At 31.3% G+C, this 57391-nt stretch carries 61 protein-coding genes and 2 pseudogenes (2 of these 63 only partly in view); 15 read left to right on the top strand and 48 right to left on the bottom strand.

Annotated features, from left to right (window positions below; genetic code table 11):
* The 21 genes from DZ68_RS0108540 to nifB all read right to left on the bottom strand — a co-directional run.
* On the bottom strand, positions 1-246 hold the 5' end (the start) of the coding sequence (locus DZ68_RS0108540; protein ID WP_024791029.1) for a hypothetical protein. The gene continues 1752 nt to the left of window position 1, outside the view; only the first 246 of its 1998 coding nucleotides appear in the window; its start codon is at positions 244-246; the stop codon falls past the left edge of the window.
* A 35-nt stretch (positions 247-281) separates the two neighbouring features.
* Complete coding sequence (rpoN, locus tag DZ68_RS0108535; protein ID WP_024788188.1) at positions 282-1523, bottom strand: RNA polymerase factor sigma-54; 1242 nt, start codon at positions 1521-1523, stop codon at positions 282-284.
* Positions 1524-1613: 90 nt separating this feature from the next.
* On the bottom strand, positions 1614-1904 hold the full coding sequence (locus tag DZ68_RS0108530) for a 2Fe-2S iron-sulfur cluster binding domain-containing protein (protein ID WP_024791028.1): 291 nt from the start codon (positions 1902-1904) through the stop codon (positions 1614-1616).
* 16 nt (positions 1905-1920) lie between these two features.
* Positions 1921-2301: a 2Fe-2S iron-sulfur cluster-binding protein gene (locus tag DZ68_RS0108525; RefSeq protein ID WP_024788186.1), complete on the bottom strand. Its 381-nt coding sequence runs from the start codon at positions 2299-2301 to the stop codon at positions 1921-1923.
* Positions 2302-2340: 39 nt separating this feature from the next.
* Complete coding sequence (locus DZ68_RS10270; protein WP_024791556.1) at positions 2341-2724, bottom strand: nitrogen fixation protein NifZ; 384 nt, start codon at positions 2722-2724, stop codon at positions 2341-2343.
* Between the two features lie 3 nt (positions 2725-2727).
* Positions 2728-3054 carry a nitrogenase-stabilizing/protective protein NifW gene (locus DZ68_RS10265; protein WP_024788184.1) on the bottom strand — a complete coding sequence of 109 codons (327 nt, stop codon included), beginning with the start codon at positions 3052-3054 and terminating at the stop codon, positions 2728-2730.
* Between the two features lie 9 nt (positions 3055-3063).
* Positions 3064-3582 carry a flavodoxin gene (locus DZ68_RS0108510; RefSeq protein WP_024788183.1) on the bottom strand — a complete coding sequence of 173 codons (519 nt, stop codon included), beginning with the start codon at positions 3580-3582 and terminating at the stop codon, positions 3064-3066.
* Between the two features lie 2 nt (positions 3583-3584).
* Complete coding sequence (locus DZ68_RS0108505) at positions 3585-4034, bottom strand: NifX-associated nitrogen fixation protein (RefSeq protein ID WP_024788182.1); 450 nt, start codon at positions 4032-4034, stop codon at positions 3585-3587.
* Positions 4035-4044: 10 nt separating this feature from the next.
* Entirely contained in the window at positions 4045-4500 is a 456-nt protein-coding gene (locus DZ68_RS0108500) for a NifB/NifX family molybdenum-iron cluster-binding protein (RefSeq protein ID WP_024788181.1), read from the bottom strand.
* The gene (nifN, locus tag DZ68_RS0108495) at positions 4493-5776 is read right to left on the bottom strand and encodes a nitrogenase iron-molybdenum cofactor biosynthesis protein NifN (RefSeq protein ID WP_024788180.1); all 1284 of its coding nucleotides are present in this window, start codon (positions 5774-5776) and stop codon (positions 4493-4495) included. The genes DZ68_RS0108500 and nifN overlap by 8 nt, the downstream gene beginning before the upstream one ends.
* Entirely contained in the window at positions 5773-7131 is a 1359-nt protein-coding gene (gene nifE, locus DZ68_RS0108490; RefSeq protein WP_024788179.1) for a nitrogenase iron-molybdenum cofactor biosynthesis protein NifE, read from the bottom strand. Before nifE ends, nifN begins: the two co-directional genes overlap by 4 nt.
* A gap of 110 nt (positions 7132-7241) precedes the next feature.
* Complete coding sequence (gene nifK / locus DZ68_RS0108485) at positions 7242-8789, bottom strand: nitrogenase molybdenum-iron protein subunit beta (protein WP_024788178.1); 1548 nt, start codon at positions 8787-8789, stop codon at positions 7242-7244.
* Complete coding sequence (gene nifD, locus DZ68_RS0108480; protein ID WP_024791027.1) at positions 8777-10261, bottom strand: nitrogenase molybdenum-iron protein alpha chain; 1485 nt, start codon at positions 10259-10261, stop codon at positions 8777-8779. Before nifD ends, nifK begins: the two co-directional genes overlap by 13 nt.
* A 14-nt stretch (positions 10262-10275) precedes the next feature.
* Positions 10276-10656, bottom strand: coding sequence for a hypothetical protein (locus tag DZ68_RS0108475; RefSeq protein ID WP_024788177.1), 381 nt, complete (start codon positions 10654-10656; stop codon positions 10276-10278).
* 19 nt (positions 10657-10675) lie between these two features.
* Positions 10676-11587: a nitrogenase iron protein gene (nifH, locus tag DZ68_RS0108470; RefSeq protein ID WP_024788176.1), complete on the bottom strand. Its 912-nt coding sequence runs from the start codon at positions 11585-11587 to the stop codon at positions 10676-10678.
* A gap of 131 nt (positions 11588-11718) precedes the next feature.
* Positions 11719-13218, bottom strand: coding sequence for a GNAT family N-acetyltransferase (locus DZ68_RS0108465; protein ID WP_024791026.1), 1500 nt, complete (start codon positions 13216-13218; stop codon positions 11719-11721).
* Position 13219: 1 nt separating this feature from the next.
* On the bottom strand, positions 13220-13486 hold the full coding sequence (locus DZ68_RS0108460; protein WP_024788174.1) for a hypothetical protein: 267 nt from the start codon (positions 13484-13486) through the stop codon (positions 13220-13222).
* Between the two features lie 10 nt (positions 13487-13496).
* Positions 13497-13685 carry a CCE_0567 family metalloprotein gene (locus tag DZ68_RS0108455; protein WP_024788173.1) on the bottom strand — a complete coding sequence of 63 codons (189 nt, stop codon included), beginning with the start codon at positions 13683-13685 and terminating at the stop codon, positions 13497-13499.
* Positions 13686-13697: 12 nt separating this feature from the next.
* On the bottom strand, positions 13698-14513 hold the full coding sequence (locus DZ68_RS0108450) for a GNAT family N-acetyltransferase (protein ID WP_024788172.1): 816 nt from the start codon (positions 14511-14513) through the stop codon (positions 13698-13700).
* Positions 14504-15616 carry a homocitrate synthase gene (gene nifV, locus DZ68_RS0108445; protein ID WP_035907250.1) on the bottom strand — a complete coding sequence of 371 codons (1113 nt, stop codon included), beginning with the start codon at positions 15614-15616 and terminating at the stop codon, positions 14504-14506. The genes DZ68_RS0108450 and nifV overlap by 10 nt, the downstream gene beginning before the upstream one ends.
* A complete protein-coding gene (gene nifB / locus DZ68_RS0108440) occupies positions 15613-17022 on the bottom strand; it encodes a nitrogenase cofactor biosynthesis protein NifB (protein WP_024788170.1) in 1410 nt (469 codons plus the stop codon). The genes nifV and nifB overlap by 4 nt, the downstream gene beginning before the upstream one ends.
* Positions 17023-17115: 93 nt before the next feature.
* On the opposite strand from nifB, the gene DZ68_RS0108435 reads away from it, so the two are divergent.
* From DZ68_RS0108435 to clpX, 3 genes are read left to right on the top strand one after another with little or no spacing between them, the layout of a single operon-like run.
* Positions 17116-17619: a hypothetical protein gene (locus tag DZ68_RS0108435; protein WP_024788169.1), complete on the top strand. Its 504-nt coding sequence runs from the start codon at positions 17116-17118 to the stop codon at positions 17617-17619.
* Positions 17616-18458, top strand: a complete 843-nt coding sequence (locus tag DZ68_RS0108430; RefSeq protein WP_024791024.1) for an SIR2 family protein — start codon at positions 17616-17618, stop codon at positions 18456-18458. The genes DZ68_RS0108435 and DZ68_RS0108430 overlap by 4 nt, the downstream gene beginning before the upstream one ends.
* Before the next feature lie 11 nt (positions 18459-18469).
* Positions 18470-19681, top strand: a complete 1212-nt coding sequence (clpX, locus tag DZ68_RS0108425; RefSeq protein WP_024791023.1) for an ATP-dependent Clp protease ATP-binding subunit ClpX — start codon at positions 18470-18472, stop codon at positions 19679-19681.
* A 26-nt stretch (positions 19682-19707) separates the two neighbouring features.
* Here the strand turns inward: clpX and DZ68_RS0108420 are convergent, their stop codons facing one another.
* The 12 genes from DZ68_RS0108420 to DZ68_RS0108365 form a co-directional block, all read right to left on the bottom strand.
* Positions 19708-21498, bottom strand: coding sequence for a DUF262 domain-containing protein (locus tag DZ68_RS0108420; protein ID WP_024791022.1), 1791 nt, complete (start codon positions 21496-21498; stop codon positions 19708-19710).
* Positions 21499-21702: 204 nt separating this feature from the next.
* Complete coding sequence (locus DZ68_RS0108415; protein ID WP_024788165.1) at positions 21703-23883, bottom strand: AAA family ATPase; 2181 nt, start codon at positions 23881-23883, stop codon at positions 21703-21705.
* Entirely contained in the window at positions 23880-25538 is a 1659-nt protein-coding gene (locus DZ68_RS10530) for a restriction endonuclease subunit S (RefSeq protein ID WP_024788164.1), read from the bottom strand. Before DZ68_RS10530 ends, DZ68_RS0108415 begins: the two co-directional genes overlap by 4 nt.
* A complete protein-coding gene (locus DZ68_RS0108405; protein ID WP_024788163.1) occupies positions 25535-26974 on the bottom strand; it encodes a class I SAM-dependent DNA methyltransferase in 1440 nt (479 codons plus the stop codon). Before DZ68_RS0108405 ends, DZ68_RS10530 begins: the two co-directional genes overlap by 4 nt.
* 1 nt (position 26975) lies before the next feature.
* Complete coding sequence (locus DZ68_RS0108400) at positions 26976-27977, bottom strand: virulence RhuM family protein (protein ID WP_024791021.1); 1002 nt, start codon at positions 27975-27977, stop codon at positions 26976-26978.
* A 3-nt stretch (positions 27978-27980) separates the two neighbouring features.
* Positions 27981-30353 (bottom strand): EcoAI/FtnUII family type I restriction enzme subunit R, encoded by a 2373-nt coding sequence (hsdR, locus tag DZ68_RS0108395; protein ID WP_024788161.1) that lies wholly within the window; start codon positions 30351-30353, stop codon positions 27981-27983.
* 334 nt (positions 30354-30687) lie between these two features.
* Positions 30688-31113: a DUF362 domain-containing protein gene (locus DZ68_RS0108390; RefSeq protein WP_024788160.1), complete on the bottom strand. Its 426-nt coding sequence runs from the start codon at positions 31111-31113 to the stop codon at positions 30688-30690.
* 10 nt (positions 31114-31123) lie between these two features.
* Complete coding sequence (locus tag DZ68_RS0108385; RefSeq protein WP_024788159.1) at positions 31124-31513, bottom strand: DUF362 domain-containing protein; 390 nt, start codon at positions 31511-31513, stop codon at positions 31124-31126.
* Positions 31494-31877 (bottom strand): NifB/NifX family molybdenum-iron cluster-binding protein, encoded by a 384-nt coding sequence (locus DZ68_RS0108380; protein ID WP_024788158.1) that lies wholly within the window; start codon positions 31875-31877, stop codon positions 31494-31496. The genes DZ68_RS0108385 and DZ68_RS0108380 overlap by 20 nt, the downstream gene beginning before the upstream one ends.
* 2 nt (positions 31878-31879) lie before the next feature.
* The gene (locus DZ68_RS0108375; RefSeq protein ID WP_024788157.1) at positions 31880-32278 is read right to left on the bottom strand and encodes a DUF362 domain-containing protein; all 399 of its coding nucleotides are present in this window, start codon (positions 32276-32278) and stop codon (positions 31880-31882) included.
* A 46-nt stretch (positions 32279-32324) separates the two neighbouring features.
* Positions 32325-33023, bottom strand: a complete 699-nt coding sequence (locus DZ68_RS10525; protein ID WP_024788156.1) for a NifU family protein — start codon at positions 33021-33023, stop codon at positions 32325-32327.
* Positions 33024-33059: 36 nt separating this feature from the next.
* Positions 33060-34643: an aspartate:alanine exchanger family transporter gene (locus tag DZ68_RS0108365; RefSeq protein WP_024791020.1), complete on the bottom strand. Its 1584-nt coding sequence runs from the start codon at positions 34641-34643 to the stop codon at positions 33060-33062.
* A 94-nt stretch (positions 34644-34737) separates the two neighbouring features.
* On the opposite strand from DZ68_RS0108365, the gene DZ68_RS0108360 reads away from it, so the two are divergent.
* Together DZ68_RS0108360 and DZ68_RS0108355 are read left to right on the top strand one after the other, a co-directional pair.
* Positions 34738-35235 (top strand): hypothetical protein, encoded by a 498-nt coding sequence (locus tag DZ68_RS0108360; protein WP_024791019.1) that lies wholly within the window; start codon positions 34738-34740, stop codon positions 35233-35235.
* On the top strand, positions 35228-35659 hold the full coding sequence (locus tag DZ68_RS0108355; RefSeq protein WP_024788153.1) for an ankyrin repeat domain-containing protein: 432 nt from the start codon (positions 35228-35230) through the stop codon (positions 35657-35659). The genes DZ68_RS0108360 and DZ68_RS0108355 overlap by 8 nt, the downstream gene beginning before the upstream one ends.
* Here the strand turns inward: DZ68_RS0108355 and DZ68_RS0108350 are convergent.
* The 7 genes from DZ68_RS0108350 to DZ68_RS0108320 all read right to left on the bottom strand — a co-directional run bounded on the left by DZ68_RS0108350 (position 35645) and on the right by DZ68_RS0108320 (position 40951).
* Complete coding sequence (locus tag DZ68_RS0108350; RefSeq protein ID WP_024788152.1) at positions 35645-36343, bottom strand: hypothetical protein; 699 nt, start codon at positions 36341-36343, stop codon at positions 35645-35647. The two genes, DZ68_RS0108355 and DZ68_RS0108350, sit on opposite strands and share 15 nt — an antisense overlap.
* A gap of 53 nt (positions 36344-36396) precedes the next feature.
* A complete protein-coding gene (locus DZ68_RS0108345) occupies positions 36397-36909 on the bottom strand; it encodes a hypothetical protein (protein WP_024788151.1) in 513 nt (170 codons plus the stop codon).
* Positions 36890-37897, bottom strand: coding sequence for an AAA family ATPase (locus tag DZ68_RS0108340; protein WP_201767433.1), 1008 nt, complete (start codon positions 37895-37897; stop codon positions 36890-36892). The genes DZ68_RS0108345 and DZ68_RS0108340 overlap by 20 nt, the downstream gene beginning before the upstream one ends.
* The gene (locus DZ68_RS0108335) at positions 37897-39111 is read right to left on the bottom strand and encodes an FprA family A-type flavoprotein (protein ID WP_024788149.1); all 1215 of its coding nucleotides are present in this window, start codon (positions 39109-39111) and stop codon (positions 37897-37899) included. Before DZ68_RS0108335 ends, DZ68_RS0108340 begins: the two co-directional genes overlap by 1 nt.
* Positions 39108-39401, bottom strand: a complete 294-nt coding sequence (locus DZ68_RS0108330) for a 2Fe-2S iron-sulfur cluster-binding protein (RefSeq protein WP_024788148.1) — start codon at positions 39399-39401, stop codon at positions 39108-39110. The genes DZ68_RS0108335 and DZ68_RS0108330 overlap by 4 nt, the downstream gene beginning before the upstream one ends.
* Positions 39402-39486: 85 nt before the next feature.
* The gene (locus DZ68_RS0108325; protein WP_024791018.1) at positions 39487-39771 is read right to left on the bottom strand and encodes a hypothetical protein; all 285 of its coding nucleotides are present in this window, start codon (positions 39769-39771) and stop codon (positions 39487-39489) included.
* A gap of 1 nt (position 39772) precedes the next feature.
* Complete coding sequence (locus tag DZ68_RS0108320; protein ID WP_024788146.1) at positions 39773-40951, bottom strand: nitroreductase family protein; 1179 nt, start codon at positions 40949-40951, stop codon at positions 39773-39775.
* 154 nt (positions 40952-41105) lie between these two features.
* Here DZ68_RS0108320 and DZ68_RS10770 point away from each other — a divergent pair, with 154 nt between their 5' ends.
* The 3 genes and pseudogenes from DZ68_RS10770 to DZ68_RS10240 all read left to right on the top strand — a co-directional run bounded on the left by DZ68_RS10770 (position 41106) and on the right by DZ68_RS10240 (position 43705).
* The gene (locus DZ68_RS10770; RefSeq protein WP_035908512.1) at positions 41106-41669 is read left to right on the top strand and encodes a GAF domain-containing protein; all 564 of its coding nucleotides are present in this window, start codon (positions 41106-41108) and stop codon (positions 41667-41669) included.
* Between the two features lie 77 nt (positions 41670-41746).
* Entirely contained in the window at positions 41747-42598 is an 852-nt protein-coding gene (locus tag DZ68_RS10765; RefSeq protein WP_051428219.1) for a sigma-54 dependent transcriptional regulator, read from the top strand.
* A 45-nt stretch (positions 42599-42643) separates the two neighbouring features.
* Positions 42644-43705 (top strand): annotated as a pseudogene (locus tag DZ68_RS10240) (IS256 family transposase).
* Positions 43706-43747: 42 nt separating this feature from the next.
* On the opposite strand, the gene DZ68_RS0108305 reads toward DZ68_RS10240, so the two are convergent.
* Together DZ68_RS0108305 and DZ68_RS0108300 are read right to left on the bottom strand one after the other, a co-directional pair.
* Positions 43748-44125: a hypothetical protein gene (locus tag DZ68_RS0108305; RefSeq protein ID WP_156919587.1), complete on the bottom strand. Its 378-nt coding sequence runs from the start codon at positions 44123-44125 to the stop codon at positions 43748-43750.
* Positions 44122-44688: a DUF4102 domain-containing protein gene (locus DZ68_RS0108300; protein WP_024791017.1), complete on the bottom strand. Its 567-nt coding sequence runs from the start codon at positions 44686-44688 to the stop codon at positions 44122-44124. Before DZ68_RS0108300 ends, DZ68_RS0108305 begins: the two co-directional genes overlap by 4 nt.
* Before the next feature lie 430 nt (positions 44689-45118).
* Between DZ68_RS0108300 and DZ68_RS0108295 the strand changes: the two genes are divergently transcribed.
* The 4 genes from DZ68_RS0108295 to DZ68_RS0108275 all read left to right on the top strand — a co-directional run bounded on the left by DZ68_RS0108295 (position 45119) and on the right by DZ68_RS0108275 (position 49370).
* Positions 45119-46354: a site-specific integrase gene (locus tag DZ68_RS0108295; RefSeq protein ID WP_024791016.1), complete on the top strand. Its 1236-nt coding sequence runs from the start codon at positions 45119-45121 to the stop codon at positions 46352-46354.
* A 123-nt stretch (positions 46355-46477) separates the two neighbouring features.
* Positions 46478-47680, top strand: coding sequence for an ATP-binding protein (locus DZ68_RS0108290; RefSeq protein WP_024791015.1), 1203 nt, complete (start codon positions 46478-46480; stop codon positions 47678-47680).
* A gap of 156 nt (positions 47681-47836) precedes the next feature.
* Positions 47837-48007: an AlpA family transcriptional regulator gene (locus DZ68_RS10640; protein ID WP_084021809.1), complete on the top strand. Its 171-nt coding sequence runs from the start codon at positions 47837-47839 to the stop codon at positions 48005-48007.
* A gap of 4 nt (positions 48008-48011) precedes the next feature.
* On the top strand, positions 48012-49370 hold the full coding sequence (locus tag DZ68_RS0108275; RefSeq protein ID WP_024791014.1) for a DUF3987 domain-containing protein: 1359 nt from the start codon (positions 48012-48014) through the stop codon (positions 49368-49370).
* 98 nt (positions 49371-49468) lie between these two features.
* Here DZ68_RS0108275 and DZ68_RS0108270 read toward each other — a convergent pair whose 3' ends face one another.
* Positions 49469-49690, bottom strand: coding sequence for a helix-turn-helix domain-containing protein (locus DZ68_RS0108270; RefSeq protein ID WP_024788138.1), 222 nt, complete (start codon positions 49688-49690; stop codon positions 49469-49471).
* Between the two features lie 86 nt (positions 49691-49776).
* On the opposite strand from DZ68_RS0108270, the gene dndC reads away from it, so the two are divergent.
* Genes dndC through DZ68_RS0108255 form a run of 3 tightly spaced genes read left to right on the top strand, consistent with a single transcriptional unit; the run spans position 49777 to position 53223 of the window.
* Complete coding sequence (gene dndC, locus DZ68_RS0108265) at positions 49777-51066, top strand: DNA phosphorothioation system sulfurtransferase DndC (RefSeq protein WP_024788137.1); 1290 nt, start codon at positions 49777-49779, stop codon at positions 51064-51066.
* A complete protein-coding gene (locus DZ68_RS0108260) occupies positions 51056-52861 on the top strand; it encodes an AAA family ATPase (RefSeq protein WP_024791013.1) in 1806 nt (601 codons plus the stop codon). Before dndC ends, DZ68_RS0108260 begins: the two co-directional genes overlap by 11 nt.
* Entirely contained in the window at positions 52840-53223 is a 384-nt protein-coding gene (locus DZ68_RS0108255) for a DndE family protein (RefSeq protein WP_024788134.1), read from the top strand. The genes DZ68_RS0108260 and DZ68_RS0108255 overlap by 22 nt, the downstream gene beginning before the upstream one ends.
* A 185-nt stretch (positions 53224-53408) precedes the next feature.
* On the opposite strand, the pseudogene DZ68_RS10235 reads toward DZ68_RS0108255, so the two are convergent.
* The 5 genes and pseudogenes from DZ68_RS10235 to DZ68_RS0108230 form a co-directional block, all read right to left on the bottom strand.
* A pseudogene (locus tag DZ68_RS10235) lies at positions 53409-54616 on the bottom strand (IS256 family transposase).
* Positions 54617-54678: 62 nt separating this feature from the next.
* Positions 54679-55035, bottom strand: coding sequence for a Crp/Fnr family transcriptional regulator (locus DZ68_RS0108245; protein WP_024788133.1), 357 nt, complete (start codon positions 55033-55035; stop codon positions 54679-54681).
* 9 nt (positions 55036-55044) lie between these two features.
* A complete protein-coding gene (locus tag DZ68_RS0108240) occupies positions 55045-56478 on the bottom strand; it encodes a menaquinone biosynthesis decarboxylase (protein WP_236617796.1) in 1434 nt (477 codons plus the stop codon).
* Complete coding sequence (locus tag DZ68_RS0108235; protein ID WP_024788131.1) at positions 56447-56695, bottom strand: phosphoglycerate mutase family protein; 249 nt, start codon at positions 56693-56695, stop codon at positions 56447-56449. Before DZ68_RS0108235 ends, DZ68_RS0108240 begins: the two co-directional genes overlap by 32 nt.
* A protein-coding gene (locus DZ68_RS0108230; protein ID WP_024788130.1) for a class I SAM-dependent rRNA methyltransferase crosses the window boundary here: on the bottom strand, positions 56695-57391 show its 3' portion. Its footprint extends 476 nt past the window's final position; the window shows 697 of its 1173 coding nt (coding positions 477-1173); its start codon lies beyond the right edge, outside the window; the stop codon is at positions 56695-56697. Before DZ68_RS0108230 ends, DZ68_RS0108235 begins: the two co-directional genes overlap by 1 nt.

Here is a 57391-nt window from a genome sequence, read left to right as displayed (position 1 = left end):
CTGGGAAAAAAGTGAATAATTTCCTTTAATATTTGCTACCGAATTTTTTAAAAGTTTAATTTTTAAATCAATATTGCCAAAGCCAACCCTAAATTTATCAAAAGAAATTTTAACAGGGGATTTTGAATTAATCTGACTTTCAACGATAGGTTTTAAAAGCGCGTTTCCCGGAGGCGTAAATAAAAAAACTATAAAAGCTGCAAATATTACAATAACAGAAGAGAAAAAAATTAAAAATTTTTTCATATTTTCCCTTTTTGCTAATTATAGCAAAAATAAAATTATGAATTTTTAATTAAATATATAAATTTTCTTTCCTTAAAAGAAGGTATATTCATCTCCTGTCTGTATTTAACAATGGTTCTTCTTTGCATATTTATATTAAATTTCTTATTTACAAATTCAAGAATTTCCTTATCGCTTAAAGGTTTTTCCTGATTTTCATTTTCAATAAGATTTTTTACAAATTCTTTTATTTCAACAGTTGAAACATTGTTTATATTATTTGCAAAAAAATCTTTAAATGCAAATATACCCCATTCTGTCTGAATAAATTTATTCTTTATTGCCCTTGAAATTGTGGATTCGTTAAATCCTAATTCTTTGGCGACATCTTTTAACCTAAGTGGTTTTAAACTGCCGCCTACAAAAAAGCTATACTGTTTTTCGGTAATGATTAACGCAATATTATAAAGGGTTTTTTTTCTGAGATCCAGCATATTCACAAGTTCTTTCGCCTCTTTAAATTTCTTTTTCAGATAATTATTCGAATCGTTTACAAAATTTATTTTAACATCCGGATAAAACTGGCTGTTCATCATAATAACTAATTCACCTTTTTCAAAAAAAATATGCATATCCGGAACAATATGTTCTTTGTTTTTTTTAAATTCAACGGCAGGGGGATATTTTAAACGCTTTAAAATATCTTTTGCATCTTTAAAACGTGGATGGTTGATAAATTTGTCCATAGAACTGAAATTTTTAATTATATTACTTAAAAGCAGGCTGAGTTCATCATCTAAATCATATTCCACAAGCTGGAACAAAAAAGCCTCTTTAAAATTTTCTGCGCCTATTCCGCTAGGCTCCAAGTATTCAAAGCGCTGTCTTACAGATTCCACAAATGTAGGCGTAACATTGCAAATATTGGCAATTTCTTCTATATTTCCCTCAAAATAACCCTCTTTATTTATATTTAATATAATCTCTTTTGCAACTTTTTGGGATTTTTTTGTAGGGAATAAAGGCGGAATTATCTGTTCTTCCAAAATTTCATATAAATTTTTTTCATTTATGCTCAAAGCTTCTATAGAATCGGTTGAAGCGTTTGAAACACGGTTTACATATTCACTGTAAGCTTTTGGTGAAGTTTTGTTTGATATTTCAATACAGGGATTTTCATAAGATATGGTTCTTAAATGCTCATCGAGTTCTGTAACTGAACACTCAAGTATCGGAAGCCACATTTTCATAGAAAGGCGCGGCACCTGTTTTTGAGACAAACTCTGTTTTAGTTCCATAAAAACCCCATATAATATTTTTACAATATTATATGCAATTTTTGTTCTAAACGAAAACGGCTAAATTATCCGATTCAAAAAGAATCGGAACTAATACCTTATACGTACAAGTCCGTTCGGTTTAGCAATTTTCATCTGACATGCAAGTCTTGCTTTAGGGCTGTTTTCATTCAACATTTTCATAACAGCTTTTTCTTTTTCATTCATTTCATTCAAATACTCCATCCCTGTTTCAATATATACAACACAGGTTCCGCATTCTCCGTCTCTGCAACCAAAAGGTAAAGCGGAACCGGATGCTTCCACAATATCCTGGATAGTTTTACCAGGTTTAACATTTACAGCTAAAAAATCATTTACAATCTCTACTCTTGTTGTCATTTTTTACTCCTTTTTTTTATTCAAATGGTTTTACAAGTATGTCTGTTTGTATAATACACTGACATGCAAGTCTAATAGGTGTTTGTCTGTTATACTGCTGGGCTATTTCAGCCTCTTTTTTTGAAATGGCTCCCATTTCTATCAAAGTGTTAAGTTCTTTATCTTCCATATATACCGGAACGGCTTCCGGGTCATAACCCTCTTCATCCGGTTTTAATGTATCTTTTAATTTTAATTCTTCAATTTTAACGGCACAGCTTCCGCAGGTACCGTCTTCACATTCACTCGGTATTTTAACCCCGTTTAGTTTTGCAACTCTTAAAAGTAAATCACCTTTTTTTGCAAAAATCCTTTTATCCATTCCTTCACCGAATCCGCAAAAAATCACACTTACCATTTATTCTCCTTTTTTTTATTTATTTAAAACAGATTCATTTTATGTACTTTTACTTTGAATCTGTTTTTTCTCTTTTTTCGCACGGTGTTCTCTAATCCATTTTAATTCTTCTTCCACCTCATCATAAAAATCATCATCTTCCACCGCTTCAAGCTCATCTTCCCTGCATCCGAAAATTACGCCTTTTTCCAAAAAATGGACTTCATAAATTCTTATTACCTGTAAAAAATCCCCGATATGCTTAACATATCCCTCTTCCCCGGGTTCAATCAAAATGGCGTTTCTTTCATAAAAAGGGTTTGTTCCGTCATTTTTTATAGGGACTTTTATCCTGACCCTCTGACCTATTTTAAATTTGGGAAGTATTTCATCTTTTGTTGAAGATGAAATCAATCCTTCTTCAGCTACTGTTAATTTTTTCATCATTTACTCCTTTACACTGCTGCAGCTGCTTGCGCCAAGACAGAATCTACAAGGAGACGGCCTGCTGAATGTGTCCCATATTTCCGCAGCACTCGGGGAATAACCGTTTTCAAAATTTTTATAAATATTATAAAAGGCAAATTTATAAAAATCCAGCTCTTTTTGCTCATTTTCAAACTCTTCTTTTTTTGATTTTTCAAGCATTTCACCGAATTTTTTTAAAATATGGAATCTTTTTACACTTACAAGATTTTTATCATATTCAATATCAAAAAAATCAAAATATTCCTCTATAGTTTTCAGTTTTTTAAACTCTTCAAGTTTACCCATAACCTCTCCTTAAAGATTCATCTCTTTTTTAATCTGTTCAGCCCATGCGGCCACTCTTTCTTCGGTCAAATCCGGCTGATTAATATCATCTATGGCCAAACCGCAAAATTTTCCGTCTTTCGCAGATGCCGAATACTCAAAATTATATCCATCAATCGGCCAGTAACCGTATTCACAATCGGCTCCAAGCTTTGTAAAAACTTCTTTAAGTTTTGCCAAAGCACTTACAAAATGTTCCCCGTGTGTAACCTGATCCCCGGCACCGAAGAAAGCGACTTTTTTACCGCTTAAATCCGGCATTTCATTTTCAAGCTCAAAAAGCGGGTCGACCCAGTCCCTTTGAGGGTCCCCCTGTCCCCAGGTTGAAGAGCCTAAAAGCAACACATCATATTCTTCAAACTGTTCAATGCCGTCAAAATCCTCTTCCATATTTATAAGTTCACTCTCTTCAAAAAATTCCTCAAGCATTTCTGCGGCATTTTGGGTAACTCCTCCGCTGCTTCCTACAAATATTCCAATTTTTGCCATTTTTAATCCTTGCATGGTTTATACTGTAAATATGTTTTATAGGCTTTATTTAACATTTTTTCCCCGTCTTCATATAGTTTTTCAAGAGTTCTATAACTAAAACGGTGCGCATCTTTAAAATATTTGTTAACCAAAACAATTTTATCCGCAATAACGACACATCTACCGAAACCTTCATGACTCATTTCCATAACAACATTACACATTACACCGGTTTTTCTCTCAAACAATAAGGCAAGGGCATTGAAAATCATTTTTATTTCATTTATCCAGATTTCATCAATATCCGCAATAATCGGAATATTTTTAAGTTCTTCTTTTGTTTTTACATATTTTTTTGTTAACAGTTCCTCATCGCTCATTTTAGACCAGCTTCCAAACTGATCAGAAGCTCTTAGCTGTCTTACAAGCTCTTTTTTAAAATCTTCTTTGTCAAATTTAATTTCTTTCATTATTACCCTTTTATTCATATTTCCAAAAATCAAGTCTCGGGTCTTTTTCAGTTTCAAAATGCATAATTTTTTTAATCCAAGGCGGGGGATTATTGTTTAACATATATACAAACTGATTTAACAGTTCTTCAATATCGTCTGTATATTTAACTTTTACCGGGGTAATGCCAGAAGAGATAACTTTTGCGGCATCACCGCCTATAATGCTTTTGCAATACATTATATTTACGCCTTTTAAAGCCGAAATTTTATATTCCGTTTTTTCCCCCTCAGGCAGATTGGAAGTATCTGTTTCAATAATTCCGCTTGTTGTATATCCCTCTTTTGTAATATCGTAAACAATAAATTTTTTTGCTCTTGAAAAATTTTGATTAACTTTTTTTATATCATCCGTTGCAAAGGCAACTTTTAATACATTTTTTTCATCTCCTTCTGAGATTACGTCTATTTTTACAGTTTTAGCCATGTGAAAGCTCCTTATTCAGTATGTTCGCAACTTCAAATAAAAAATATGCCCCGCCTTCATAAAGCTGGTCATTTTTTAACTGATTTCCAAATTCTTCATAATTTGGAAAACCTCTTACAATTAATTTTGCATTACTTCCTAAAGAGTGCAATATCCGTTCCCCGTGGAAATTACTGATTAACATATCACACTCATTTAAAAAACTTTCAGCATCTTCCAAATCACCCACCAAAGCATTCTCCGCTTTAATATCTTTTAACACATTTGATGGGGTAGTTGCTATTACAGCCTTTATTTTAGCCCCTACACTGTAAAGCAGTTCGCTTATTCCATAGCACATATCAGGTTCACCTGTAATGACAAATTTGTTATCGCTTATTACAAAATGGGTATCAAGCATAGCGTCTAAAAGCCTGCCTCTCCATTTTTTTATATGTTCAGACGGTTCTTTTTGAGAGATATTCATAAGAAATGCCACAAAATTGTCAGTTGCATTTAACCCTGTTAAACTGTTGAAATGTTTATGTTTAATTTTTGGATTTTTTTCTAAAAGAGCATCTGCAGCGATTTTCATTGATTCCCCTATTGTAACGACATAAGCCGAATCTGCTAAATTTTTAATATCATCTAAAGTAATGTCTCCGTTTCCGAGTTTCCCCTGTCCTTCTCTTAAACATCCGTCAAGCGAGGTGGAAATATCCGGAAGGGCATATGTTTCAAAACCGAAACTTTCGCAAAAACTTTTTATTTTTTCAATTTCAACAGGCTGCAGGGATACATTTGGCAAAAGCAACATCTTTTTATAATTAATCTCTTCTTTCACCTCTGTAAACTGTTCTATTAAAGATTTTGTGGCCAATGCCCATCCGCTTTCCATACCGCCTTCAAAATCGGGCGTGTTTACGTAACAGTAAGGTATGTCTATAAAATTTTTAACACTTTTTACATCATCTCCTTTTGTTTCCGTAAGCCCTGTTGTATGAAGGCCTATTAAATCGGGCTTAAATTTATATTTATTGATTATATTTTCCACAGCTTTTAATATTGTTTCATATCCGCCCTCAAGAACAGCGGTAATATCTATTACGGAAGTGTTGTACATAGCAATTGGTTCATTATAATGACTTGTCAGAAAAACTTTTGTAAATGAAGCACATCCTTTAGAACCGTGCATTAAAGGAAGGCAGTTTTTAACCCCCATAAATGCCAGAGCAGCACCCATAGGCTGGGAATGTTTTATAGGATTTACCTGAAGCGGTTTTTTTACTGTATTCATAATTCAACCTCCCAAGGTGCTTTTTTTGAGTAATTTTTAAATACCGGATTATCCAAAACATTGTCCAAATCTTTTGCTAAATTTAGAAGTCCCCCGTATCCTCCGTAAATTTTCTTTTTTTCCTGATTTACATTAATATAAGGTATTCCTTTTTTAAAAGCGGTATACAAACTTCTTCCCCCGCCTAAAAGAATGTCAGCGCCATATTCTTCCACTATTTTTATCTGCTCAGACGCCGGGGATTTCATTAAAATAATATCTTCTCCCAAAATTTCTTTTGCTTTTTTTATATCACTTTCAACAGATTTTGCAACAGAAGTGGCTATAACTTTAATTCCCAAATCCTTCAGAGCTGAAGCTATAGACCATGCTTTTTCACCTCCTGTATTTAAAACAGCTTTTTTTCCTCTGAATTTTTCAATATACGGTTTTAGCTTTTTATCGATTTTAGCTTCTTCGTTTTTTGTTACTTCAATAGCTTTTTCAACAAGTTCAGAATCTCCCAAAGCTTTGGCTATCTTAATAATGGAAGCAGATGTTTCACTTTTTCCGTAAAATGAGGCGGATATCCAGGGAATATCATATTTTTCTTTCATTTTCCTGCAAAGCGTTATTAAAGATTTTGAACAGTTTATTACGTTCAGTTTTGCCCTGTGGGCTGTTTTTATTTTTTCAATTCTCCCATCTCCGCTTAATGTGCTTAAAACCCTGATACCTATCTTTTCCAACACAGGGGTAATTTGCCACAAATCACCAGTAACATTATAATTTCCTATTATATTAATATCATAAGGGGTGGTATATTCAGGCTCTTTTGTGCCTATAAGATATTCCAACACATCTTCACCGGCAAGTCTTGAACCGAGATTTTTACTTCCGACAAAACCCGGTGCATGCACAGGCACTATTGGAATATTAAATTTTTCACTTTTTGTTTTACAAACTGAATCTATATTATCACCTATAAGAGCGGTTACACAGGTCTGGTATACAAAAATGGCCTCGGGAGAATATTTTTTCATAATATATTCAATGGATTCATCAAGCCTTTTATCACCTCCGAAAATTATGTCGTTTGTTGTAATACCTGTGGTAAAACCCATATATGTAAAATTCGCTTTTTTATATGAGCTCGGAGTCTGTCTTGTTTCCCACGAAGCGCCGAGGCATGTTTGGGGGCCGTGAACCAGATGCACCGCATCAGCAAACGGAAAAAGAGAAATCTGCGCACCTTCAAAAGCGCATCCTCCCGCTCCAAGACCGGGTTTAACTATATTACAGCCTTGTTTTTTATTTTTTGAATGCTCGCAGGCACTCTCATTTAATAATTCTTTTATTTTTTTTCTTCCAACCATATCAGCTCCTTTTAAAAGGATATGCATTTTTTATTCTAAATTGGGGAATTTATAAAAGAAAAATTATAAAAAGAACAAAAAAATTGGAAGGATTCCCGAAAAAGGGAAGATTATCTTATTAAATCGAAGAAGTAATCGGTTGTTGCTATGTCTTTTGTTTCTTCATCTAACCTATCAAGAACACCGTTTACTATCCATGTTAACAGATTAAGGGCACCCTCATATCCGCTTATTGAATATCTGTGCAAATGATGTCTGTCGAATATAGGAAATCCTATTCTGATTAGTGGAATTCCAGTATCCCTGTAAATCTCTTTTCCGTAAGAGTTACCAATCATAAAATCAACTGGTTCTGTGAAAAGAAGACTTCTCATATGCCATAAATCTTTTCCTGCCCATACATGTAAATCATCTTTTGCAGGAGAAGTGTCAAGCAGCGTTCTCATCTCTTCTTCCCATCCTTTAGGAGCGTTATTACATAATACATGTGTAGGTTCTGCACCCATTTCAAGTAAAAAGCTTACAACTCCGAGTAAAAAGTCAGGATCGCCCCAAATGGCAAATTTTTTACCGTGCATATACGGATAACTGTCCTGCATTGCATCCACAAGTCTTCCTCTTTGAAGTTTCAAAGATTCGGGAACCTCTTTACCTGTAAGTTCAGATATTTTCATTATAAAATCATCAGTGCCCTTAAGTCCTATAGGATTTGCAAAAACTCTTTCCTGTTTCCATCTTTTTGGAAGTTTCATTGTTTTTTTGGTTGCATATTTCTGCAATGAAATTGTGGCTTTTGAATTTCCACAGTCTTTTGCATCTTCAAGTTTAGTTCCGCCTACAAACATTTTATATTTACCGGCAGGTGAATCAAACTGGTCGGAATGGTCTCCTAAAATAATATAATCATAACCGAATTCATCAAGAATTTTCTTAATTTCCCTTATGCTTCCAACATAAGGCTCAAACCCGGGAATTATATTAATTCTCTCTTTTTTGTTTGTTTTATCAACATTTCCTTCTGTAAGCTGGCCTAAAATACCGTGCATCATATTGTCATATCCGGTAATATGGCTTCCTACAAATGAAGGTGTGTGTGCATAAGGAATAGGCATACCTTCAGGAATGAACTCTCCTTTGTCTTCTTCAATGGCTGCAGTAATAAACGCACCTAAATCATCACCTATAACTTCAGCCATACATGTTGTTGAAACAGCTATCATATCCGGTTTATAAAGTGCACAGCAGTTTTTAAGCCCTTCTTTCATATTACTTAGACCTCCGAAAACCGCCGCATCTTCTGTCATGGAATCACTCACACAAGGAGTCGGTTCTTTAAAATGTCTTGTAAAATAAGACCTGAAATACGCAACACACCCGTGGCTTCCATGCACATAAGGCATGGTTTTTTCAAATCCGAGTGCCGCCATTACAGCCCCTAACGGCTGACATGCTTTTGCCGGATTGATTGTAATGGCTTCCCTTGCAAAGTTTTTTTCTCTGTATTCCCAGGTTTTTGTCCATTCTGCAACTTCTTTTACCTTTTCAGGGTCGGTTGCCCCGGCTGCGCTTTCAAAATTTTTTTTATTTTTAAAAAGTTCCTGATATTCAGGTTTTAAAAACAGTTTTTGTCCGTCTACTATATTTTCTACATTTTGCATTTTTCTTCTCCTTTACTTTCCCACGGCGCATCATCTATTTTCCAAACAGGCGAATTAATAGCAAGGTCCATATTTGCTGCAAAAATTGCAAAACCGTCATATCCGTGATAAGGACCGCTGTAATCCCATGAGTGCATTTGTCTATATGGAAGCCCCATTTTTTGGAATACATATTTTTCTTTAATACCGGAACCTACAAGGTCAGGATGTAATTTTTTAACAAAAGCTTCAAATTCATACTCATTTACATCGTCGTAAATAATAGTGGAATTACTGATATCTTCTTTTGTTCTTTCATAATCGTCATCATGAGCAAATTCATAACCTGTCCCTATAACTTCCATTCCAAGGTCTTCATAAGCCCCGATAATGTGTCTTGGTCTGAGACCGCCCACAAAAAGCATTACTTTTTTACCCTCAAGTCTCGGTCTGTATTTTTCTATTACAGCATCAGCCATCGGTTGATATTTTGCAATTACCTTTTCAGCATTTTCCTGAATTTTTTCATCAAAAAAAGATGCTATTTTTCTAAGGGATTTTGCTATGTTGGTCGGTCCGAACATATTAAACTCAGCCCATGGAACGCCGTATTCCCTTTCTATATGCCTTGCGATATAATTCATAGAACGATAACAGTGCACAAGAACAAGTTTTACTTTTGATGATTGATGCATCTCTTTCAAAGTTGCATCCCCGGTCCATTGTGAAACAACCCTTAAACCCATCTCTTCAAGTAAAATTCTGCTTGTCCAGCCGTCGCCTCCTATGTTGTAATCCCCGAGAATTGCTATATCATAAGGGCCTGGCTCTATTTCTTTACCGTAAGTCGGGACATTAGGATCAACTACATAATCTCTTATTACGTCATTTGCAATATGATGCCCCAAAGACTGAGAAACACCCCTAAACCCTTCGCAGCTTGTAGGAACGATTACTTTTCCTGTTTTTTTAGAATAAATTTTTGATGTTGCCTGTATATCATCACCAATTAAACCAATTGGACATTCTGATTGAACGGTAATACCCCTGTTGAGAGGAAAAAGCTCATCAATTTCTTCAAAACATTTAGCAAGTTTTTTATCACCGCCGAAAACGATGTCTTTTTCCTGAAAATCAGAACTAAAGTTCATTGTTCCAAAAGTATCAACCCCGGTTGTTCCTATATAATAGTTTCTTCTTCCCGCACGGGAGTATTGACCGCATCCGATAGGTCCGTGTGAAATATGAATCATATCTTTTACAGGACCCCATACAACACCTTTACTTCCGGCATATGCACATCCTCTTTGGCTCATAACACCAGGAACCGTTTTTTTGTTGCTTCTTACATTTCCCGCCGTTTTTTGGCTTTCATCTTCCGGAGTAGCAACACCTAAATGTCTTGAGCGGTTTTTTGCCGCTTTTTTAGGATAAACACTCAATACTTCTTTTATTGCTTCTTCCTGTAATTCTTTCAATGTTTTTTCTGACATATTTTCTCCTTAAATTAAGACGCTTTTTTTACTCTGAAATGCTCCATAGAATCAAATTTTTTGCATAAATCCATAGTTTCATCGTCACTGTCAACCCTTTTTGAAATTTCACTCATCTGATACCTGTTTGTAAAAATCAGATATTTTTCTCCGTCTTTTTCAATATATTTGTCATCTTTCAAATAAGCTGCCAGTGCCTTGAAAAGAAACGTGTCTTTATTGCAGTAAACAATTTTTTCCACATCTCCGCCTCTTGGGCCCATTTCAAGTTCAATTGCATTAATGTCATCTATTCCGCCAATTGATTCAATAAATGCATCCAGTTTTTTTATTACTTCTTCATCCGGAATATTGTTTCCCATATCTGCTGGAAATTTTAAACCTATTATAAACATTTTCTCTCCTTTTTATTTTTTATAATACCGGCTCGGCTGATTTACCAACTTCATCTTCCAAAACATCCTCTTCAAGACCGAATTCCATTAATAAATCTTCCAAATCATCCATTTCAAGCGGTGTAGGAATAACTTTAAAATCATTTTCTATAATTTTTCTTGCAAGTTCTTTGTATTCCAAAGCCTGATCAGATGTAGGAGAATATTCAACAACTGTCATTCTTCTGAGTTCTGCATGTTGGACTATATTGTTTCTTGGAACAAAATGAATCATTTGAGTCCCTAATGCTTTAGCAAGTGCATTTGCCAAATCATATTCCCTGTCTGTCATTCTTGCATTACAAATAAGCCCCGCAAGTCTGACTCCACCTGTGTTTGCATATTTCAAAATACCTTTTGAAATGTTGTTAGCCGCATACATGGCCATCATTTCACCTGACATAACAATATAAATTTCCTGTGCTTTACCTTCACGAATAGGCATAGCAAAACCGCCGCAAACAACGTCCCCTAAAACATCGTAAGATACGAAATCCAAACCGTCCTCTTCATAAGCACCCTCTTCTTCAAGAAAGTTAATCGCTGTAATAACACCTCTTCCCGCACAACCGACACCAGGTTCAGGCCCTCCGGATTCCGCACAGTTAATCCATCCTCCCTTAGTATCCGGACTAAAAATTCCGGCTCCGTGTTTTAACACATCTTCAAGTTCCAAATCTTCAACTGTTCCAGCTTCAGCAGCAAGATGTAAAATAGTGTCCTGAGCTTTTTCGTGTAAAATAAGTCTTGTAGAATCCGCTTTAGGGTCACAACCGACTATCATTATATTTTTTCCAAAATAATAAGCCATAGAAGCCAATGTATTTTGAGAAGTAGTAGATTTACCGATTCCGCCTTTTCCGTAAAAGGCAATTTGTCTTAATTCAGCCATTTTATCTCCTTAATTTTTATTTTCATTTTTTATAGTGCATAATGCATTCCATCTTTTTTTGTTAAAAAACCGGAAAAAAATACAAAATATTGACAAAAAGAAACAAAAGAGAAACAAATTTGTAAAAATGTTTACGCTTTGTAATGGAAAACTTTAAGATACGTTTGATAAAAGCCTCTTCTTGTGTAGAACATATGGGCATTTTCATTGTCTATGTCAGCTGCAAGCTGAATTCTTTTATATCCAAGCTGTTGGGAAATGGAACGTATTTTATTTAAAAGCCTGCTTCCAATCCCCATATTTCTGTAATTTTCTTTTACAATCAAATCCTCAACATGCCCTATATAATCACCTTCCGCACTTGAAATGAGGCGCTGCATTGTAACCATACCCACCACCTTGTCATTATCCCTGGCGACCAACAAAACATTACCTTTTTGTTTATACAGTTTTGTTATACCTGTTAACTGTTTAGTGAAATCTATTTCAAAATCTTTCTCTATTGAAAACAGCTCCCCTATTAAATGCGCCATCTCAGGAAGGTCTGTTTCTTTTGCCTCTTCAATTACAATTCCTTTTTTTGTTTTGATATCACATATTTTTGGATGTAAAATATCTATTACTTTTAAAGCATGGGCGTTTAAAGGGTTCCCCTCGACATACAATATTTTCAAATTGTTAAGATTGGCAAGGTTTTCGGGTAAATCTTTTATATTGTTATCATCAATATACAATTCTTCAAGCTTTGAATAATTAATTATCTCTTCTGGCAATTCGGTAAGTTCATTTGAGCTGTAGCACAAATTTTTAATTTCACCTGATTTAAACATTAAAAATTCTTTTAGCCCGCACCCGTCGGCGGAAAAGCTTTCCAAATAAGGGGCAAAATCATCTCTTAAATAAATTTTTTGTACAGGATTGTTATCAATAATCAGGTATTCAAGATCTTCCATTTCTTTAAGTTTTAATTCGGAAATCTGATTGCCGCTTAAATCAAGCTCTTCAACAGGAAGTTTGTATAAGTTTTTAGAAATTTTATTTATTTGATTATCCTGGGCGTTTAAAACATTTAAAGAAACAAGATATGACACTTCATCCGGAATTTCCTTTATTAAATTTGAAGAGATATCAAGTCTTTCCACATTGCAAAGGGATTTACAAATTGAAGAAATTTCTTTTATAAAGTTATTTGAAATATTAACTACCCTTAAATTGTTATCAAATGCAAGTGAATTAATTTCATTTATTCTGTTTAAACTCAGATTTAAAACCCTTAAACTCTGACATTTTTGCAGCACATCGACATTTTCTATCAAATTGCCGCTTGCATTTAACGATTTTAAATTCATTTCACCCAAAACTTCAGGCAAAACTTTAAAATTATTCTTGGATATATTTAAATTTATCAGTTTTTTTAAATTTTTAATACTCTCAGGCAGCGCTTCTAAAAAATTGTCACTTAAATCCAGCGTAACAAGATTTTCAAGCAGTTCAATAGAACCTGGAAGTTCTTTTATCTCTTTAGAGCTAAGGTTCAACCTTGTAATATATAAAGGATTGTCAATATTTTCACCTAAAGCCTTATGTTTAATAAGCCATTTTTTAAGTTCACTCCATCCGTTAATATCCATTTTAATCTCCTTCAGCCAGTTTTCTTATTCTCTCCCACCTTTTTTCTATCAGCATTTCTATCTCTTTAAAATCATATTTACCGAATTTTTGCATATCATACAATCTTTTTAAAGGTTCTCTGCAGCAGCATCTGTTGCATTCAGTTACCAATTTTTTTGCCTTTTTAAAAGGTAAAGAAGTATTCTCAAAAATTTCAATAGCCTGTTTTACAGTTTTCTGACCGCATTCACATATTTCCATTTGTAAAATTTCTTCTTTTGTTCTCATTTTCCCCTCTTTAAAGTCCGGTTTCTTTTTTAAATCTTTCCACTTCCTCCACTGCTTCTACTATTTTTTTTGAGAGTTCTGGCAGCTTGTTATAATCCACCCACAATGTATCTTCCACAATGTCATGAATCTGACCGGCCAGCTCAACAGCTTTTCTTTTTCTTTTTCCAAGTTCTTTTTTTAGTTCTTTTTTGTCCATTTTTTCCTCCTTTTAAAATGAAAACGAATAAATATTGTTAAAATTTATTTCACAATCCCCATAGCTTAAAAAAACCAGTTTTTCTGTTTTTTCAAAATTGTATTTTTTGAAAAGTTTGTTAATATTTTCAATATCCGGGCTGTATGATATTACTCTTTTTAACCCCCTGAAAAATAAAACACCTTTTATCATTTTTTCCGCTTCATATTCATCCTTTGATATCCAGGGTCCTAAAAAAACATCTTTTGAAGTAATAGAGCAAGAATGCTGAAAACTGTCTGGAAGTGCAAATTTTAATGAGCTGTTCCTTTGCATTTCTTCAAACAAATAAAATGTCCTCTCTTCATTAAATGTTTCATAATCTAATATTTGGACTCTGTTTTCAAAATCATAAGATTCAAGTTCCTTGGCTTCTTTGTTTGAAAAATAAAAAGGTGGGACATTTCCTCTGTTTATCCATTTATTTATATCAACTGTTTTTTTAAAACCGAAATTTTCAAAAAACAGTTGATATTTTTCAGGAAAAATTAAATAAACATTTTTATTATACATTTTTGCTATTTCCATCAGCGTTTTTAAAAGTCTTTTTCCTAAATTTTTTTTCTGAAAATTATTTTTGACCATAAAATATTTAATCTGAATATTTTTTTCATATTCCACCGTCAGAATTACGCCCGCTAACATATTTTCTTTATATATTCCAAAACACAAATGCGGAAAATGCGTAAGTATAAGTTTTATATGATAAGTGTCCACCTCAATGTCCATCTCTTTTGCAATTGAGATTATTTCGGGTGTATCTATTAATTTAAGCCATCTTATAAACACGCATATTTCCTGTAATAATTAATAAGTTCGGCTCTGTTTAGAACTTTTTTTCTTTTTGTTACTATTTTTCTGATTTTAGGGACCAGGTTTCTTAAAACCTCTTTTTTAGCCTCTATCCCCGCAGCTTTTAAATGATACATAAGCGTGGAAGAGCCTGAATGTTTACCTATTGGAAACTCTCTTTTTGCCCCTACTTCCTCGGCTTCAAAAGGCTCGTAGGCTCTTTTGTTTTTTATCATACCATCAGCATGTATGCCGCTTTCATGCGCAAAAAGCCTTTTACCGATTATTGGGGCGTTTGGAGGTATTGTAATATTTGCGGCCCTGCTTACAAAAAATGTAAGTTTTTTTATTAATTTCGGTTTTATTTCAACATCTTTGCTGTATAAATATTTTAAAGACATCAAAACCTGTTCAAACGAAGCATTTCCCGCCCTTTCGCCCAAACCTATAACCGTTGTGTTTAAACTGAGAGCCCCCGCTTCAATACCGCTTAGTGCATTGGCGTTTGCAAGTCCAAAATCATTATGTGTGTGCATTTCTATAGGCAAAAGATTTAATGACGTCAGCTTTTTAATAATTTCATATGTTTTTAAAGGGGTAAGTATTCCAACCGTATCGCAGAATCTAAACCTGTCGGCTCCGAGTTCACGGCCTAATTTCATAATTTCAACAATAAAATTCATATTGCCCCTTGAAGAATCCTCAGCCCCTATACATACAAAAACCCCCTCTTTTTTTGCCTCTGTAATTGTTTTTTCAAGATTGTTTAATATTTTATTTTTATTCCCTTTAAATTTAACATCTATCAATACGTCTGAAACCGGAACAGACAAATCAACAGCTTTCACACCGCACTCAAGTGAGGCTTCCAAATCTTTCATCACGGCTCTGTTCCATGTCATCATACGCACATCAAGTTCTAAAGAAAGCAGTGTTTTTATATCTCTTTTTTCATCTTCCCCCATAGCCGGAATTCCTATTTCAAGCTCGTCTGCACCACACTCCACAAGCATTTTGGCAATTGCTATTTTTTCTTTTGTGTTAAAAGCCACATAAGGGGCCTGCTCTCCGTCTCTTAGGGTTGTGTCGTTTATAATCATAATCTAACCTCCTTTTTTTCAGGCAAGTTAAAATATTTTCTTGCTGCGTTTAAAACAGAAATTTCTATCGGCTCAAACGCATAAGAATCATCTACTGAAATTCCCTCATTTAATAATTCATTTTTCGGAGTCTCTCCTATTTTTGCCGTTAAAAGCAGCTTACAGTCTTTTAATACATCTGAAATTTCTTTTATATTATCTTCCGAACCTACACTCTGGGCATACGCACTGTTTATTTTTCTGTGTTGAACAAACATAACACCCCTGTCTCCTGCTTTATAAATTAAAAATTCTTTTGCTGAGCCGAAGTGCTGGTTAATCATTCCCTCACCTGCGGTTGTAACGGCAACTAAAATGGTTTTATTCTCTGAGCTTAGATTTTCTTCAAGTTCCCTTGCTCTTTCATTTGCCTTTTCAAGGATTTTTCTAAATTCTTCTATCTTGTTTTGCGCTTCTTTTCTTGCTTTAATGTTGTAATGTTTTTCAAGCTCTTCAAAACTTTTATTTACAAATACATCTTTTGTAAATTCAGCCCCCCTGTCTTCTCCTATAAGTCCCACGGCATCGGCCCTGCACTGTCTACAGTGTTTCATAAGCCTTACATCAACACCGCAGGCTTCCTGAACTTCCATAACCTGTTGCGGAGTGGCGCTTGGAACTCCCTCTAAGCCGAATTTGGTTCCGTATTCAGGCTCTGAAATAAGAGGCATAATATTGTGTAAAAACACCCCCATTTCTTTTAATTTTTTTGCAACTTCAGGAAGATGCTTATCGTTTATTCCCGGAATTAAAACGGAATTGGCTTTAATTAAAATACCCTTTTCCACACATTTTTTAATACCCTCAAGCTGTCTTTGAAGCAGAATTTTTGCCGCATCTTTACCAAAATGTCTTTTATGGTCGTAATAAACCCAGGAATATATTTTTGAACCTATTTCCCCTGTTTCATCAACACTGTTTATTGTAACGGTGACATGATCAACCCCGTATTTTACAAGTTCATCCACATAATCAGGAAGAGCCAGCCCGTTTGTTGAAAGGCAGAGTTTAAGATCAGGCGTTTTTTCCCTGACCAGCCTGAAAGTTTCAAATGTGTTTTTCGGATTTGCAAGGGCGTCACCCGGGCCTGCAATACCCAAAACACTCAGACGCTGAACCTCTCCCCCCACATAAAGTACTTTTTTTATCGCTTCTTCGGGAGTCATTCTCTCACTTGTAACACCGGGGCGGCTTTCATTAGAACAGTCGTATTTTCTGTTGCAGTAATTGCACTGAATATTACATGCAGGAGCCACAGCCGCATGAATACGGGCATAATGATGATGTGCATCTTCACAGTAACACGGATGATTGTTTATTTTTTCTTTTATATCTTCCGGTAAAAAATTTTTGTTTGTTGAATTCATTTTTTTCTCCTTATTTAAAACTTTTTATCTATATGCAATATATGTTCTAAACAATAGAATAAATATTGCATATACATAAAAAAAGGAGCAGTTTTGAAAATAAAATATAAAAATAAATTTTATTATTTAGAAGACACACCGCTTGATATAGGATACAAGGCAGAAACGGTAACTTTATATGATAAAAATTCAATCCCGGTTGAATTTCCGCAAAAATGTAAAGATACTCAGCTTATAATAACCATGCCTTTTATTGACGAAAAATTAATGCGTGAAATTATGGAAACTGACAAATTTTTACAAGATTTGAAAATACATATATATCTGGTTTTACCGGAAGAAACAAATTTACCTTCGTTTGAAAACATTATTGTCCTGTTTGATAAAGATAATGAATTCTCAGACATTTACGGTTTAACAATTAAAATGGAAGATAAGGAAACTATTACAAAAGCGCTCATTTTAATATCAAAAGACGGGGCAATATATTATGATGAGTATCCTGATGATGTTTATCAAAAATTTAATTTAGAAAAACTAAAAAGAAAAATAATCTCTTCAAAAGAGATTTATAACAATAAAGGATGTGGAATATGAAAGAATTAATTAAAAACATAAAAAAAGAGATTAAAGAAAATAAAACAGTTCCTTATTTGGGTATAGGAATTTTTAAAAATGTTAAAACAAAAGAGGGCGAGCAGATGCCTTATGATTCCGATTCACTTATTTTAATGATGAATAACGGCAGAGCAATGAGCCCGAGACTAATGTATGAATTTTCAAGAGCAGCTATGCATTTGGAACAAAGAAGAGGTTATGAATATATCCAACAGCTGACAAACTGGATATATTCCAAACCGTTTGAGCCTACGGAAATACACAAAGAAATTGTAAATTTAAATCCTAAATACATTATTGATACCAACAGGGATTCTAAATTTCAGGAACTGCTTTTGGATGTTGAACATATACTTATTGTAGGAAAAGCAAGAATTTTGGATAATGATTACAGATATGAAATTTACAAATTTGATATACAAACAAAACAGTATATAAAAACCGATGATGAAGAGCTGAAAAACGCACAAAAAATTCTTTTTAAACCTATGGGTTCGACTCTTCCAAAGCCTAGTTTTATTATTTCAGATGCGGATTATGTAGATTGGATTACAGAAGCCATGGGCGGATTTGCGGTTCCCGCTTTTTTAAAAAAATACAGAAAAGGCAAAAAATATCTCTTTTTAGGTGCTGATTTTTCAAAAGACACAGAAAGGATGGTGGCAAATGAACTGACTTTGGATTTAGATGGAGGATATTATGTAAAAGAACCCCCTCTTAGTAAAAAAGAGGAAAATTTTTTAAAAAGACATAATTTAACACATATTCCGATATCTCTGGAAGAATTTAACAAATATTTTATAAAAACATCACTGTAAAAAGGTTTAATATGGATAACGAAAAAATATGTTCGTTTTGCGGAAGAAAACAGAGCGAAGTGGAAAAAATGTTTTCCACTGAAAAGTCAACAATTTGCAGCGAATGTGTAAAAACATGTTCTAAAATACTTCAAAAAGAAAACTACCTTAAAAAAAAGAACAGTTCCGCATTTAAACTGTTAAAACCAGAAAAAATTGTGGGACATCTTGACAAATATATAATTGGACAGGAAAAAGCCAAAAAAATACTGGCAGTTGCCCTGTATAACCATTACAAAAGAATTGAAAACCCTGTATATAATGACATAGAACTCGAAAAAAGCAATATTATGCTGATAGGCCCGACAGGCAGCGGAAAAACGCTTCTTGCAAAAACACTTGCAAAAATTTTAAATGTTCCGTTTGCCATTGCGGATGCGACTTCTTTAACAGAAGCCGGATATGTGGGGGAAGATGTTGAAAGTATATTATCAAGGCTTTTGGTTGCGGCAAATTACAATGTTGAACTTGCACAAAAAGGCATCATATATATTGACGAAATAGACAAACTTGCAAAAAAAAGTGAAAGTGCCGCCATAGGAAGGGATGTTTCAGGAGAAGGAGTGCAGCAGGGACTTTTAAAAATACTGGAAGGCTCTGATGTGTATGTGCCTGTAAAAGGTAATAAAAAAAGCAATTCCGACACTGTTTTAATAAACACATCCCATATTTTATTTATATGCGGCGGGGCATTTGTGGATTTAGTACCTGAAAAAAACAAAAAAAAAGAAACAAAAATGGGATTTATTGTAAAAGATGATGAAAATCAAAACAAAAACCTTAAAATAAAACAAAAAGATTTGATTAATTACGGAATGATACCTGAATTTATAGGAAGGATTCCAGTTATTGCACAGCTTAACGAACTTACAAAAGAGCAGATGGTTAAGATACTTACAGAACCTAAAAATGCTATAATAAAACAATACCAGGCGTTTTTTGACATGGACGGAATAGAGCTTGTTTTTGAAGATGATGCAATTGATTTAATTGCCGAAAAATCGATCTCCACAGGAACCGGTGCAAGAGGGATTAGGGGAATTATTGAAGAAATAATGCTTCCTGTTTTATATTACGCACCTACAACAGAAAACTTACAAAAATGTATTATTACAAAAGATTTTATTTTAGGCAGTAAAAAAGAGCCTGTTTATGAATTTAAAAAGAGCGAACAATTGAATTAAATACTTGAAAGTTGAAAATATATTATCTATATTATTTTGTAATAGTTTCTTATTTTTTCAGACATTAATTTCCTTCTTTCTATTAAAAATTTTTGATAGTCTTCCATTTTCATTTCAAAAATACCCACAGGAATTGCATTTTGTTTAAAATTATCTTCAATTGAGGAATATTCTACTATTCCACCATATTTTAATTCCCCTCCATTGCATTGTTCTTTTATCTCGTGTAAATATTTCTCAATCGGTTTATTTCCAATTTTAATATTGATTTCGCTTTGAATATAAACATAATTAGCAATTTGATTGTACTGTCCTCTTGTCAGACCTTTCTTTTTCAATAAGTCTCTTGGAAAAATATGGTGAACATCACCTCTTTGTTCAATCAAGTTTTTTACGGTAATATCTTTCGATAAAAAACCTTTATTATTAAAATAGCATTGAGAAGCAAGAAAAACGTTAAATACAGGACTTGTAGAACTTGAAGTATTTAATCTTTGAATTAATTCTGCATTCCAAAAAGCATCTGACAACTGAGCGTCCTCAATTTCTTTTAAATAATCGCCGAAATTTTTTTGAGAAATATTTTTTATGTCAAAATCAAATCTGCTTTCAGGGGAACCGGAATATCGCCCGGTCAGTAAAGTAAGGACAAACCATTTTTTTACATATTTTTCAATTAAAGCAGAATTGTAGTTTTGTTCTTTTAATTTTAAGTAAAGTATATAGGCGAAATTCATCGCATTTACAGATCTAATCAATCTATTATCAACAAAACCTGCGGATTTTATAATCATTAAAAATCTTTTAAAATTTGTTTCGTTAATAAAGTTCTTTACTCCAATAATTAAATTATTATATGATTGTTTGGCAATTTCTTCTTCAAATTCTCTTGTTTCAAAATTCCTACCTGAGAGTAAACTTACTAAATCACTTAATTTTCCTCTGTTGAATTTGAATGTAAATGCAACTCTTAAAATATCTTTGTAGGTTGGTTCATATAAGTCTTCATTTTCATTTTTTAACCAGCTAATTTTTTGAAAATATTCAGTTTTAGAAAATTCAGTGTCATTTTCAGCAATATGAGAATAAAATTCAGGAGCAATCGCTAAATGGCTAAAATAATCTATTGCTTTTCGCAAAAGATTACCGCCATATTCTTCATTTGCTGCAATTTTTGACATAACAAAATCTGCCTGACTTAATTCAACACCCTGACTATTAATTCGGATAAAGATTTCTGTTACCTTTTCAATATCGAGATGTCCGCTTAATTCTATAAGCCCAATCTGTTTTTTGGGAATATTTATCAAATCCTGAAAAACTGTCTGAATTTTTAATTTATCCGCATCAGGATTTTTCTCTAAATAGTTTCCAACTATATCGAATAAATTACCGTTAAAAACAGTTGAAATATCATCTACCCATTTTTTGTCTTTTGCAATAGCAGGTGTTAAAGTCTCAAATTTTTCTTCAAGCGGATTAAATGCTATTTGAATTCTTATTTTTTTATAGTCTTTATTTATAACTTGTTGTCCGATAATTGCTGCGGTTAAAGCGGTAATCCTCTGTTGACCATCGATTAATATTTTTTTTCCTTCTGATAAACTTCCGTCTATGACTTTTATGCTTGGGTTTCTCCAAGCAATGATATATCCGATTGGATAACCTTGATACAAACTGTCCATCAAATCTCTGACTTTCGTAGAACTCCATACAAAAGGCCTTTGAATTTCGGGAATTGCTATTTCTCCTGATTTTACCCAAGATATCAGGGTTTCGATTAACGGCTGATTTACTGTATATTTTTGTGAGCTCATATGGTATTTCCTTTATGTTTATTGCTTTTTAATACCCGCTTTGGCTATTCATAATGTGGGATTTTAAACCTATATTTTTAGTTTACCAATAATTTTGTTAGCATCTTTCTCTGCGTTGGCAAAGACATACTTATTGCCAAGTTTTGGCTTGTGCGGTCGGCTTTGTGCGACTTGGCAATGTGTATGGCTTTTAGGGTCGGCATTTTACTCTTTTTTTACATTATTATTCATCATCATTTCATAATGACTTTTATGTCCCATTTTTTCAAATATTAACTCAAAAACTTTCAAGTATTTTTCTACATTTTCAGGTTCCGCATCTACAACTAAATCATCATTGATAAAATGTGAACCATCATTTACCCACGAAATAAGAGATTTGCAAATTATCTGTTTTTCCCCTTCAAATTTACTTATTGCATCTTCATAATCAAGGCCTCCTAAAATATTGAAGTAGTATTCTAAAATTCTGCGTAATGTATTGAAAATCGTTGCCGTATTTATTTTTTCAATATCATCTAATTCACGCCACAATAATTCATAAGTAGTTTTAATCGGATTTTTTTCGTGTTCTATTATCTGTGTTTTATTATTTAGTTTCCTAACAATCCAATATGCTTCTTCTTTCCATTTATTATTTCCACCACCTTTAAAAGTAACTTCTTTGAAGAAGTAAACATTGTGCGTAAGTATGAAAATCTGTTTTATTCCATTAGTTCCGTTTTTTACATCTCGTAAAAGTTCTTTTGTTAAGTTGCTGACAATGAATAAAACATTACTATCTAAACTCGAAATAGGGTCGTCAATTACTACAATTTTATCCTTGCCAACTCCTGTATCATTTGTGCTACCTCTTAACATATGATAAAAATACAAGAAGGTCAAAAAAGTTGATTCTCCTTCGCTTAAAGTTCCATTTACTTCGCTTCCGTTTTCTCTAACAACTTTGTAAAATCCTTTTTCATCTGCCTCTTCAAGCATAAAATTTGTAAAACCAAATAGCTTTAAAATCTTGTTAATTTCATTTACTGTTGGTTTTACACTTGTAACTTCCGATTCTTTTTTTGCGACTTTGGTTTCAAGTTTGCCTTTTTCTTCTTTGGTTAATTTTAGTGTATCATTTCTCCCTTTTATAGCTTTTTCAACATCTGATTTTATTTTATTATATGATTTTAAATCAATATCTAATTCATTTACAATAAATCGCCAAATCTTAGATTTTAATAAAGTTTTTTCGGTTTTAATATTTTCAAAAGTGCTATTATTATCTTCAACTTCTTTTTTTAATACCTTAATTAATTCTGATATTTCGGATAATATTGGTTCTAAGCTATCAATTCCAATAGGAATACTCGGTGTTTTTAGTTTTTTTTCTAATTCACTTAAATTGTTTTTATAAGTGTTTTTTAGTAGTTCGATTTTAGCTTTTAGCTCCTTAAAATCAAGAATAGGAATATCTCTACCTATCAATGATTGTAATTTTGTAAGCAAACCATTAACATAACTTTTATAATTCTGAATAAAATCGGCTAACTCTTTCTTTTTATTTTCATAAGTTTCATCAAAAAATGATTCGATTTGTTCACGCAAATCTTTACTAATTGATTGTTGGCAGAAAGGACAAATATTTTCAGTTTGTTGTAAATAATTAACACCGTCTTTTACCCAGTCGCTATTATCAAGTTTATGTATTAGCTTACCAATTTCAATATCTTCTTTACCGACAATCTTTGTTTTTAAAATTTCAGAATTTTCATATTTGGATAAATCATCAAATGTAAATTCATCAATAGGGTCATAAGCTTTTAAATCATCATTAAAAACCTTTTTGCTTTTTTCAATAATTTCTTTTTCGTCAAGTAAATCAGAGCTGTTTTTTTGTTCAGAAATACATTTATTAAAAAAATCCTTTGCACTCCCCATAAAGCCCTTAAATGCAGGTTTAAAATATGCTTCATATTTCTTTTTTAAAGCCCAAGCTTTTTCTTCTACATCATCTCTCTTTTTTGATAATTTTTCTTCTTGTGTTTCAATAGACTTATTTAAACCTTCGATTTTATTTTTAAAATCTCCAATTTTAGCATTTGCTTCTTCTATAAATTTCTGAATACCAGTTGCATCTTTACCTAATGTAAAAATTCCTTTAATTGCGTTACTTTGCGAAAAACTGTCTTGAACAAACTGTTTGTTGTATATAAAAACATCTATTGGTGAAGTTGCCCATTCTAAATTACAGTGTGGATAAGTAGAAATATCAGCAATCACTTTTCCTAATGATGATTTACCTGTTCCATTGCTACCAAAAAAATAATTAATTGCTTTGGGTTCAATTTCAACTACATCTGCATAAGATGCTGTTTTATGTAATTTGATTTTAGTTATCATTCTTCGACTTCTTTTTTACCCTCAAACGCTTCTTTTAATACCGCTTGCATCAATATTTCGGCATTTTTTTCGCTTTTTAGTATCTCTTCTTCCATTGCCGATACTTTTTGCATTAAGTTTTCTACTTTTTCAACTATGGCTTTTTGTTCGGCAAGCGGGGGAAGGGCAATTTTAATATTTTTAAATGAATTTACAGATACACCTCCTCTTAACCCTTTTCTTTGTTTATCAAATTCAGATTTAAAATGTGGAGAGTTATACAAATAATATAAATATTTTGAAAGTTCATTTATGTATGTATTTGCAACTAAAAGTTTATTGCCAAAACATACATCTTGTGCGGTAATACCGATTTTTTTACCAGAACTACCACCTTCAATACAAATCAATACTGTATTTTTAGGTGCAATTTTGAATTTTTCTAATTCTTTTGTAGGAATAATAACGCCAGAATTGTAGTTTATTCCTCTCATATTAAATTCTACATCTTTTGTCCCAATATAAATAAACCCTTTTTGTTGTTTTGTATATTTAGCTTCTTTTTCTGATTTATTTATACTGTTACCAGTGTATAATTCTGCTAATTCACTTATATAACACCAAACCCAACCATCAGGCAGCTCAAAAGGAATTTCATCTTCTGTGATATGCGGTAGCGGTTTTTCTTTGTGGATTTTTTTCTCTTTAATCAGTTTTTCTTTTTCTGCTTTTATGCGTTTTAAAAGTTCGCTTGCAGGTTCAATATTAGGGTTTTGTTTTCGCCAGTCGGCCGTTAACTTACCTTGTATAGCTTCTTGTAAAATGGATTGTTTGAGTTGGTTAACGCTTTCTTTTTGGATTTGGATTTCATTTATTGTTTTATTTATTTTATCATACAGCTTTATCAATCTTCTGGCTTGCGGATGAATAACAGGCATATTGTCAATATTTTCACCTCTATCCACCATATCACATTGTTGCATTAAACTTTCTACTTTTTCTACTATGGCTTTTTGCTCGGCAAGTGGGGGAACTGGGATAGGGCAAGACATTATTTGTGATTTTTTTAGATTTGTTTGTTTTTTCCCATCATTGAAAGATAAATAATATTTATTTCTATCTAATACTTTAATTAAGTATTTATGGTAAATACCTGAAAGCGGTATAATGCCTCCGATTCTCTGATTTAGAGAGTATTTATCGTTTTCGTCAATTAAAAAACAGCGACTTAAAGCCCGTCCATTAGGAACATCACTCATTACGATTGCTATTTCATTTTTATACATTGGCATCATTTGATTACCAGTATATTTAACGACAGCACCATTAGTTGAAACAAATTTTGAATTAATTAAAATGTATTTACCATTAGAATCAACAAATTGTTCGTGGGCTTTACCATTCTTGAATAATGATATTTCGTCTAAAATTACCCACACCCAACCATCAGGCAATTCAAAAGGGATTTCCTCTTGTGTGATTGGCGGTAGCGGTTTTTCTTTGCGGATTTTTTTCTCTTTAATCAGTTTTTCTTTTTCTGCTTTTATGCGTTTTAAAAGTTCGCTTGCCGGTTCAACATCCGGGTTTTGTTTTCGCCAATCTTTGGTTAGTTTGCCTTGTATGGCTTGCTGTAAAATAGCTTGTTTTATATTTTTTAACAAATCTCCCTTTTTCATATATCCAACCCCTTTTTTATCTCTTGAAACAACTCATTCATCCTATTCAATGAATTCTGAAAAATGGTTATTGCCTCGGCTGTTGTATAGTTTATTTCTTCCACTTTTGTATTCGGATTTTTAATATCCAAATCCCAATCTTTTAAATCTTCTACTTTTACTTTCCAAGCTACCTCGCTTTCTTTACGGTTGTTCCACCACTCAATAAGCGGTTTAAATTCTTCAAATCTTATTGGTTTTGTTTTGCTGTAAGATTTTTGTCCTTCGGGTAAACGGTGTTCATAATACCAAATCTCTTTTGTAGGACTTCCTTTTTCAAAAAACAACAAATTAGTGCTTACAGTAGCAGGAAAAAATGTGCTTTGCGGTAAACGGATAATCGTATGCAAGTTGCATTCGGTCAGCAATTTTTGTCTTATTCGCATTTTTACACCATCACCGGTAATTGAGCCATCGGGCAAAACAATAGCAGCCCGTCCTTTGGGTTTTAATAGTTGTAACATTAAAATCACAAACAAGTCGGCAGATTCTTTGGTGCGGTAAGTTTTAGGGAAATTGGTTTCCACGCCATCGGCAATACTTGCTCCAAAAGGTGGATTGGCAAGTATTACATCAACTTGGTCTTTTCTTCCAATGCTGTTGTATTCGGTTTTTAAACTGTCTTTATATACATAATCGGGAACATCCATTTCGTGCAAAATCAAATTGGTTAAGCCCAAAACATAAGCAACTGGTTTAAGTTCCCAACCTGTAATGCTTTTTTGCAAAATATGTTCATCATCAACGGTTTTTACATAATTTGCTCGTATATGGTCAATTGCTGCGGTTAAAAAACCTCCTGTTCCGGCAGCAGGGTCAAGCACTTTTTCGCCCAATTTCGGGTCGGTCATTTGGGTCATTAACTGCGTTATTGCTCTTGGTGTGTAATATTCGCCTTTGTTTCCTGCATCACGCAATTCTTGTAAAATGCTTTCGTAAATATTACCAAAAATATGCTTGTCTTCCGAATTATTAAAGTCAATTTCGTTAAGTTTATTGATGACTTTTCGCATTTCGTAGCCAGACTTCATATAGTTGTTTGAGCCTTCAAAAACTTCTCGGACAATAGCGGCTCGTTTGGGGTTTTTAATGCTTGTCAGTTCTCGCAATGTTGCAAAAAGTCCTTTATCGTTTTGGGCATTGCTGTCTATAAAATTCAAAAGTTCATCGCCTGTAATTCCTTCGGGGTCGCTTGCCCAATTTCTCCATTGAAATTTTTCAGGAATTACCGATTCATAATCATCTTTTATGATTTCAAGTTCTTGGTCTTTGTCGTCCATTATTTTTAAAAACAACATCCAACCCAATTGCTCTAATCGTTGAGCATCGCCAGAGATACCTCTGTCTTGCCTCATTATATTTCTGATACTGTTTATTACAGCTGATACATTTGCCATATTACTTCCTCTTTTTTAATTGTTTTTCAAGGTTTTCAATTTCTTTTAAATCTTCTTTATCGGCTAATTCAGCTTCGTATTTTTTTCGTTTTTCATCAAATTTATCATAAATTTTACTGACTAATTTTTCCATTTCCTTGTTTGATATTTTGCCTTTATGGTTAAGAATTTGTTTATCGTTTAATTCAAGTATCTTATCTACATTTTCCCGCCAAAAATCTATTGTAATATCTTGTCTGTTTTTTGCTCTTAATTCGGCTGTTTCAAGGAAAATTACAACCAGTCTGTTAAGCGTATCAATCTCATCTTTTGTTAAATAATTTTTTGCAATATAAATATCTTGTTTTCTAACGATTCCACCTCTCCAAGAAGTAAGTGCCATATTGGGTTTGTTGGCATCGGCACGCGAAACAATGATTTCTGCAGCAGTTTGTCCGGTAACGGCAAATAGCAACTTATTTTGTGTTTCGGTAAAAAACATTTGAGTAGCTTTATCGGTTTTGTCATAATCGCTGCTTAGTTTAAAAAGGTCTCTTATTTTTTGGTAAAATCTTTTTTCAGAAGCCCGTATTTCACGAATACGCTCCAATAGTTCATCAAAATAATCGGGTCTGCCATCAGGATTTTTCAGGCGTTCGTCATCCATTACAAAACCTTTGACCATATACTCTTTTAAGTTTCGATTTGCCCAAATTCTAAATTGAGTTCCTCTTTTACTTCTTACTCTAAATCCAATGGCAAGAATCATATCCAAAGAGTAGAAAGTAACTTTGTATTTCTTACCATCTGTGGCAGTTGTCAAGTATTCCTTGACAACTGAAAGTTCGTCTAACTCTCCTTCTTTCAGAATATTTTGAATGTGCAGGCTGATATTTTGTTTTGTGGTGGCAAAAAGTTCGGCCAATTGATTTTGATTCATCCAAACTGTTCCGTCCTTTGCCATCAAAGAAACAGATGCTTTGCCGTCATCAGTATTGTATATGATGATTTGATTTTCTTTCATAAACTATGCTACCTTATAAAGTTCTTTTTCTAATTCTTTCAATGCTTCAAGATATTTTTGTTTAGAACCAAATGCTTTTATCAATTCAATTGGTGTTCCCAATTTATTTAATGGGTCTAATTTTAATACTTCTGTGCTTTCAATGGTTAATAACCCGTCATCGGCATATTTATCTAATAGTTTTTCCAAAACAAGTCTTGCTTTTTCTCCATATTTTGTAAAATAATTACGCTTTTTCACCTGATTTGCCCGTTCTTTTCTTGTTAATGGTTTTGCATCATATGCAATATGGCAAATCAAATCGAATAGGTCAAAATCTTTGCCTACTTCATCTTTTAGAGCGTCAAATAAAATTCCTTGTTCTTCCAATTCTTTTATGATTGCCTCTTTTTTCTCCGAATTATTCCATTTGTTCAAAAAATCATCCAAACTTTGAAATTGTTTTAAAACATTTTTCCGTGTATAATCTTTTAAACTTTCAGTAATAATTTTACCATTTTCATCAAGATATTGCACTCTTTCGTTGATAATATTTACATCTACGCCGTTGACATAATATTTTACTCTTGGCTCGGCGACAATTTCTCCTCCGCCTTCAATTTCATATTGGTAAGGAAATTCAACTTCTTCACCGTCTAAAATATCGGTAATTGGTTCATCTGTTGTTTCATCCTCTAAATTTGTTAAATCGTCGTCTTGTGTTACATCTTTTATCATTACAGGTTCACCGTCAAACGCAGGGTCTGCAAACAGATTGGTAACATTACGAAAATCCATAATTGTAAAATAGGTTTTCCCGTATTCCTCATTTATTCGTGTGCCTCTGCCTATAATCTGTTTAAATTCTGTCATTGAGCATATATTGCTATCTAAAACAATCAGTTTGCAGGTTTGAGCATCAACGCCTGTTGTCATTAATTTTGAAGTCGTTGCAATAACAGGATAAGGCTCACTTGGATTGATAAAACTGTCTAATTCTCTCTTACCTTCTTCATTATCGCCTGTAATTTGCATTACATATTTGTTGTTCTCTTTGAATAAATCGGCATTGGCGTTAGCCAAAGCAGTTCTCATTCCTTCTGCGTGTTCAATGTCAACACAAAAAACAATAGTTTTAGCAAAGCGGTCGTAACCTTTTAAAAATTCAGTAATTTTCTTTGCAACTAATTCTCGTCTTTCATCAACAACAATATTTTTATCAAAATCAGTTCGGTTGTAAATTCTATCTTCAACCGGATTTCCGTCTTTGTCTAAAAATCCTTTTGGTGGTCGCCATCCTTCTGCATCAATATCCAGTGTCACTTTTACAACTTTGTAAGGGGCAAGGAAACCATCATCAATTCCTTGTTTTAATGAATAAGTGTAAATCGGCTCTCCAAAATAATCAATATTTGAAACTTCGGTTGTTTCTTTGGGTGTGGCAGTAAGCCCAATATGCGTTGCATTCTTGAAATATTCCAAAATTTCACGCCATTTACTGTCTTCTCTTGCACTTCCTCTATGACACTCATCAACAATTATTAAATCGAAAAAATCAGGACTGAATTTTTTATAAGCATCTTCGCTTTTACTATCTGAAAGTCCTTGGTATAACGCTAAATAAATATTATATGCAGTATCTATTTGTTTATGCTTTATGATAGTCATGGCTTCTTTAAAAGGTGCAAAATCTTTTCTGGCTGTTTGGTCAATGAGTGAAGTTCTGTCTGCAAGAAAAAGTATTCGTTTTTTTGCACCGCTTTTCCAAAGTCTGTAAATTATTTGAAAAGCAGTATAAGTTTTTCCAGTTCCTGTTGCCATAACCAATAATATTCTTTTCTGTCCTTTGGCAATGGCTTCAACTGTTCTGTTAATTGCTATTTGTTGGTAATATCTCGGTTTTTTACCGCTACCGTCTTGATGGTAATCTTGTTTTGCTATTTTTTCAACTTCTTCGGTTTCAATCCCTCTATATTTTTTGTATTTCTCCCAAAGTTCTTTCGGACTTGGAAATTGGTCTAATGATAATTCTTTTTCAATCTTTCCGTCTGTTGCTGTTTTGTCGTGGAAATAAAAACCGTCTCCATTACTGCTGAAAACACAAGGAATATCCAAAGTATTTGCATATCCAAGAGCTTGTTGAATACCACTTTTTACTGAATGTTTATTGTCTTTTGCCTCAATTATTGCAATAGGGACATTGGGTTTGTAAAACAGAATATAATCTGCAAATTTTCTTTTTCCTCTTGTTGTAATTTTCCCTTTTACATAGATTCGACCATCAGTAAAATATACTTCTCTTCCAATTTGGGTTTGTTCATCCCAACCGGCTTTCAATAATGCAGGTGTGATAAATTTTGCTTTTATATCCGCTTCTGACAGGTCTTTTTTATTCATTTTTCAAATCTTATTTTAATTTTTTATATTTTCCAATATATTTGAGAAAATTAGTTCATATAATAATAACATATTTTAATAAAATTTACTTTTGAAAGGCACTGACTAAATAACGGAAAAGTAAAAATATGACAGCGTAGCGGAATTTAGCGAAAATTTTACGTTTAAAAAATTGCACTCAACCCGTAAAGGCGCTTGCGTTTGCAATTTTTAGCAAAATTTGAGCGGTGCGTTAGCAAAATGAAGCCCTGAAGCTGTCATATTTTTATCTTTGTAGTTATTCTTATATATTTTACCATTTAGTCAGTGCCTTTTAAAAAACAGTTTATATGATTTAAAAAGAGCGAACAATTGAATTAAATACTTTTATTTCACTCAAATCCTCGGGAATTTCCTGAACTTCTTTTCCAATGCCCCTTAATTCCAGAGGAATATCTTTTCTGTATTTTTTACCTCTTAATGTAGGGGTTTTAAGTTTACCGCTTTTTGTAGTGCCTATTTTATATTTAGGGGAATTTAAAAAATAATTTTCAAATTCTTTAGTATAAGGGTAATCCCATGTTATTGTACCGGTTGATGGACATATAGCCGCACATTGCGGGTCCTCATAAACACCTGCGCACTCAATACATACTTCAGGTTTTACATAATAACGTTTTTCACCTGTAGGGTTTGATAAATCATCAACAATTGCGTTAACCGGGCAAACCTGTCTGCATGCATCGCAGTTTATACAGCTTTCTCCTATAATTACAGCCATTTTTTTCTCCTTATTTATATAATTTAAGCGTTTCTCCCACACTTACGTGTGCTTTTCTTAGTTCAATGGAAATATTTTCCCTGTAGGGCTTTGGTGAAACTTTAGGTGACATAAGCCCTTTTTTCTTATGCACTCTTATTACATAATTGTCACTGTTTACAAAATAGTCGTTAAATTCCTCAATATAAGGCATATCCCATACAATACAGTCATCCACAGGACACACATCCGCACATTTAGGGACAGCCGAATCGACACATTCTATACATTTTTCCGGTTTTACATAAGTAAACTCTGCAAATTCCAAAGGTGAATTGTCCACACTAACTATAGCTGTTGCCGGACATTCATCTATACATGCCCCGCAGTTTGTACATAAATCAGTAATCATTACCGCCATTTTGACTCCTTTTATAAATCCTGAGTAACCATATCGGAGGATTGTTTTTTAACATATTCTGAATTTTTTCAATTGCATCTTTTATACTTTCGTTTTTATCCACTTTCACAGGGAAAATATTAAAAGAGTTTGCTATTTTTGAAGCTCCCGGTCCTATTTGTATGCAATAAAGTAAATCACACTCTTTTAATTTTCCGAATTTAAACAAAAGTTTTTCCCTCTCTTCATCAGGTTCGCTTACAAATTCTACTTTTTCAACAAACTCATTTTTATCTTTATCTACTTTATAAATAAAAAAATTTTTGCACCATCCAAAATGCTCGTTTATTTTTTCCCCGTCGTTTGATGCAAAAGCAATTAGCATATTTAAGCTTTAAAGAAATTTAAAACAGCAGAGTGCGCTTCTCTCTCTTCTAACGGAACTGTTTCTATAAAAGGTTTTTCTTTAACTGTAGGGAGCATTAAGCCTTTCTTTTTATGAACCCTTATTTTGTATTTACCTTCACTGTTTCCTTTTTCGTAATATTCACTGAATTCTTCAGTATAAGGCATATCCCATACAATACACCCTTCTGTCGGGCAAGCTTCGGCACATCTTGGCACATCTGCGTGTCCTACACACTCAACACAGGCTTCGGGTTTTACATAAAAGCGCTCACCCATAAACGGATTTCTGTCTTTTGAATCATCCAAAATTGCAGCAACCGGGCATTCTCCTGCACAGTCCCCGCAGCTTACACAAGTCTCGGTTATCATCACAGCCATTTTTTTCTCCTTGATTGATTTTAAAAAAGTAAATGCAATTTTTATTCTAAAGAAGATACAAAACAATATTTTTATCTATTAATTCTTCAAAATATTTAATTATCATATCCGCCGTGGAGGTTTTACCAAACATACATCCAGAACATGCACCGAGATAACGAAGCCAGATTTCCGGAATATCGCCCGGGATATATTTAACAAGTTCTATTCCCCCGCCGTCTTTTTGGAGTACTGGAACAATTTCATTTTGCAACAAATTTATAATTTTTTCTTTTTGCAAATTTTCATCTAATTTTCTAAATTTTTCATTTAAATCAGTGTTTAAATCTTTATTGCTTACATATGTTACAATCTGCTGGGCCTGAGGATGCCCGTTGTGAGCCGCTTTTATAAAATATTTCATTGATTTTTCTGTATCTTTGTCTTTGTAATAGAGGGCAAGTTTAAACTGTGCATTTTTGTCATTAAGCTCTGCTGCTTTTTCATAATATTCAATATATTTTTTGTTATTTTCTTTTTCATAAATGTTTGCTAAATAAAAAAATGCTTTTGCTTCGTTAAATTCTGCAGCTTTTTTAAAATATTCCTTTGCTTTTTTGATATCTTTTTTACACCCGATTCCTTTTAAATAAAAAATACCCAAATTAAAAAACGCCTTGGGGGTATTTGATTTTAAAAAACATTCCAATGCCCCGGTATAATTTTTATTTTCATATTCTTTTAAACCTTTTTCAAACATATCCATAATTACCCTTTTTTTAACCTATATACAATTTATATTCTAAATCTTTAAAATAATCTCGGAGAGAAAAATTGTCATTACCAAAGATACAGGATAAACAGCAGTATATGCAATGGACGGATAATCGGATTTTGAAACAGAGTTTATAACAGTAAGCGTTGGGGTTGATGTCATTCCTCCAGATAAGACACCTAAAATATTTAAAAAATTCATTTTAAAAAAAACCCTGCACACAAAAGAAACTAAAAAAAGTGAAAATATAATTGAAAATAATCCAATATATATTGGTAAAAATCCATTTTTAGAGAGTTCTTCTAAAAGATACTTTCCCGCATTTGTTCCAATGGCGGCCATAAATATAAGCTGCCCGGATGTTTTCATAAGACTCCCGGAATTTGGTGAAAGCTGAAAAACAATGTTTCCTATTCTTCCAAGCCTTCCGAGGATTAATGCCGTAATTAAAATCCCCCCTATAAAACTGAGTTTTATCTCCCCCACAAAAGGCAGATAAAAAGGTATACTTCCTACAATTATCCCTGCTACAATCCCTAAAGATATAGATAAAAAATCGGCTGCCGGATATTTTAAAAGGTTGTTTCCCACAAGTTTTGTAATTCTTTCTCCGTATTTTTCAGGTGCAACTACATAAAGTTTGTCCCCAAACATCAGCGTTAACGAAGGATGAGGTTTAATATCTATTCCCGATCTTCTGACTTTTGTAACAACTGCCCTTAAAGATTTCAGCTCTTTTAAACTTCCTATTTTTTTACCGACTATATTTTTTGATGTAACAAGAAGTTTGAAAATTTTCATATCATCGTGAAATTTATAAGCATCTCCTATTTCGCTTCCGAGTATTATACGCAGAGATTCAAGCTGTTCTTTGCTTCCGGATGCCCTTACTATGTCGTTATAATGCAGATATACATCCTCATTTTCCTCCAAATCGTCCGGATTTTGAGATTCAACCCTTTCTATGATGGTGGATGTCATTTTTTCCACCTGGGATTTTTTAACAGGCTGTTTTTTAAAACTTTCGTTTGTTATTTTAAAATTTTTTGTAAGTATCGGGGCGCATCTGCCCTTTTTTTCATTTTCGTAATTTTCAACCTCTTTACCCAAATCCACCCTGAACATAACAGGAAGCATTCTTATAAAAAAAATTGTCACAAAAATACAAAACGGATAAACAGCCCCGAATATAATGGATATTATAGGGTCGTTTTTAACTTCAAGAGCACTTGCGAGGGAAGGGACATTGGTCAGAGAGCCTGTAAGAATCCCGTCTATTACGCTTTTATCCAAATTAAAATATTTTCCCAGAAAATAAACACAAATAAAAATACTGAGTAATAAAAAAACTGCTATTATATTTAATTTAATCCCGTCGCTTTTAATTGTTTCAAAAAAACCAGGCCCCGATTGCAAACCAACCGCATAAATAAAAATAGCCAGCCCGAAAAATTTAAAATTATCAGAAACAACCATGCCAAAATGCCCGGCAATTAAGGCAACAAGGAATATGGCGGTAATATCCAGCGAAAAACCTTTTACTTTAATGTTTCCGATTATATATCCGAGTGTTATTATAAAAAACAGATAAAATATCTGGCTGTTTATCATTTTTTACCTTAATTTTTTTCTTTTAAATAATCATATACAATTTTTATTCTAATTAGAATGAAAATTGCATAAAATAAGTAAAAAAAGGATTTTTATGGATTTGAAAAAAGAATTGTTAAAAATTATTGAAGAAGCGTTTTTTAAGGCGTCTTCTTTTGACGAAAACAAAAAAATTGAAATATATATACAAAACGGTATACCTAAAATGTCTGAAATTTTAATCGGTGAAGATAAAAGCACTGAAAATTCAGATAAAATCTTATGCTATGAAATATACGGATACAACAAAATTTTAGAAGATGAAATAAAAACATGGATTGATTATGCAAGAAACATAGACCTTACACAAAATTATGAACCGAACCCTTTTGAAAAAGCAGTAAGGGATATTGAAAAAAATCTCTCTAAACAGAAAAATGTTTCAAAAAACGAAATATCCTCATACGAAATATTTGCAAATCTCCCGATAGATATTGTTTCAGCTACAGAAGAAAAAATTATAGAGTTCTGGTGGGAAGGAGATAACATAGAAAATATAAAATCTATGGCGATTGAGAGCATTGAAAGTGTATTAAAGGAAATTAATGAATAAAAAAACTCTCTTTTGGCTTAAAAAAAACAATTTTAACCCGCTTGATATAAATATGCAGGACAATTACGGAAACACTGCACTTATGAAAGCCGCAATGGAAGGGAATATAGACGTTTTTGAAGATTTGTTAAATAACGGTGCGGATATTTTTATAAAAAACAACGACGGAAACAGTGTTTTATGGTTTGCCTGTTTTTCAAACTCTAAAAAAATAGTTGAAATATTAATAAAAAAAAATATTGAAATAGATACCGTAAATGAAAACGGTGTAACACCACTAATGTATGCCGCATCAACCGGAAAAAATGAAATAGCTGCAATGTTGATTAAAGCCGGGGCGGATAAAAACATAAAAAATTTAGACGGTTTCAGCGCTGTTGATTTGGCTGTGACACCTCAGATATTAAGATTACTCAGAAACTAATTTTTTTATCTCTTTTTGCAAAACTATTCTTTGAAGCGGATGAATTTGAAGTCTGTTTACCCATTTATCAAATTTATCCCTGAAACTTTCCCTTATAAACGGATGGAGATTATCTTTAATTTCAATAAGAAAAAGTAAATATTTTCTGCCTTCTTTTAAACTTAACTTATTTACAGGTATAAGACGTTTTATTATAGCTGTTTTTAATTTTTCATCTAGTCTGTTTTCCACTAATTTAACAAATTCACTTGCAGCTAAAGGATCGGCATAAACATCGTTCCAGATTTTACCGTTTATAACCTGATCAATTGCTAAATCCTTAAATTCAGGAACAAGTTTTAAGACTTTTACAAGTTCTTTAAAATCATCATCAACTAAGCTTCTAAAAAGCATTCTGCTTCTGTTTCTTATTTTAACACGCAGCTTTTCATCCTTAATAACTTTTTTATTAAGTCTTTTAAACCTCTCATAAGCTCCTAATCTTGAATGGTTAAACGCCATTATACTGACAAAAACATCCTCATCTTCTATCTGTTTCGGATGAGAGCCGGACGGTCTGTAAAAAGCCCACTCCATTCTTGCCTGCGGGTCAGGGTGTTTTAGAAAAAATTCATCCCCTTTTTTTTCAAAATCCGGCTCTTCGCTTAATTTCGCAATTTCTTTTTTATAATGCAGATTTTCCAAAAATCCCCTTTAAATGCTAAAATGTATAACATCCCCGTATTTTTTTAATTTTTTTATATTCTGTTTATAACTTCACCTTTTGGATTTTCAATCAAATCCCTTTTTTGGTTTTTTAAATTTTCATCATTTTTACCGCCCCCGAAAGATTCATTATAAAGACTGTTATAAACCTCTTCAACACTTTTATTTCTGAATTTTTCCAGCAAAATTTCATTTTCATCTCTTTTACCCATATTTTTAAATTCACTCATTAAAAGGTTTATAACAATATCGCAGCTTCTGTTCCAAATATCTTTGTTTCTCTCTTTCATACGGAAAGGATGCTTTAATAGTATATGAAAAAGCACATGTGCATACAGATATTTTAATGTTTCATTATCATAATAAGAAGCTTTTTTTTCATCAAAATATATTTTTTCACCGTCTGTTTCAATAACTTCATATTTATTGTTTTTTTGAATTAAAGGAATATTTAATGCTAAAAAGCTTAAAAAAGGGTTTTCGAAAAGAAACTCTATTCTTATTTTTTCAAATATATTTTTATATTCAGATGATATATTCGCCATATTTGCTTAGCCACTCTTCAAACCAGACAGTTTCGCTTATTTTTTCATCTTTTACAATTAAATCTTTTATAAGCATAACCGAAAATTCATTAGGAAGTTTTTTGGTAAATTCAAAAATATTTTTTCTGTGAATATCAGAACAGTCATAATATTCAACCAAAGCCGACTCCAGAGCAAAAAGAAGAGATGCATTGGTTTTGTCTATTTCGGGAAACTCTCCGTTTAGAATAGATTTTGGATTTGGCAGGTTTTCATAAATTTTTACATAATTTACAAACTCAATCCCGCATGAGTAACCGATAGCTCCGTAAATCAACGGTAAAATTTCATTTATATTATCATTATGCTTTAATATATTTGATAGCATATGATAACTTCTCGGAGTTGCAAAGGCCGGGTTTGAATCATCCTCAACAACATCTGTAGAAAGCAAATCCGGACGAAAGCCCAAAAACCCTATAATATAATGGTGCAGACCGTTTTTTAAGGCAAACTGCTTAAAATCTTCATATTTTGCTTCCACATACAAATGAACCATTCTGTTTACAAGTGGAGAGGGAAGCCTAAACACAACCCCTTTATCCTCCATTCTGTTTCCCGCGGCAATAATTCTCCAGCCTTTTGGAAGTTTATATTCTCCTAACTGCCTGTTTAAAATAAGCTGATAAACAGCTGCCTGAATAGAAGGAGCGGCGGAATTTAGTTCATCTAAAAACAAAATTCCTTGTGAATTTTCATCTTTTGGGAAAAATACAGGAGGCATCCAGATTGTTTGATTTTCTTTAATGGAAGGAATACCCCTTAAATCAACAGGGTCAAGTTGTGAGAGCCTTATATCGATTAACTGAAGATTCTTTTTCTTTGCTATATCCGCAACTATATAAGATTTTCCTATTCCAGGGGAGCCGTGTATAAAAACCGGAATATCTGTATTGATTAAAATTTCTAAATATTTATATAATTCACTTGTGGAAATGGAAACAGACATTATATTTCCATTTCTATCATTTTACCCATTGCTATTTCAGCCAGTTCAAAACCAAACTCTTCACACTCTTTTAATTCTTCGCCGGTTGGTATAAGCTTAATTTTTAAAGGTTTGTTTGGCATTCTGAATTTTAACTTTGACATTCTCTCATGAAGCATATCCGCAGCTTCCCCACTCCATCCGTAAGAGCCGAATGTTGCCCCTATTTTACCGTTATTTTCAATAAGTGCAACACAGGAAAGCAAATCCCATGCCGGTTTTACGGCATCTGAATTGATAGTGGGAGAGCCGATTAATACAACATCGCTTTTTTCAAGCAAATCAATCATATTCGGTGTTTCTAAAGCTTCAAGGTCATATACACCTGAAACGACACCTTCAATTTTATCTGCACCTTTTGCAATATGTTTGGCCATTTTTAATGTATTTCCGTAACTGCTTATATAAAAAATTGAAAATATTTTTTTATTGCTATCTTTTGAATTTTTACTCCAGTTTTCATATTTTTGAATATAACTCATGGGATTTGTTCTTAAAACAGGGCCGTGCAAAGATGCAATAATTGAAATATCAAATTTTTTGTAAAGCTTTAAAGCGTTTAAAATAAACGATTTAAACGGTCTCATAATATGCAGATAATAATATTTAAATGCATAGGAAAAATCGCCCACCTTGTCATCAAATAGTCTTTCATCATAATAATGGCTGCCAAAAACATCTCCGCTGAAAAGTATTTTGTCTTCATGCAGATAACTGCTCATAGTATCCGGCCAGTGAAGAAAAGGTGTGCTTAAAAATTCTATTGTTTTATTACCTAAAGAAATTTTTTTTCCCGTGCCTGCCACCTCAAAATTTACATCTTTTTTCATAAGAGCTTTTAACATTAAAACAGCCCTGTTGGAAATAATAAGTTTCGCCTGCGGGGCCTTATCCATAAGTTCAAAAAGGGCTCCCGAATGGTCTGGTTCTAAATGGTGCAAAACTATATACTTAATTTCATCATAATCGCAAACCTCTTCTAAACGCATGAAAAACTGCGATGAAAATTCTTTTTTGACTGTATCCATTACACATACACCCTCATCCCCTCTTATTACATAAGAGTTGTAAGAACTTCCGTTTGCCGTTCTCATAATAATGTCAAACGTTCTGATTTTAGAATCAAAAGCCCCTGTAAAATAGACATCATCGCATAATTTTATTGCATGTTTCATATCTTAATATACGAGATTACTATCTCGCCCTCCTTTTTAATATTACACTGACACATTAGTCTCATATTATCTGTTTTATTGTCAATAAGACTTAATGTTTTGAGCTCTTTTTCAGATGGTTCATTAAGACATTCCATTCCTTTTTCAACAACCGCCACGCATGTTGAACAATCCCCGACCCTGCATCCAAATTCCATTGAAGCCCCTGTTTTCTCAGCTATTTTTCTAATTGATGTGCCAACAGGCGCTTTAACTTTTATATTGTCATCTTTTAAATATACTGTTGCCATAATTATCCTTTATTTAATTTACTGCAATTTTCATTCTATTAAAAACTGAGATGTAATATTTTTATCTTTAGTTACTTATATTTACTCAGTGCCTGAAAAAAAGCATTAAATCGCTTAGAAAAAAACTTTTATGGTCTTTGTTTTCAAAATGTTTTTTCCATTTTAAATCATTTTCCAGATATTTTAAAGCCGGATAAACAAATTCTTTTGGCATTATGTTTTTTAACCGGGAGCTTTTTACAATTGCCTGCATAACCGAATCAAAAAGAGAATCAATCAATTCATAATTTTTACTTATATAAACAAAAGAGTCCTCCCCCATAAATTTAAAAATATTGATAATATGCCAAGCTTCTTTTTTTAATGTCATTTTAACCTCCTATTGAGATGATATAATGGATTTTTTCATTTGTTTTTAAAAACCTCTGCCACGCCTTATCGTAAAAGGCGCCTATAGCACTGACCTTCCATCCCCTTTCAACCGCTTCTAAATATATTTTTTGCCCAAGCATACCGGATTTTAAAAGCGTATTTTGATTAAATTGCTTAGCTGTAACAATAAAAATATATGCGGCATTTTTTATAAATCCCTGATTTACACACATTTTTACAATCTGGTTTGTAAAATTTCCCTTTTTTACAAGTTTTGCATTTTTATAAACCCTGTTGATTTTATCAAGCGTAATTAAATAAAGTGAAAATTCATCTAAAAATTTAAGCATGTAAAAAAAGAAAAAATAAAAATCCAAATATGAATCTCTTTTTTTAAATCCTCGGGCGGAGCGGCGTTGAAAAAGCGTCTTTTTTGATTTAATTTTAGGATAAAATATATTAAAATTACATTTTTGTAACCCTTTAAGATACAAATTTGTATCCACTTCCCATTCGGTATAGTTTGTCGGAAAGACTTTTATTAAAGGGATTGTTTTAGATACTTTTGTCTTTTTAATCTCCCCTGTGTAAAAAGCGGCGAGTGCAAATTCTTCATTACAAAAGCCCATAAATTTATTTATTTTTTTATATTCTTTTATTTCTGTTTGATAAATCTCTTTTTTGCATATTTTTGAAGCGGCCAAAAGAGCGCCTATCTGATGCCCGGCGTCCAAATAGGTATATCTGTAACTTCTTGTACCGTATTTCCAAAAAGACCTGAAAGGCACAACAGAAACCAAAAAAATTATCCCTTTTACCATATTTATATCTAATTCATTTTCAATTCCGCCGTTATAAATTTCTTTAATAAGCGTTAATTTTGATTTTTTGGCATTAACATGATAAATCCCGCTTATTATGTTTTTTATTCCCCTTATCTGGACATACAGTTCTGTAGGATGTAAATTTCCGGCTGAGGGTATGTTTAACCTGATATAAGGTTTTTTATTGATGTTTAAAACTTCGCTTGCAAATCTTGATAAATAAATTATTTCAACATCTCTTAAATCATAACTGAAAAAATCGGGATATTCCTTCATTAAAGGCTGACTTTCCCAATCTATAAATTTTGTATTTTTAGCAACATTTTTATATGTAAGCGAAGTTTTTTCATACATCAGTTTACCCCTGTTTTTTTAATTATATGCATTTTTTATTCTATCTTCAATAAAAAACAGAAAAAATATCGATTAAAATTTAATCAGTAAAAAGCGATATATTTTTACATTTTTATGTTATTATATCTTTAAAATCTTTAGACAAAGGATATGGATGCCTGATGACTTTTCTTTAGAAAAATGTAAAAACTGCAAGGCTTTAAACTCATACAAACATATGAAACTCTTATATGAAATATCTAATTTATTAAACAGTTATGAAGATATTGGAAAAAGTATTGAAAAAAGTCTAAATTTACTAAAAAATGAGCAATATTTTGAAAGAGGAGCCCTTTTTGTTTATGAAGAGGAGAACAATTATCTCTCTTTGTTTGCATCTGTTGGCCTTACATCCCAACAGAAAAAATTAGCTATTTACAAATTAGGAGAAGGCGCAACAGGGCTTGCGGCAAAAGCAAAAGAACCCGTTGTAATAAAAAATATCCACAACAATATCCTTTATTTAAATAAACTTGGCACAAGAAACACATCAATTATTTCATATGTGGCGGTTCCCATTATAAAACAAAATAAATTATTAGGCGTGGTTTCAGCCAATCTCTCAAAAGAAAGCAAGGTAAATTTTGAAGAAATTATATCAATGCTTACAATATTCGGCTCACTTTCCATCAGTGCACTAAATTACAGAAAAAAATCGAGAAGGAAAAAGAGGAATTAAAAGAATTAAAAAATTATTATGAAAATGAATCATTTAAAGAATACAGGTTTGAAAATATAATTGCAAAAAGCACAAAAATGAAAAAAATTTTTAATTTAGTTGAAAAAATCGCCCCAAGTGATGCAACCGTTCTTATCAGGGGGGAAACCGGAACAGGAAAAGAATTAATTGCCACCGCAATACACAATTTAAGCAGAAGAAAAAACGGCCCTTTAATCAAATTAAACTGTGCGGCCATCAGTGAAACACTTCTTGAATCCGAACTTTTCGGACATGAAAAAGGTGCTTTTACCGATGCAAAGGAAACAAAAAAAGGACGTTTCGAACTGGCCAACGGAGGAACGCTATTTCTTGATGAAATAGGAGACATTTCACCAAATATGCAGGTAAAACTTCTGAGGGTTTTACAGGAACAGGAATTTGAGCGTGTGGGAGGTGTTAAAACTATTAAAACAGATGTAAGACTTATAGCCGCAACAAATAGAAATTTAGAACAAATGGTAGAAAAAGGGAAATTTAGAAAAGATTTATATTATAGACTGAATGTCATTCCTGTTAATCTTCCCCCTCTTAGGGAAAGATACGAAGATATTCCTTTGATTATAAATTTTTATTTAAATAAATTTATGAAAGAAAATGATAAAAATATGTATTTAAGCAAGGAAGCCATGGAACTGCTCATTCAGTATCCGTGGCCCGGGAATATAAGAGAACTTCAAAATATTGTCGAAAGGATAGTGCTGATTTGCCCTGCCGGAGAAATTAAACCGGAAATGCTTGATTTTGTACTTCCTTATAGTTTCCAAAAAGTGTATGGTAAAAAAGAAGCAGAAATCGACACAACCCAAAAAGTGCCCACAAAAAAGCAATTACAGGAGATTGAAAAAGAGGCTATTACAAAAGCGTTGATTAAAACGGGACTGTTATAAATTCCGTGTCAGTCAAGGTAAAATACTAAAAATGAAAGGACTGACATGGAGAAATTTAATTTTGACAAAGCAGTAAAAGATTTATTAGCAGGTAAGAAGATAGGTGGAAAAGATGGAGTATTAGCTCCATTAATTAAAGAATTAGTAGAAGCTGCACTTGAAGCAGAGATTGAAACATCAAACAACAATAAGTGATGAAATAGAAGAGAAGATATTATCATTATATGCACTTGGAATGAGCTATAAAGATATAAAATCACATATTGAAGAGCTTTATCAAATTTCTATTTCATCAGCTACAATAAATGCAATAACGGATAAAATAATACCAAAAATCAAAGAGTGGCAATCAAGACCTTTAGAGAGTATATATCCATTTGTATTTATGGATGCAATTCATTATAAAATTAAAGAAGATGGGAAATATGTAAATAAAGCGGTTTATACAATTTTAGGTATCAATATTCAAGGTAAAAAAGAAGTTTTAGGGCTTTATTTAAGCGAAAGTGAAGGAGCAAATTTTTGGCTTCAGGTTTTAACCGATTTAAACAACAGAGGAGTAAAAGATATACTTATTGCAAGTGTAGATGGACTTAAAGGATTTCCAGAAGCCATTAACGCTATATATCCAAATACAGAGGTTCAGTTATGTATAATTCATCAGATTAGAAATTCTTTAAAATATGTAGCTTCTAAAGATAAAAAAGAGTTTATGAAAGATTTAAAAAAGGTATATCAGGCTGTAAATAAAGAACAAGCCGAAAGTGAACTTGATAGACTTGAAGAAAAATGGGGGAATAAGTATCCTATAGTCATTAAATCCTGGAGAAACAAGTGGAATAATTTATCTAATTATTTTAAATATCCTCAAGATATAAAAAAAGTTATATACACAACTAATATTATTGAATCAGTTCATAGACAATTTAGAAAACTTACTAAAACCAAAGGTGCTTTTCCTAATGAAAATAGCTTACTCAAACTCTTATATATGGGTATTCAGAATACAGAAAAAAATGGACTATGCCTATTAAAAACTGGAATCTTACACTCTCTCAGCTGGCAATTTTCTTTGAAGGTAGATTAGATGATGCTTTAAACTTATGATATAATTTCCCCAGCTGACACGGAATTATGAACGGTCTCCTCTCAGCTGGCAATTTTCTTTGAAGGTAGATTAGATGATGCTTTAAAGTTATGATATAATTTCCCCAGCTGACACGGAATTATGAACGGTCTCCTTTTAGTATGCAAATGGGTATCTTCATCTCTATATTCTGCAACAGTTGATAATAAATCAAGAGTTTCAAATTGAGCTTTCTCAAGTTTAAATGTAGCTTTTTTAACTTCTTCTTGTAAAGTTTTATTATATTCTTTTAATATTTTATTAGATTTAATCATTTTTATACTGTTTTTTAACCTTATAATAATTTCGGCAGTATTAATAGGCTTATTGAGAAATTCATTTACCCCTGCCTCTAAAGCTTTTAATTTTACTTCATTATCTCCTACATCTGTAATCATCACACATAATGTTTAGTTGTCTTTTTAGTATTGTTTTGCGTTCTAACCTGTTTAAATTTTTTTATTGTGTCTATAATGTCTTTTTTTGTAATGTCTTCTATAAATTTGTCTCCAAGAAAAGGCAGTAAATAATTTTCTACTCTTCTTAACAATTTAAAATAAGTAACGTCTGCAATGTTTTGTTCTTTAAATTCCAACCATTCTATCGCAATGTCTTTAAATTTGTGCTTATTTAAGTTTTCTTCAATTGCAAGTTTTTCAGCTTCAATTTGTTCTTGTTTTTCTTTTTGTTTTTCCTGTAAAGGATCAATTCCACTTGCAATTTTTTCTCTAATTTCCAAATTCATTTTTCTTGCCTGCATAAGCTTTAACACAGGATACTCTCCCAATGTAATTTTTCTGTTTTTACCTAAAAAGGTATATCTGCTAACAAAATACTTTTTACCTGTTTTTCTTATGCGCAAATATAATCCTTCTTCAATTCTAATCCATTCTTCTTTGCCTGTCGGCTTAAGGTTTTTAATAACAACGGCTGTAATCTTTTTTGTCCCCAGATTTGTCCCCAAAATCGCATTGTTTTTGCCCCAGAAATTTTATACAATTTTTTTTGAGGGGATAGCAAACGCTAAAATCCCCGAAATTTAGGCAAAAAGGAGTAGAAAAATGGTGGCAAATCTGGGGACAACTCTGGGGACAAATTTTTTTAAATAACAACAAAGATTTTGTGGGAGTTTTAATGTTTAACGTTTAACAGAATAACGTATTTTCGGGATGTTTAACATTAAAGTGTCTGAGATTAAATTGTTTTAAAAGTAGTAAATGGTGCGGGAGAGATGCACCAATATTTAGTTTATAGTAGATTATTAAAGTTCTCATAACTTCTATATTTAGGGGATTTCATTAAACGATTGTCTATGAAAGTTTATAAAATTTTATTGACTTCTATTAAAAATATGTATACAATTATGTATACAAACCCCTTTTTAAAGGAAAATAATGTCTCTTACTGACACAAAGATTAGGAGCCTAAAATATATTCCTGAAAGTAGATATAAAAATTGGTATTCTGATGGTAATGGTTTATATTTAGTTGTCGAAAAAACTAAAAAAGTTTGGAGATTAAGATATAAATTAAAAGAATGGAAAACTCATAAACCTTTTACAATAGGAGAATATCCTTATATGTCATTAGCTGAAGCAAGAAAAAAGGCAATAGAGTTAAAGAGTTTAGTACAAAAAGGAATAGACTTACAAAAATGGAAAAAACAAAAAGAGTTAGAAAAAGAGAGATTACAAAATAGGAAAAGAGTTTCTGATTTAGTTGAAGAATATTTAGAAATTAAAAAACAAAATGTAAGTGAATCAAGATTTAAAAAAAATTATGTAGGAACATTTAATAATTATGTTATTCCATTTATTGGTAAAAAATTTATAGAAGATGTTACAAAACAAGATATACTTAACTTAATCAAAGAAGTTCCAAAAATTAAACTAAAAAATGATACAAGAAGTGTAAACAAAACCTATAAAGCTAAAGAAGTTTTACATATTTTACGAGATTTATTTGAATTTGGAATTGATAATGATTATTTAGATTATAATCCAGCCTACAATATAAAAATTGATAGAATATTACCACAACACAAAGAACAGCACATCTCTGCTTTATTAGATATTGATGATTTAAGAGAACTTTATAAAAAAATATTAAACATAGAAAATCCGATAACTTCAAAGATAATTCAATTTCAAGCTTTGACTATCCTCCGTAATGGAAATATCCGTAATCTTAGATGGGAATATATTAATTGGGAGAAAAAACTTATTATCTATCCAAAAGAAGTAATGAAAGCTACACATAGTGATTTTAGATTACCACTTACAGATACTTTAATTGCAATTTTAGAGTCTTTTAAACGATTAAGTGGAGATAAGGAGTTTGTATTTATTTCAAGTAAAACTAATAAGCCAATTAGTGAAAATTTTTTATCCGATAAATACAAAAAAATAGGATATAAAGATATTCATAGTCCTCATGGTTGGAGAAGTTCTTTTAGAACTATTGCTGCTGAATGTATAGAGGAGCATAAATGTGGTATTGAAGCAATCGAATCACAATTACATCATAAAATAGGCAATAAAGTAACTCAAGCTTATTTGAGAACAGATTTTTTAGAACATAGAAGATTGTTGCTACAGTGGTGGGAGGATAAACTTTTAGGAAAAATATAGTATCTACACATCTACATCTACAAATTTTTTTGATTTTTGCTTTTTTATCAATAAAATTATAGTTCTAACTATAAATTTTGATATAATTTTTATAGTTATAACTATAAAAATATAAGGAAAAAAATGTTAGAGAGATTTAGACTTTTTCAAAGAGCTCTTCTTAAAAATTTAAATACTACTTATAAGAGGTATTTTTATGAGGAATTAAAAAAAGATGAAAAACTATTAGCAATTATGGGTGCAAGAGGTGTGGGGAAAACTACGACACTTCTTCAATATTTAAAAGAATCTAAAATTCCGATAAATGAAAAATTATATATAAGTGCAGATTGGATTGATGCAGAAAATCTTTTTGAAATAGCAGAAACTTTTTATAAAGAAAATGGCAAATTACTGATAATTGATGAAATTCATAAATATCCAAACTTTGAAAAAGGATTAAAAAAAATTTATGATATTTTGGATTTAAAAGTTATTGTAAGTGGTAGCAGTGCTTTATCAATTAATCATGCAAAAGCTGATTTAAGTAGAAGAATGCTTATAAAAGAAGTAAAAGGAATGTCGTTTAGAGAATTTTTAGAATTTAAATATGAACTTCAAATAAAAAAAATTTCACTCAATGAATTGTTACAAAATCATATAAATATTGCATATGAAATTTTAGAAAAAATAAACAAACCTTCAATTATTCCTGATTTTAAGGAATATTTAGAAATCGGCTATTATCCTTTTTATTTTCAAAATGAAGATAAAGTTTCATATCTTTTGAAATTAAAAGAGACTATAAATGTAGTTTTAGAAGTTGATATTCCTGCAATATCTAACATAAAATTTACAACAATTAGAAAATTCAAAAAACTAATAGAATATGTTTGCATCTCTCATCCTTTTAAACCAAATATGCAAGAACTTCTTATAAAAATGGATATGCCAAAGACTGCTTATGCGGAAGCTTATGAATATTTAGAACTTCTTCAAAAAGCAAAAATAATAAGACTTATAAAAAGTGCAAACAAAAAAGATGCAATTCTTACAAAACCTGAAAAAATATACCTTAACAACACAAATCTTCACTTTTGCTATTGTGAAACACAGGAAATTGGAACTTTAAGGGAAGTTTTTTTTGCTTCTATGCTTGAAGATTATGAAATTTATGCTCCAAGTAAAGGTGATTTTGTAGTAAATGAATATACTTTTGAGATTGGTGGTAAAAATAAAACAAAAAAACAGATAAAAAATTTAGAATATGCTTATATAGTAGTTGATGATATAGAAATTGGCAGCGGAAATAAGATTCCGCTTTGGCTATTCGGATTTTTGTATTAACATTATCATATTTTATTGACTTTGTTTTATCTTACAATATCTCAATTTTTTCTAAATTTTTAAATTTTTTTTCAAAAAAAGTCCCCTTTTTGTCCCCTTTTGATTTTTTTAACATATATATATTATGAAGTACAAAAAAAATTGAAGGAGTAAAATATGAAATTATTAACACTAAAAGAAGTTATTGAAAAAACAAGCCTTAAAAAAAGTACTATTTACAAATTTATTAAAACTAAAAATTTTCCTTCACCAATTAAGTTTGGACGTAGTAGTAGGTGGGTAGAGGAAAAAGTGGAAGAATGGATAAATTATTACATAAAAGGATAGACAAATGAATAAAATTAAATTTGAAACAACTAAAAGCGATTATTTTTTCCCTTCTTTCGATCTTTCAGAAGTGATAGAAATTGGATTTCTTAAAAGTTACATATCCAATGTGTCTTACATCCTCAATAAAACTAAAGAAGAAGTTGCAGCGGTTTCAATATTATTTTTAGCAAATGCTATTAATAATAAGTTATTAGTCCAGCATACTGAAAATAAAGAATATTTGATATCAAGTAATTTATGGGGATTATTAATAGCTGAGCCTGGTTCGGGGAAAAGTCCTTTAATACGATATTATACAAAATTTTTAATAGAAGCAGAGAATAAATATAATCAAAATAGAGAAGAAAATCTAATTATATATGAGCAAGTAAAAAAGTCTATTCAAAAACGTCCTACGCAAAAAAACATAGAAAAGTTAAAAGAAATTTTAAATAATCCTCCTAAATTAAACTATTTATATGTAAATAATATCACAAAGGAAGCTTTATTAAAATATCTTTCATTTAATGAACAAGGAATTTTACTCTATTTTGATGAATTAGGCAGTTTATTTGCTAAATTTAAAAAAGATCCAGAATATCGGTCTTTATTACTCGAAGGGTGGAATGGCACTGGAACTTATAAATATACTACTTTAAAAGATTCGACATTACATATAAAAAACTTTGGAATCGGAATAATTGCAAATATTCAACCTTCTTTATTTAAAAAACATTTTTATAATTTGGAAGATGGATTTAGAGAAAGATTTCAAATATTAATTCCTTTATCAAATACTCCTCCAAGTGTTTTTAATAAATCTATAAATGATACTATACTACAAAATATGCAAGAGTTATTTTTTAGATTAACTAATCCAAATTTGTCTCAGTATTTTTCAACGAATATTATAAAATTTTCACCAGCAGCTCTTGCAAGATATATTTATTTTAAGCATTTTTTTCAGGAAAAATTTATAAATAGTTTTTCTTCTTCTTTTCGAGCATATTGGGCAAAAATAGATAAATTGATATTATCAATATCACTTGTTTTCTTTTTATTAAGATTTTTTTATAAAAACAATAAATCACAAATGATATTACCTGATGATTTAGAAAAATCTTTAATTGTTACTAAGTATTTATTACATAATTTTCTAACAATAGAAAATAATTTATCAAAAAATAATGATACTCTTGAAAAAAAAGTAGCATTAAAAATATTTGAACTTTTGAATAACAAATCAAATATTTCTTTTAGGAATGTGATACAAAATATTTATCATCTTCACAATAATGAGGAACTCATAAATATTTTAAATAAATTGAAACACAAATATCCAATATATTACGAAAAAAATCAAATTTTTTTAAAAACTTAAAATGGTTTTTTAACCGTTTTATTTAAATAGGTGTTCATTTTAAATTTTTTGAGTAGTTAAATTATGTATTTGCATTCTTTTTTCTCAATTCAAAATAATTATTCAATTCCTTGAAAAAAATCACATAAAGAAACATTTAAAGCTTTTGAGATTTTATAGAGATGTTCTATATTAAAATGCTTTTTACCACCTAACTCACCTTGAGCTATAATAGTCGTAGATTTATGTCCTATCATTTCAGCTAATTGTAGCTGAGTAATGTTTTTACTTTCTCTAATTTTTTTTACATTTTCACCAATTTTTTTATATACTTCTTTCAAATATTACCTTTTTAATCTTTTTTAAAAGTTTAAATTATGTTATACTTATATTCAAATTCCCATAGGAATTTAAAGGAAAGGTTTTTATGCTTTTTTTAGATAATTTAATAAAAAAAACAAAAAAAATAATGAAAGAAGAATTCTTAAAAGATTCACGTCCATGGGTTGTTACGTTTTCTGGTGGAAAAGATTCTACTACAGTATTGCATCTTACAATAGAAATGCTTCTTGAGTTACCTTCTGAAAAAAGAAAAAAAGTATTTATAGTTGCTAGTGATACTTTAGTGGAAATGCCAATTATTACAGATTATTTTTATAATAAAATTAATCAAATCCAAAAATTTATTGAAAAATCAAAATTAGACATAGAAATAAAAATATTAAAACCTGAAATTAAAGAAAGTTTTTGGAGTCTTTTACTTGGAAAAGGATATCCAGCACCAAATACCTCATTTAGATGGTGTACAGAAAGACTAAAAATAAAACCAGCAACAAAATATTTAACTTCTTTAGCACATAAATATAAATCTATTGTAATGCTTCTTGGAGTTAGGAAGGCTGAATCAAATACAAGGAAAACATCAATAGAAAAAAGAGAATTAAATTTCATAGGTTTTACTAAACACAATAGTGTTCCAAATGCTTTTACTTTTTCTCCTATAAAAGAATGGAAAAATGAGGAAGTTTGGACTTTTTTATCTTCTAATAAAGCTCCTTGGGGGACACACGAGGACATGATGAAACTATATGATAAAGGCAGTGGTGAAGCAGATTGTAATATTGCTTTAAATCCACAAGACCCAAGCTGTGGCAAAACAAGATTTGGATGTTGGGTATGTACAGTAGTAAATAAAGACAAATCAATGGAAAATATGCTTGATACAGAAGAATGGATGAAGCCTTTAAATAATTTTAGGAATAAGTTATTAGATTATAGAAATGACCCAACAAAAAGAAACAAAAGAAGGCGTACTGGTGAAAAAGGTTTAGGCCCTTATACTATGGAAGTTAGAAGAGAATTGCTGCAAAATTTACTTGAAATAGAAAATCAATTAAAAAATAAATTAAAAGGGAAAAAACTAATTTTGGATGAAGAAATAATTCAAATACAGCATGAATGGGAAAACGATGGAGACTTTTTAAATAGTGCTATTGAAATAGCTAAAAATTTTGGAAGAGATATTAATTATTACTCCTTTAACGCATTAGAAGATGATGAAAAAGAGTTGGCATTTAAACATAATTTAACTCCAAGCTTTATAAATAAGCTTCTTGAAATTGAATATAACGCAAAAGGATTAATTAGAAAAAATATATATAAAGATTTAGATGAATTAATAACAAGCTTTGCTAAAGGTAAAATAGATGTTAATTAAGAATATTACATTAGAAAATATCTTTCTTTATGAAAATGTAAATAAATTCTCTTTTTCAACTGAAGAAAATAAAAATATAATCTTAATCATTGGTGAGAATGGTTTTGGTAAAACTTCTTTTATTAATGCTTTAAAAATCGGGTTTCACGGAATTACAAAAGATATACTTAAAATTGGTAACAAATATATATCAAAGCATGAGTTTATAAAAGGAAATGAAAATTTTGAAGGATTAATTACTAAAAATAAACACCATGCTAAAATTGAAATTGAAACAGATGAATTTAAAATAATTAGAGAATTTAATAATGACGAAAAATTAACTCTTATAATAGAAAATGAACAATTTTTTGATTTAGAAGCAGAGGAAATTATTGAAAGTTATTTTCCTAAAAGTTTGAATAAGTTCTTTTTCTTTGATGGAGAAAAAATTCAAGAACTCTCAAATTTTGAAAATGAAGAATTTAAAAAAATGCTTGAATCGGTATTAAAACTTGATATATATGACCAAACAATTCAAGATTTAAAAAATTTATTAAAAAAATATATTAAAAAATCTTTAGATGAAAACACTCTACAAAAACTTAACGAATTAGAAAACGAAAAAGAAAACTTAAAACAAATAATAGAAAGTCTCGAAAAGAGATATAAATTGTTAAAAGAAACATTAAAAGAAAAGCAAAAAGAAGAAAAATTCTTTTTAAACAAATCTTCTAAAATAAAAAAGTTAGAAAAAGAACTTTCAAAAAAGAAAGAAGAATTTGAAAAATTAATAAATGAATTTAAACAAATTATTCTTTATAAATTACCTTTCCTTTTAAATCCTACTCTTTTAGAAAAAATAAAAGTAGATATTAAAAATTATGATGATTTAGGAATTAATAAAGATATTATAATCCGAAAAAAAGAAGAATTTCTAAAAAGAATCAAAGAAAACCACAAAGAAATTGAAAAGATTTTTGATGAAGTGTTTTTAAAAGAGAAAAAGGGTTTTATTAGTAGTAGCAATATTTTGCCTTTATTAGATTTTGAAAAAATAGATTTAAATGAATTACTGAGTAAACTTAGCAATTTAAAATTTGAAATTGAAGAGATGGAAAAATCAAAAGCATCAAATACTGACCTATTTGAAGAAATTTATAATATTCAAAAAGAGATATTCCAATTAGAAAATGATATAAAAAACTTAGAAAATGACCTTTTTAACAGCAAAGAAAAATTGATAAAAATAGAAAAAGAGATAAAACAAATCTCTAAAATAGAGTTCAAAAATAGATTAATCCAAGAAAAAATAAATACCGTAAATGACAGTATAAATGTATTAAAAGAAATAAAATTATCTCTTAAATCAAAAAAAAGACCAAGACTTCAAAAATTAATAAATGAGAAATTTCAAAAGCTTAAAAAAGATAACTTTAAAATTAAAGAAATTGCATTAATCGATGAATTTGATATTTATTTAATAAATGAAAACAATGAAAAACTATCAGTCCTCTCAGCATCTTCTGGGCAAAAACAAATTATTGCCACTTCTTTAATTTGGGGAGTAAGTGAATATTTAGGAAAACATATTCCAATGGTAATTGACACACCGCTTGGAAGACTTGATATTGAAAACCAAATATTAATTCTAAAAGAATTTTATCCTAATGCTTCAAAACAGGTAATAATGCTTCCTACTCCTAGTGAACTTAGGGCTGAAGAATTTGAACTTTTAAATAAGCATATTTCAGATAGATATTGCTTAACTCCTACATTACCAAAGGTTAAAAAATGCGAACAACAAAATTCATAGAAGAAAGTATCCCAAAAATTGCAAAACTAATTCATGCTACAAACGATCCAAAATGGCTTACAATTAGATTTGCAATATTTATTTCTTTATCAATTAACAAACCAATTGAAAAGAAAAAATTAAACTTCAAAGATGGAAAAACTTATTCTCTTGAAGTTATAACTGGGAAAGGAAAAAGCGAAGGAGATTATACAGATATTATTGCTTTAATGGTAGCTAATAATGATAATATTGAATTTAAAAATGAAAAAGAATTAGAAAAATATCTTGAACTTCATGCCCAAAGAGGCTTTGAAATTTTAACTTCTTCTTTAAACCAAAATAGTAATATTTTTGAATGGCTTAAAGAAGAGTTTTTATAAGCAGTTTTTAGGCCATAAATCTTTTATTTCGAGACCGTTCAAAATTCCGTGTCAACTGAGGAGATTATATCATAAGTTTAAAGCATCATCTAATCTACCTTCAAAGAAAATAGCAAGTTGAGATAAAGTTAAAGTCCAATTTTTAAGAGACCGTTCAAAATTCCGTGTCAACTGAGGAGATTATATCATAAGTTTAAAGCATCATCTAATCTACCTTCAAAGAAAATTGCCAGCTGAGAGAGTGTAAGATTCCAGTTTTTAATAGGCATAGTCCATTTTTTTTCTGTATTCTGAATACCCATATATAAGAGTTTGAGTAAGCTATTTTCATTAGGAAAAGCACCTTTGGTTTTAGTAAGTTTTCTAAATTGTCTATGAACTGATTCAATAATATTAGTTGTGTATATAACTTTTTTTATATCTTGAGGATATTTAAAATAATTAGATAAATTATTCCACTTGTTTCTCCAGGATTTAATGACTATAGGATACTTATTCCCCCATTTTTCTTCAAGTCTATCAAGTTCACTTTCGGCTTGTTCTTTATTTACAGCCTGATATACCTTTTTTAAATCTTTCATAAACTCTTTTTTATCTTTAGAAGCTACATATTTTAAAGAATTTCTAATCTGATGAATTATACATAACTGAACCTCTGTATTTGGATATATAGCGTTAATGGCTTCTGGAAATCCTTTAAGTCCATCTACACTTGCAATAAGTATATCTTTTACTCCTCTGTTGTTTAAATCGGTTAAAACTTGAAGCCAAAAATTTGCTCCTTCACTTTCGCTTAAATAAAGCCCTAAAACTTCTTTTTTACCTTGAATATTGATACCTAAAATTGTATAAACCGCTTTATTTACATATTTCCCATCTTCTTTAATTTTATAATGAATTGCATCCATAAATACAAATGGATATATACTCTCTAAAGGTCTTGATTGCCACTCTTTGATTTTTGGTATGATTTTATCCGTTATTGTATTGATTGTAGAAGATGAAATAGAAATTTGATAAAGCTCTTCAATATGTGATTTTATATCTTTATAGCTCATTCCAAGTGCATATAATGATAATATCTTCTCTTCTATTTCATACTTATTGTTGTTTGATGTTTTTTTACTATTTGAGGCTCAAATCTACCTTCTCTATCTCTTGGGGTAGCAAGTTCAAATTCTCCTGATGTTGATTTAACTGTTTTCCTGTTGTAACCGTTTCTTCTATTTCTTTTACCTTGTAAAACTTCATCTGCAATATGAGATTCAATCTCTGCTTCAAGTGCAGCTTCTACTAATTCTTTAATTAATGGAGCTAATACTCCATCTTTTCCACCTATCTTCTTACCTGCTAATAAATCTTTTACTGCTTTGTCAAAATTAAATTTCTCCATGTCAGTCCTTTCATTTTTAGTATTTTACCTTGACTGACACGGAATTTATAACAGTCCCTTTTTTACCAATTGACATCTCCTTTTTTTAAAAATTTTTTAAATTTTTCAAATTCTATTTTTAATATAATTCCGTCACTTTCCATTGCACAGTTTGCCGGATAAGGCATTTTTTCAAAATTTGCAAGTTCCGCTATAAGTGAAGGTGCAAAAAACTTATGAATAATAAGTTCGTTTCCTTTATTGTCAACCTTATATACTCTTGCAATTCCTTCTATTAAAAGATGTAAATAATGAGGTTCTTCTTTTTCATAAAAAACTATATCTTCTTTTTTAAGGTTTTTTACAATAATAAAATTCTTAATTTCATTAATATCTTTATCATCTAAATTTTTAAATAAAAAAATCTCTTTGAAATTCATCTTCTGCCTTTATATTATCTGGTATTTTCTGAGTTCTTCTTCACTAATTCCCTCAATCAATCCTAATTTTTGTAACTTTTCTATAACTTTTTGTTCCACATCAACATCTGGCGGCCATTCACGCTTAAATCCGTCAAGCTTATTTTTATTTGTCCCGTCAATTCCTATTATTTCATCTATCCAGACATCACGCAAAGCGTCAATATTGTTTGTTACTCTCCACACAAGCATATAAGGGTTATTTGTCTCATTAGTATTTATAAAAACAACTATTCTTATATTATTTTTTAAAGCTTTAATATTCTCAAAAATATCACGGGCTTTTTTTTCTTTTTTATATTTAATTACGCATATTGGATTTTTCGTATCGGTAAAATACTGCTTTACTCCTTCAATTAATGGTTCAATTTCTTTTAATTTTTTTAACAATTCTTCATCGCTTAAAATATTCAATTTTTCATTTTTCACTTTTAATTTTTCACTTTTAGTTGCGTCTATTCCAAGTTTTCCGCCGACCAGTTCTTCAATGCTTGAATGATCAAGCTCATCAACTATTCCTTTTGAAATTAAAATTTTTTCTTTATCAAAATTATTTAAAATATATCTTGTTAAATTTTTATAATCCCTAAGGGCCGGTGCATCATCCCCAACAAAAACAGCATGTTTTACAAAGCTCATCTGTCCCGTTCCCCATAAAGAGTGCATTATTTGAAGAGAATGTCCCGGGTATCTTGGAGCAATTTTTGCCAAAATCAGATTATGAAAAACTCCGTTTTCAGGCATTGCATAATCAATTAAATCCGGAGCCGTAGTTTTTATAAGAGGCAGAAAAATCCTCTCGGTTGCATACCCCATATATTTGTCTTCCAAAGGGGGTTTGCCCACAACCGTTGCATAATATACAGGTTCTTTTTTTGTGGTTATAGTTTCAACGTGCATTACAGGAAAAGGCTTTTTAAGCGTATAATACCCGGTATGGTCTCCAAACATACCTTCAATTTCCACTTCTTGGGGATTACACCACCCTTCAATTACTATATCCGCATCTGAGGGCACTTCCAAATCATTGCTTATGCATTTTACAAGTTTTGGATTTTCTCTTCTTATAAATCCGTAAAGCATAAGTTCAAATATCCCGGGCGGCATTGGGGCCGTTGCGCACCATGTATAAAGAGGGTCTCCCCCTATTGCAATACTTACAGGCATTTTAAGCCCCGCTTTTTTATATTCCCAAAACAGATGTGCGCTGTCTTTATGAATCTGCCAGTGAAGCCCGAGCCTTTTATTGTCATATATCTGAAGTCTGTACATTCCGACATTTCTGCTCTCTCCGTCAATACTTTTTGTATAAACCTGCCCCATTGTTATAAATTTACCGCCGTCAAGAGGCCAGGTTTTTAAAATCGGCAAATCATTCAAGTTTACCGCTTCTAAATTCGGCATTAGGATAAAATTCTTTTAAAATTTCGGCAGTTTCTTTTGCACGGGCTGCTTTTGAAGTAATTATATAATTTATTACAGGATATATGTTTTTAACGGCCTTAAAAAATTCTTTTGCCCTGATTTTTCCTTTTTCTATCAGCGGCCTGTCAAAGTCATGTCCTCTAAACTCATACTTTTCCATCGCCAAAGAATGTCTGATAAATAAAAATTTTTTCATTATACCCTCCTTAAGAGTACTCCCGTTAAATAAAGCGAATTTGGGATATTCAAAATATACGGATGGTCAACATCCTGTTTAAGAAATTCGACAACTTCCAAATTGCATTTGTTTATTATACTACTACTTAACGCCAAATCCAACAAATCTTTTGAATTAATGGCATTAGAACAGCTAAAAAGTGTCAAATATCCATTATTTTCAAGAATATTAAGCGAATTTACAATTAAATATTTCCATCCTTTAAGCGCACCTCTTTTAGCTTTTTTATTTTTTGCAAATGCCGGAGGATCAATTATTATTAAATCATATTTCTCTTTTTCATTTTCCAAAAATTTAAATACATCGGCTTTTATTATTTCATAATTGTTAATATTATTTAATTCGCAGTTTTTTTCTATCTGAGAACAGGCTAAAGCAGAAATTTCTACAAATTTAGTAAAATGGGCATTTGCATATATTCCAAATCCTCCTGCGTTTGCAAACAAATCTAATGTCTTTTTATTACCATATTTACCTACTACTTTTCTATTTTTTCTCTGATCAAGAAAAAACCCTGTTTTTTGACCTTCTTTTAAATTGGTTAAAAATTTTTTATCATTTTCAATTATCAAAAATTCATCATCCACATTTCCAAAAAGAGTTTCATTTATAATTTCTAATCCCTCTTTTTGCCTTATTTTATCACCTTTTTCA

Source organism: Lebetimonas sp. JS085 (assembly GCF_000523295.1).
Classification (GTDB): Bacteria; Campylobacterota; Campylobacteria; order Campylobacterales; family Nautiliaceae; genus Lebetimonas.
Note: the sequence above shows the minus strand (reverse complement) of the source record. Positions and strands in the feature narration are given on the sequence as shown.

Excerpts from the sequence above, each read along its gene's own strand:
- DZ68_RS0108405 (WP_024788163.1), bottom strand. The coding sequence starts at position 26,974 with ATGGCAAATGTATCAGCTGTAATAAACAGTATCAGAAATATAATGAGG.
- DZ68_RS10270 (WP_024791556.1), bottom strand. The coding sequence starts at position 2,724 with ATGAAAAAATTAACAGTAGCTGAAGAAGGATTGATTTCATCTTCAACA.
- rpoN (WP_024788188.1), bottom strand. The coding sequence starts at position 1,523 with ATGGAACTAAAACAGAGTTTGTCTCAAAAACAGGTGCCGCGCCTTTCT.
- DZ68_RS0108320 (WP_024788146.1), bottom strand. The coding sequence starts at position 40,951 with ATGTATGAAAAAACTTCGCTTACATATAAAAATGTTGCTAAAAATACA.
- hsdR (WP_024788161.1), bottom strand. The coding sequence starts at position 30,353 with ATGAATAAAAAAGACCTGTCAGAAGCGGATATAAAAGCAAAATTTATC.
- nifV (WP_035907250.1), bottom strand. The coding sequence starts at position 15,616 with ATGATTATAAACGACACAACCCTAAGAGACGGAGAGCAGGCCCCTTAT.
- DZ68_RS10640 (WP_084021809.1), top strand. The coding sequence starts at position 47,837 with ATGAAATTATTAACACTAAAAGAAGTTATTGAAAAAACAAGCCTTAAA.
- DZ68_RS0108420 (WP_024791022.1), bottom strand. The coding sequence starts at position 21,498 with ATGAGCTCACAAAAATATACAGTAAATCAGCCGTTAATCGAAACCCTG.
- dndC (WP_024788137.1), top strand. The coding sequence starts at position 49,777 with ATGCTTTTTTTAGATAATTTAATAAAAAAAACAAAAAAAATAATGAAA.
- DZ68_RS10525 (WP_024788156.1), bottom strand. The coding sequence starts at position 33,023 with ATGGATATGTTTGAAAAAGGTTTAAAAGAATATGAAAATAAAAATTAT.
- DZ68_RS0108255 (WP_024788134.1), top strand. The coding sequence starts at position 52,840 with ATGCGAACAACAAAATTCATAGAAGAAAGTATCCCAAAAATTGCAAAA.
- DZ68_RS10265 (WP_024788184.1), bottom strand. The coding sequence starts at position 3,054 with ATGGGTAAACTTGAAGAGTTTAAAAAACTGAAAACTATAGAGGAATAT.
- DZ68_RS0108510 (WP_024788183.1), bottom strand. The coding sequence starts at position 3,582 with ATGGCAAAAATTGGAATATTTGTAGGAAGCAGCGGAGGAGTTACCCAA.
- DZ68_RS0108240 (WP_236617796.1), bottom strand. The coding sequence starts at position 56,478 with ATGCCGAATTTAGAAGCGGTAAACTTGAATGATTTGCCGATTTTAAAA.
- DZ68_RS0108465 (WP_024791026.1), bottom strand. The coding sequence starts at position 13,218 with ATGGATATTAACGGATGGAGTGAACTTAAAAAATGGCTTATTAAACAT.
- DZ68_RS0108335 (WP_024788149.1), bottom strand. The coding sequence starts at position 39,111 with ATGAAACATGCAATAAAATTATGCGATGATGTCTATTTTACAGGGGCT.
- nifK (WP_024788178.1), bottom strand. The coding sequence starts at position 8,789 with ATGCAAAATGTAGAAAATATAGTAGACGGACAAAAACTGTTTTTAAAA.
- DZ68_RS0108455 (WP_024788173.1), bottom strand. The coding sequence starts at position 13,685 with ATGGACAAAAAAGAACTAAAAAAAGAACTTGGAAAAAGAAAAAGAAAA.
- DZ68_RS0108360 (WP_024791019.1), top strand. The coding sequence starts at position 34,738 with ATGGATTTGAAAAAAGAATTGTTAAAAATTATTGAAGAAGCGTTTTTT.
- DZ68_RS0108415 (WP_024788165.1), bottom strand. The coding sequence starts at position 23,883 with ATGATAACTAAAATCAAATTACATAAAACAGCATCTTATGCAGATGTA.
- nifE (WP_024788179.1), bottom strand. The coding sequence starts at position 7,131 with ATGGTTGGAAGAAAAAAAATAAAAGAATTATTAAATGAGAGTGCCTGC.
- clpX (WP_024791023.1), top strand. The coding sequence starts at position 18,470 with ATGGATAACGAAAAAATATGTTCGTTTTGCGGAAGAAAACAGAGCGAA.
- DZ68_RS0108245 (WP_024788133.1), bottom strand. The coding sequence starts at position 55,035 with ATGAATTTCAAAGAGATTTTTTTATTTAAAAATTTAGATGATAAAGAT.
- DZ68_RS0108375 (WP_024788157.1), bottom strand. The coding sequence starts at position 32,278 with ATGGCTGTGATGATAACCGAGACTTGTGTAAGCTGCGGGGACTGTGCA.
- DZ68_RS0108340 (WP_201767433.1), bottom strand. The coding sequence starts at position 37,897 with ATGTCTGTTTCCATTTCCACAAGTGAATTATATAAATATTTAGAAATT.
- DZ68_RS0108525 (WP_024788186.1), bottom strand. The coding sequence starts at position 2,301 with ATGGTAAGTGTGATTTTTTGCGGATTCGGTGAAGGAATGGATAAAAGG.
- DZ68_RS0108460 (WP_024788174.1), bottom strand. The coding sequence starts at position 13,486 with ATGAGAACAAAAGAAGAAATTTTACAAATGGAAATATGTGAATGCGGT.
- DZ68_RS0108345 (WP_024788151.1), bottom strand. The coding sequence starts at position 36,909 with ATGGCGAATATATCATCTGAATATAAAAATATATTTGAAAAAATAAGA.
- DZ68_RS0108390 (WP_024788160.1), bottom strand. The coding sequence starts at position 31,113 with ATGGCTGTAATTATAGGAGAAAGCTGTATAAACTGCGATGCATGCAGA.
- DZ68_RS0108325 (WP_024791018.1), bottom strand. The coding sequence starts at position 39,771 with ATGACATTAAAAAAAGAAGCTTGGCATATTATCAATATTTTTAAATTT.
- DZ68_RS10765 (WP_051428219.1), top strand. The coding sequence starts at position 41,747 with ATGAAAAAAATTTTTAATTTAGTTGAAAAAATCGCCCCAAGTGATGCA.
- DZ68_RS0108475 (WP_024788177.1), bottom strand. The coding sequence starts at position 10,656 with ATGTTTATAATAGGTTTAAAATTTCCAGCAGATATGGGAAACAATATT.
- DZ68_RS0108275 (WP_024791014.1), top strand. The coding sequence starts at position 48,012 with ATGAATAAAATTAAATTTGAAACAACTAAAAGCGATTATTTTTTCCCT.
- DZ68_RS0108235 (WP_024788131.1), bottom strand. The coding sequence starts at position 56,695 with ATGAAAAAATTTTTATTTATCAGACATTCTTTGGCGATGGAAAAGTAT.
- DZ68_RS0108290 (WP_024791015.1), top strand. The coding sequence starts at position 46,478 with ATGTTAGAGAGATTTAGACTTTTTCAAAGAGCTCTTCTTAAAAATTTA.
- DZ68_RS0108430 (WP_024791024.1), top strand. The coding sequence starts at position 17,616 with ATGAAAGAATTAATTAAAAACATAAAAAAAGAGATTAAAGAAAATAAA.
- nifH (WP_024788176.1), bottom strand. The coding sequence starts at position 11,587 with ATGGCTGAATTAAGACAAATTGCCTTTTACGGAAAAGGCGGAATCGGT.
- DZ68_RS0108530 (WP_024791028.1), bottom strand. The coding sequence starts at position 1,904 with ATGACAACAAGAGTAGAGATTGTAAATGATTTTTTAGCTGTAAATGTT.
- DZ68_RS0108355 (WP_024788153.1), top strand. The coding sequence starts at position 35,228 with ATGAATAAAAAAACTCTCTTTTGGCTTAAAAAAAACAATTTTAACCCG.
- DZ68_RS0108295 (WP_024791016.1), top strand. The coding sequence starts at position 45,119 with ATGTCTCTTACTGACACAAAGATTAGGAGCCTAAAATATATTCCTGAA.
- nifD (WP_024791027.1), bottom strand. The coding sequence starts at position 10,261 with ATGTCAGAAAAAACATTGAAAGAATTACAGGAAGAAGCAATAAAAGAA.
- nifN (WP_024788180.1), bottom strand. The coding sequence starts at position 5,776 with ATGAATACAGTAAAAAAACCGCTTCAGGTAAATCCTATAAAACATTCC.
- DZ68_RS0108330 (WP_024788148.1), bottom strand. The coding sequence starts at position 39,401 with ATGGCAACAGTATATTTAAAAGATGACAATATAAAAGTTAAAGCGCCT.
- DZ68_RS0108260 (WP_024791013.1), top strand. The coding sequence starts at position 51,056 with ATGTTAATTAAGAATATTACATTAGAAAATATCTTTCTTTATGAAAAT.
- DZ68_RS0108380 (WP_024788158.1), bottom strand. The coding sequence starts at position 31,877 with ATGCTAATTGCTTTTGCATCAAACGACGGGGAAAAAATAAACGAGCAT.
- DZ68_RS10530 (WP_024788164.1), bottom strand. The coding sequence starts at position 25,538 with ATGAAAAAGGGAGATTTGTTAAAAAATATAAAACAAGCTATTTTACAG.
- DZ68_RS0108365 (WP_024791020.1), bottom strand. The coding sequence starts at position 34,643 with ATGATAAACAGCCAGATATTTTATCTGTTTTTTATAATAACACTCGGA.
- DZ68_RS0108500 (WP_024788181.1), bottom strand. The coding sequence starts at position 4,500 with ATGGCTAAAACTGTAAAAATAGACGTAATCTCAGAAGGAGATGAAAAA.
- DZ68_RS0108505 (WP_024788182.1), bottom strand. The coding sequence starts at position 4,034 with ATGAAAGAAATTAAATTTGACAAAGAAGATTTTAAAAAAGAGCTTGTA.
- DZ68_RS0108400 (WP_024791021.1), bottom strand. The coding sequence starts at position 27,977 with ATGAAAGAAAATCAAATCATCATATACAATACTGATGACGGCAAAGCA.
- DZ68_RS10770 (WP_035908512.1), top strand. The coding sequence starts at position 41,106 with ATGCCTGATGACTTTTCTTTAGAAAAATGTAAAAACTGCAAGGCTTTA.
- nifB (WP_024788170.1), bottom strand. The coding sequence starts at position 17,022 with ATGAATTCAACAAACAAAAATTTTTTACCGGAAGATATAAAAGAAAAA.
- DZ68_RS0108385 (WP_024788159.1), bottom strand. The coding sequence starts at position 31,513 with ATGGCGGTAATGATTACTGATTTATGTACAAACTGCGGGGCATGTATA.